52 protein-coding genes and 1 pseudogene (1 of these 53 cut by a window edge) are annotated in these 55,675 nt (G+C 70.7%); 24 read left to right on the top strand and 29 right to left on the bottom strand.

Annotation, left to right across the window (positions count from 1 at the left end; all coding sequences use genetic code 11):
• The 4 genes from ACFC96_RS11330 to ACFC96_RS11315 all read left to right on the top strand — a co-directional run.
• Positions 1-353, top strand: partial view of a GAF domain-containing protein gene (locus ACFC96_RS11330; RefSeq protein ID WP_376611651.1) — the 3' portion only. Its footprint begins 802 nt before the window's first position; only the last 353 of its 1,155 coding nucleotides appear in the window; the start codon falls outside the window, past its left edge; its stop codon occupies positions 351-353.
• 17 nt (positions 354-370) lie between these two features.
• Positions 371-1,273 (top strand): polysaccharide deacetylase, encoded by a 903-nt coding sequence (locus tag ACFC96_RS11325; protein ID WP_376611650.1) that lies wholly within the window; start codon positions 371-373, stop codon positions 1,271-1,273.
• Positions 1,274-1,362: 89 nt separating this feature from the next.
• On the top strand, positions 1,363-2,052 hold the full coding sequence (locus ACFC96_RS11320; RefSeq protein ID WP_376611648.1) for an alpha/beta fold hydrolase: 690 nt from the start codon (positions 1,363-1,365) through the stop codon (positions 2,050-2,052).
• Between the two features lie 129 nt (positions 2,053-2,181).
• Complete coding sequence (locus ACFC96_RS11315) at positions 2,182-2,826, top strand: GPP34 family phosphoprotein (RefSeq protein WP_376611646.1); 645 nt, start codon at positions 2,182-2,184, stop codon at positions 2,824-2,826.
• 437 nt (positions 2,827-3,263) lie between these two features.
• On the opposite strand, the gene ACFC96_RS11310 is transcribed toward ACFC96_RS11315, so the two are convergent.
• Positions 3,264-4,337 carry an NAD(P)/FAD-dependent oxidoreductase gene (locus ACFC96_RS11310; protein WP_376611644.1) on the bottom strand — a complete coding sequence of 358 codons (1,074 nt, stop codon included), beginning with the start codon at positions 4,335-4,337 and terminating at the stop codon, positions 3,264-3,266.
• A 143-nt stretch (positions 4,338-4,480) separates the two neighbouring features.
• On the opposite strand from ACFC96_RS11310, the gene ACFC96_RS11305 reads away from it, so the two are divergent.
• Complete coding sequence (locus ACFC96_RS11305) at positions 4,481-5,074, top strand: helix-turn-helix domain-containing protein (RefSeq protein WP_376611642.1); 594 nt, start codon at positions 4,481-4,483, stop codon at positions 5,072-5,074.
• A gap of 4 nt (positions 5,075-5,078) precedes the next feature.
• Here the strand turns inward: ACFC96_RS11305 and ACFC96_RS11300 are convergent, their stop codons facing one another.
• Entirely contained in the window at positions 5,079-5,612 is a 534-nt protein-coding gene (locus ACFC96_RS11300; RefSeq protein ID WP_376611640.1) for a GNAT family N-acetyltransferase, read from the bottom strand.
• A gap of 187 nt (positions 5,613-5,799) precedes the next feature.
• Between ACFC96_RS11300 and ACFC96_RS11295 the strand changes: the two genes are divergently transcribed.
• Both ACFC96_RS11295 and hemC read left to right on the top strand, forming a co-directional pair.
• Positions 5,800-6,555, top strand: coding sequence for a hypothetical protein (locus ACFC96_RS11295; RefSeq protein WP_376611638.1), 756 nt, complete (start codon positions 5,800-5,802; stop codon positions 6,553-6,555).
• A gap of 45 nt (positions 6,556-6,600) precedes the next feature.
• On the top strand, positions 6,601-7,536 hold the full coding sequence (gene hemC, locus ACFC96_RS11290) for a hydroxymethylbilane synthase (RefSeq protein ID WP_376253471.1): 936 nt from the start codon (positions 6,601-6,603) through the stop codon (positions 7,534-7,536).
• A gap of 120 nt (positions 7,537-7,656) precedes the next feature.
• Here the strand turns inward: hemC and ACFC96_RS11285 are convergent, their stop codons facing one another.
• A complete protein-coding gene (locus tag ACFC96_RS11285) occupies positions 7,657-8,808 on the bottom strand; it encodes a serine hydrolase domain-containing protein (RefSeq protein ID WP_376611636.1) in 1,152 nt (383 codons plus the stop codon).
• 109 nt (positions 8,809-8,917) lie between these two features.
• Between ACFC96_RS11285 and ACFC96_RS11280 the strand changes: the two genes are divergently transcribed.
• Together ACFC96_RS11280 and ACFC96_RS11275 are read left to right on the top strand one after the other, a co-directional pair.
• Entirely contained in the window at positions 8,918-10,108 is a 1,191-nt protein-coding gene (locus tag ACFC96_RS11280) for an MFS transporter (RefSeq protein WP_376611634.1), read from the top strand.
• Between the two features lie 137 nt (positions 10,109-10,245).
• Positions 10,246-11,034, top strand: a complete 789-nt coding sequence (locus ACFC96_RS11275; RefSeq protein ID WP_376611633.1) for a hypothetical protein — start codon at positions 10,246-10,248, stop codon at positions 11,032-11,034.
• A 22-nt stretch (positions 11,035-11,056) separates the two neighbouring features.
• Here the strand turns inward: ACFC96_RS11275 and ACFC96_RS11270 are convergent, their stop codons facing one another.
• From ACFC96_RS11270 to ACFC96_RS11250, 5 genes are all read right to left on the bottom strand, one after another.
• Positions 11,057-11,533 (bottom strand): (2Fe-2S)-binding protein, encoded by a 477-nt coding sequence (locus tag ACFC96_RS11270; RefSeq protein ID WP_376253481.1) that lies wholly within the window; start codon positions 11,531-11,533, stop codon positions 11,057-11,059.
• 11 nt (positions 11,534-11,544) lie between these two features.
• The gene (locus ACFC96_RS11265; RefSeq protein WP_376611631.1) at positions 11,545-13,902 is read right to left on the bottom strand and encodes a molybdopterin cofactor-binding domain-containing protein; all 2,358 of its coding nucleotides are present in this window, start codon (positions 13,900-13,902) and stop codon (positions 11,545-11,547) included.
• A gap of 188 nt (positions 13,903-14,090) precedes the next feature.
• Positions 14,091-15,404, bottom strand: coding sequence for an aldehyde dehydrogenase family protein (locus ACFC96_RS11260; RefSeq protein ID WP_376611629.1), 1,314 nt, complete (start codon positions 15,402-15,404; stop codon positions 14,091-14,093).
• Between the two features lie 142 nt (positions 15,405-15,546).
• Positions 15,547-15,888, bottom strand: coding sequence for a hypothetical protein (locus tag ACFC96_RS11255; RefSeq protein ID WP_376612310.1), 342 nt, complete (start codon positions 15,886-15,888; stop codon positions 15,547-15,549).
• Positions 15,889-16,120: 232 nt separating this feature from the next.
• On the bottom strand, positions 16,121-16,816 hold the full coding sequence (locus tag ACFC96_RS11250) for a type 1 glutamine amidotransferase domain-containing protein (protein ID WP_376611627.1): 696 nt from the start codon (positions 16,814-16,816) through the stop codon (positions 16,121-16,123).
• Positions 16,817-16,965: 149 nt separating this feature from the next.
• On the opposite strand from ACFC96_RS11250, the gene ACFC96_RS11245 reads away from it, so the two are divergent.
• Entirely contained in the window at positions 16,966-17,925 is a 960-nt protein-coding gene (locus tag ACFC96_RS11245; RefSeq protein ID WP_376611625.1) for a LysR family transcriptional regulator, read from the top strand.
• Positions 17,926-17,955: 30 nt separating this feature from the next.
• Here the strand turns inward: ACFC96_RS11245 and ACFC96_RS11240 are convergent, their stop codons facing one another.
• A complete protein-coding gene (locus ACFC96_RS11240) occupies positions 17,956-18,348 on the bottom strand; it encodes a nuclear transport factor 2 family protein (protein WP_340460021.1) in 393 nt (130 codons plus the stop codon).
• A gap of 71 nt (positions 18,349-18,419) precedes the next feature.
• Here ACFC96_RS11240 and ACFC96_RS11235 point away from each other — a divergent pair, with 71 nt between their 5' ends.
• Positions 18,420-18,989, top strand: coding sequence for a PadR family transcriptional regulator (locus tag ACFC96_RS11235; RefSeq protein WP_376253505.1), 570 nt, complete (start codon positions 18,420-18,422; stop codon positions 18,987-18,989).
• Between the two features lie 22 nt (positions 18,990-19,011).
• Here the strand turns inward: ACFC96_RS11235 and ACFC96_RS11230 are convergent, their stop codons facing one another.
• Together ACFC96_RS11230 and ACFC96_RS11225 are read right to left on the bottom strand one after the other, a co-directional pair.
• Complete coding sequence (locus ACFC96_RS11230) at positions 19,012-19,611, bottom strand: uridine kinase (RefSeq protein WP_376611623.1); 600 nt, start codon at positions 19,609-19,611, stop codon at positions 19,012-19,014.
• Positions 19,612-19,659: 48 nt separating this feature from the next.
• Positions 19,660-20,289: a hypothetical protein gene (locus tag ACFC96_RS11225; protein ID WP_376611621.1), complete on the bottom strand. Its 630-nt coding sequence runs from the start codon at positions 20,287-20,289 to the stop codon at positions 19,660-19,662.
• A 360-nt stretch (positions 20,290-20,649) separates the two neighbouring features.
• Between ACFC96_RS11225 and ACFC96_RS11220 the strand changes: the two genes are divergently transcribed.
• Positions 20,650-21,159, top strand: a complete 510-nt coding sequence (locus tag ACFC96_RS11220; RefSeq protein ID WP_376253514.1) for a YceI family protein — start codon at positions 20,650-20,652, stop codon at positions 21,157-21,159.
• A gap of 25 nt (positions 21,160-21,184) precedes the next feature.
• Here ACFC96_RS11220 and ACFC96_RS11215 read toward each other — a convergent pair whose 3' ends face one another.
• On the bottom strand, positions 21,185-21,889 hold the full coding sequence (locus ACFC96_RS11215) for a TetR/AcrR family transcriptional regulator (RefSeq protein ID WP_376611619.1): 705 nt from the start codon (positions 21,887-21,889) through the stop codon (positions 21,185-21,187).
• A 41-nt stretch (positions 21,890-21,930) separates the two neighbouring features.
• On the bottom strand, positions 21,931-23,109 hold the full coding sequence (locus ACFC96_RS11210) for an FAD-dependent oxidoreductase (RefSeq protein WP_376611617.1): 1,179 nt from the start codon (positions 23,107-23,109) through the stop codon (positions 21,931-21,933).
• Between the two features lie 173 nt (positions 23,110-23,282).
• Here ACFC96_RS11210 and ACFC96_RS11205 point away from each other — a divergent pair, with 173 nt between their 5' ends.
• A complete protein-coding gene (locus tag ACFC96_RS11205) occupies positions 23,283-25,247 on the top strand; it encodes a M13 family metallopeptidase (RefSeq protein WP_376611615.1) in 1,965 nt (654 codons plus the stop codon).
• Positions 25,248-25,302: 55 nt separating this feature from the next.
• Here the strand turns inward: ACFC96_RS11205 and ACFC96_RS11200 are convergent, their stop codons facing one another.
• From ACFC96_RS11200 to ACFC96_RS11180, 5 genes are all read right to left on the bottom strand, one after another.
• The gene (locus tag ACFC96_RS11200) at positions 25,303-27,675 is read right to left on the bottom strand and encodes a beta-glucosidase (protein ID WP_376611613.1); all 2,373 of its coding nucleotides are present in this window, start codon (positions 27,673-27,675) and stop codon (positions 25,303-25,305) included.
• Positions 27,672-28,493 (bottom strand): carbohydrate ABC transporter permease, encoded by an 822-nt coding sequence (locus ACFC96_RS11195; protein WP_376611611.1) that lies wholly within the window; start codon positions 28,491-28,493, stop codon positions 27,672-27,674. Before ACFC96_RS11195 ends, ACFC96_RS11200 begins: the two co-directional genes overlap by 4 nt.
• Positions 28,490-29,425, bottom strand: a complete 936-nt coding sequence (locus ACFC96_RS11190; RefSeq protein WP_376253529.1) for a carbohydrate ABC transporter permease — start codon at positions 29,423-29,425, stop codon at positions 28,490-28,492. The genes ACFC96_RS11195 and ACFC96_RS11190 overlap by 4 nt, the downstream gene beginning before the upstream one ends.
• Positions 29,426-29,439: 14 nt before the next feature.
• A complete protein-coding gene (locus tag ACFC96_RS11185) occupies positions 29,440-30,750 on the bottom strand; it encodes an extracellular solute-binding protein (protein ID WP_340459991.1) in 1,311 nt (436 codons plus the stop codon).
• Between the two features lie 268 nt (positions 30,751-31,018).
• Entirely contained in the window at positions 31,019-32,065 is a 1,047-nt protein-coding gene (locus ACFC96_RS11180; RefSeq protein ID WP_340459993.1) for a LacI family DNA-binding transcriptional regulator, read from the bottom strand.
• Between the two features lie 230 nt (positions 32,066-32,295).
• Between ACFC96_RS11180 and ACFC96_RS11175 the strand changes: the two genes are divergently transcribed.
• Both ACFC96_RS11175 and ACFC96_RS11170 read left to right on the top strand, forming a co-directional pair.
• On the top strand, positions 32,296-33,570 hold the full coding sequence (locus ACFC96_RS11175; RefSeq protein ID WP_376611609.1) for a D-arabinono-1,4-lactone oxidase: 1,275 nt from the start codon (positions 32,296-32,298) through the stop codon (positions 33,568-33,570).
• A 692-nt stretch (positions 33,571-34,262) separates the two neighbouring features.
• The gene (locus tag ACFC96_RS11170) at positions 34,263-34,649 is read left to right on the top strand and encodes a hypothetical protein (protein ID WP_376611607.1); all 387 of its coding nucleotides are present in this window, start codon (positions 34,263-34,265) and stop codon (positions 34,647-34,649) included.
• A gap of 81 nt (positions 34,650-34,730) precedes the next feature.
• Here ACFC96_RS11170 and ACFC96_RS11165 read toward each other — a convergent pair whose 3' ends face one another.
• Positions 34,731-35,498, bottom strand: coding sequence for an MBL fold metallo-hydrolase (locus ACFC96_RS11165; RefSeq protein WP_376253538.1), 768 nt, complete (start codon positions 35,496-35,498; stop codon positions 34,731-34,733).
• Between the two features lie 328 nt (positions 35,499-35,826).
• On the opposite strand from ACFC96_RS11165, the gene ACFC96_RS11160 reads away from it, so the two are divergent.
• Positions 35,827-38,661 carry a right-handed parallel beta-helix repeat-containing protein gene (locus tag ACFC96_RS11160; RefSeq protein WP_376611605.1) on the top strand — a complete coding sequence of 945 codons (2,835 nt, stop codon included), beginning with the start codon at positions 35,827-35,829 and terminating at the stop codon, positions 38,659-38,661.
• Here the strand turns inward: ACFC96_RS11160 and ACFC96_RS11155 are convergent.
• Entirely contained in the window at positions 38,648-39,349 is a 702-nt protein-coding gene (locus ACFC96_RS11155) for an ArsR/SmtB family transcription factor (protein ID WP_376611603.1), read from the bottom strand. The genes ACFC96_RS11160 and ACFC96_RS11155 overlap by 14 nt on opposite strands.
• 113 nt (positions 39,350-39,462) lie before the next feature.
• Between ACFC96_RS11155 and def the strand changes: the two genes are divergently transcribed.
• The 3 genes from def (at position 39,463) to ACFC96_RS11140 (ending at position 42,025) form a co-directional block, all read left to right on the top strand.
• The gene (def, locus tag ACFC96_RS11150) at positions 39,463-40,125 is read left to right on the top strand and encodes a peptide deformylase (RefSeq protein ID WP_376611601.1); all 663 of its coding nucleotides are present in this window, start codon (positions 39,463-39,465) and stop codon (positions 40,123-40,125) included.
• Positions 40,126-40,312: 187 nt separating this feature from the next.
• Positions 40,313-41,125: a HEAT repeat domain-containing protein gene (locus tag ACFC96_RS11145; protein WP_376611599.1), complete on the top strand. Its 813-nt coding sequence runs from the start codon at positions 40,313-40,315 to the stop codon at positions 41,123-41,125.
• 69 nt (positions 41,126-41,194) lie between these two features.
• Complete coding sequence (locus ACFC96_RS11140) at positions 41,195-42,025, top strand: SDR family NAD(P)-dependent oxidoreductase (RefSeq protein WP_376611597.1); 831 nt, start codon at positions 41,195-41,197, stop codon at positions 42,023-42,025.
• A gap of 69 nt (positions 42,026-42,094) precedes the next feature.
• Here ACFC96_RS11140 and ACFC96_RS11135 read toward each other — a convergent pair whose 3' ends face one another.
• The 3 genes from ACFC96_RS11135 to ACFC96_RS11125 form a co-directional block, all read right to left on the bottom strand.
• A complete protein-coding gene (locus tag ACFC96_RS11135; protein WP_376253553.1) occupies positions 42,095-42,973 on the bottom strand; it encodes a family 16 glycosylhydrolase in 879 nt (292 codons plus the stop codon).
• A 326-nt stretch (positions 42,974-43,299) separates the two neighbouring features.
• Entirely contained in the window at positions 43,300-43,947 is a 648-nt protein-coding gene (locus tag ACFC96_RS11130; protein ID WP_376611595.1) for a CatB-related O-acetyltransferase, read from the bottom strand.
• Positions 43,948-43,998: 51 nt separating this feature from the next.
• On the bottom strand, positions 43,999-44,250 hold the full coding sequence (locus tag ACFC96_RS11125; RefSeq protein WP_340459797.1) for a peptidoglycan-binding domain-containing protein: 252 nt from the start codon (positions 44,248-44,250) through the stop codon (positions 43,999-44,001).
• Between the two features lies 1 nt (position 44,251).
• Here ACFC96_RS11125 and ACFC96_RS11120 point away from each other — a divergent pair, with 1 nt between their 5' ends.
• Together ACFC96_RS11120 and ACFC96_RS11115 are read left to right on the top strand one after the other, a co-directional pair.
• Positions 44,252-44,719 carry a hypothetical protein gene (locus ACFC96_RS11120; protein ID WP_340459796.1) on the top strand — a complete coding sequence of 156 codons (468 nt, stop codon included), beginning with the start codon at positions 44,252-44,254 and terminating at the stop codon, positions 44,717-44,719.
• A 340-nt stretch (positions 44,720-45,059) separates the two neighbouring features.
• On the top strand, positions 45,060-47,120 hold the full coding sequence (locus tag ACFC96_RS11115; RefSeq protein WP_376611593.1) for a restriction endonuclease: 2,061 nt from the start codon (positions 45,060-45,062) through the stop codon (positions 47,118-47,120).
• Positions 47,121-47,162: 42 nt separating this feature from the next.
• Here the strand turns inward: ACFC96_RS11115 and ACFC96_RS11110 are convergent.
• Positions 47,163-48,483 (bottom strand): annotated as a pseudogene (locus tag ACFC96_RS11110) (RNA-guided endonuclease InsQ/TnpB family protein).
• Here ACFC96_RS11110 and ACFC96_RS11105 point away from each other — a divergent pair.
• Both ACFC96_RS11105 and lpdA read left to right on the top strand, forming a co-directional pair.
• Complete coding sequence (locus ACFC96_RS11105) at positions 48,388-48,816, top strand: transposase (protein WP_376611591.1); 429 nt, start codon at positions 48,388-48,390, stop codon at positions 48,814-48,816. The pseudogene ACFC96_RS11110 and the gene ACFC96_RS11105 overlap by 96 nt on opposite strands.
• A 263-nt stretch (positions 48,817-49,079) precedes the next feature.
• Positions 49,080-50,489, top strand: a complete 1,410-nt coding sequence (gene lpdA, locus ACFC96_RS11100; RefSeq protein WP_376611589.1) for a dihydrolipoyl dehydrogenase — start codon at positions 49,080-49,082, stop codon at positions 50,487-50,489.
• Positions 50,490-50,558: 69 nt separating this feature from the next.
• Here lpdA and ACFC96_RS11095 read toward each other — a convergent pair whose 3' ends face one another.
• From ACFC96_RS11095 to ACFC96_RS11075, 5 genes are all read right to left on the bottom strand, one after another.
• A complete protein-coding gene (locus ACFC96_RS11095; RefSeq protein WP_376611587.1) occupies positions 50,559-50,978 on the bottom strand; it encodes a molybdopterin-binding protein in 420 nt (139 codons plus the stop codon).
• Between the two features lie 181 nt (positions 50,979-51,159).
• Entirely contained in the window at positions 51,160-52,251 is a 1,092-nt protein-coding gene (locus ACFC96_RS11090; RefSeq protein ID WP_376611585.1) for an ABC transporter ATP-binding protein, read from the bottom strand.
• A 61-nt stretch (positions 52,252-52,312) separates the two neighbouring features.
• A complete protein-coding gene (gene modB / locus ACFC96_RS11085) occupies positions 52,313-53,194 on the bottom strand; it encodes a molybdate ABC transporter permease subunit (RefSeq protein ID WP_376253575.1) in 882 nt (293 codons plus the stop codon).
• Positions 53,191-54,018, bottom strand: coding sequence for a molybdate ABC transporter substrate-binding protein (gene modA / locus ACFC96_RS11080; RefSeq protein WP_340459845.1), 828 nt, complete (start codon positions 54,016-54,018; stop codon positions 53,191-53,193). Before modA ends, modB begins: the two co-directional genes overlap by 4 nt.
• 71 nt (positions 54,019-54,089) lie before the next feature.
• Entirely contained in the window at positions 54,090-54,476 is a 387-nt protein-coding gene (locus tag ACFC96_RS11075; RefSeq protein ID WP_340459844.1) for a helix-turn-helix transcriptional regulator, read from the bottom strand.
• 148 nt (positions 54,477-54,624) lie between these two features.
• On the opposite strand from ACFC96_RS11075, the gene ACFC96_RS11070 reads away from it, so the two are divergent.
• A complete protein-coding gene (locus ACFC96_RS11070; RefSeq protein WP_376611583.1) occupies positions 54,625-55,095 on the top strand; it encodes a molybdopterin-dependent oxidoreductase in 471 nt (156 codons plus the stop codon).
• Positions 55,096-55,675: the final 580 nt, after the last annotated feature.

Raw genomic sequence — 55,675 nt, 5'->3', positions numbered from 1 at the left:
TCGACCTGCCCGAGCTCGGCCTGCACGTCGACCTCACCGCCGGAGAGGCGCTGCGCCCCGGCGTCCGCCCGATCCGCCGCGACGCCTCGCTCGACCAGCGCAACCTGAACACCGTCGTGTGGCTCGAACAGCACAGGCAGCCCCTGATCCAGCCCCACTTCCACGCCGACCCCCACCCGCCGCAGGCCCTCATCGACGTCTACGGGGTGCGGGCCCAGATGCTCGCGCCCGTGGAAACCGCCGGAGCCATGACCGGCTGGATCTCCGTCCACAGCACGGCCGAACGCGACTGGACGCCCACCGACACCGCCGCGCTCGACGACGCCGTCGCCCGTATCCGTACCGCCCTGTGAACTAGGAGCCGCCACCCATGAAGGACATCAAGATCGCCCTCGGAGTCGATGTCGACGCCGTCGCCGGCTGGCTCGGCAGTTACGGCGGCGAGGACTCCCCGAACGACATCCAGCGCGGTGTCTTCGCCGGCGAGATCGGCACCCCCCGCCTGCTCAAGCTGTTCGAACGCCACGGCATCCGCACGTCGTGGTTCATCCCCGGCCACTCGATCGAGACGTTCCCCGAGCAGACGCGCATGGTCGTCGAGGCGGGCCACGAGATCGGCGCGCACGGCTACAGCCACGAGAACCCCATCGCGATGTCTCCCCAGCAGGAGGAGGACGTCCTCGCGAAGTCCGTCGAGCTGATCGAGCAGTTCACCGGCCGCAGGCCCAAGGGCTACGTCGCCCCCTGGTGGGAGATGTCCGAGTCCACCGCCGCACTGCTCCACAAGTACGGCTTCTCCTACGACCACTCCCAGAACTACCGCGACTTCACCCCCTTCTACGCCCGCGTCGGCGACTCCTGGACGAAGATCGACTACGCCGGTGAGGCGAAGGACTGGATGAAGCCCCTCATCCACGGTCACGAGGTCGACCTCGTCGAGTTCTGCGGCAACTGGTACGTGGACGACCTCCCGCCCATGATGTTCAACAAGCACTCCCACAACAGCCACGGCTACGTGTCCCCGCGCGCGCTCGAACAGGACTGGAAGGACCAGTTCGACTGGGTGCACCGCGAGCTCGACTACGCGGTCGTCCCGGTGACCCTGCACCCGGACGTGTCGGGGCGCCCCCAGGTGCTGCTGATGCTGGAACGCTTCATCGACTACGTCTCGGCCCACGACGGAGTCTCCTTCTGCACCCTGGAGGACGCGGCCGACGACTTCCGCCGCCGCTTCCCGTTCGAGTCCGGAAAGAGGCCTGTCGACATGCGGTGAGTTCCGCGGGGACCGACAGTCGGAGAGAGGGCGGTCGTCACGGCGACGGTCACAGAGAAGACGGACGGTCCCATCGTGGAGGGTGCACCATGACCACGTACGTGTTGATCCCCGGAGCCGGCGGCTCGGCCTGGTACTGGCACGGGGTCAGTGACGAACTGAGCCGCCGGGGGCGGGACGTCGTCTCCGTGGACCTCCCCGGCAACGACGACCGGGCGGGCCTTCCGGAGTACGTGGACACGGTCGTCGACGCGGTCGGAGACCGCTCCGACCTGGTGGTCGTGGGGCAGTCCCTCGGCGGGTTCACCGCGCCGCTGGTCTGCCCGCGCCTGCCCGTGTCGCTCCTCGTACTGGTCAACGGGATGATCCCGAGGCCCGGCGAGACACCGGGGGAGTGGTGGGCCAACACCGGCCAGGAGGCGGCCCGCCGCGCGAACGACGCGCGCGAGGGCCGTGACCCCGACGGGGAGACCGACCTGGAGACGTACTTCCTGCACGACCTGTCGCAGGCTCAGATCGACGCGTCGGCGAAGCACGACCAGGACGAGTCCGAGGCGGTCTTCGCCACACCGTTCACCCTCGACGTGTGGCCGGCGGTGGAGACGCGGGTGGTGGTCGGCCGCGATGACCGCTTCTTCCCCGCCGACTTCCAGCGCCGGGTGGCGGAGGACCGGCTCGGCATCATTCCGGACGAGGTACCGGGCGGACATCTGGCGGCGCTGAGTCACCCGACGGAGCTCGCGGACCGGCTGGAGGCCTACGTCAAGGAGAGCGCCTGACATCCGCCGGTGATCCGGGCGTGACTCACCCGTCAGGACCAACGCCCGGACCGCTCGTCCGTCGTGTCCGGCGGCGTTCCACCCGCCGGGCGGGTCACTCCCGCGCATGAGCGTCGTAGCGTCGATGTCATGACGCAGACCCTGTACGGCCGGATCTACCTCATGGCCTACGACACCCCCGCCCACGACCTCTACGACCGTACGAGGACCGGATTCCTGCTGCGGGCCGCCGTCCTGGCCGAGCTGGCGATCCGGGGGAACCTCGTCTCCTCCCACGGCGATGTGTCCGTCGCGAAGCCCGGACCGACCGGGGATCCGGTCCTCGACCTGACGCTCGGACATGTCGCGCGTGACCGGCGCGGTTGGAAGTCCTGGCTGAGGCACGACCGCAAGGAGACGTTGCTCGCGGTCGAGGACCGGCTCGTCGCCCAGGGGGTGCTCGCCGTCGAGGAGAAGAGCTCCTTCGGCCGGTCACGGCGCGCGGTGACGGTGCGGGACCCGTCCGCCGTCACCTCGCTCCAGGCCACGGCGGCGGGGCTCCTGCACGGCACCGAGCCCGCCCCGCTGATCGCGCCCGCCGACGCCGCGCTGGTGGCCCTGGCCGCCGCCGGCGGCATCCGGTCGGTCGTCTCCCGCGCGGACGCCCGCGCCCGCAAGGCACGCATCGAGGAACTGACGGGACGCCTCGACGCCGTGGCCCCCGGCCTGGGCAAGGCGGTCGGCGGCCTCGGCATGACGATGGTGGCCGCGCAGGGCGGGCTGGGCGGCGGCTGACCCGACACGCCGTGCGGCCCATGGGGCGGAGCCCGTCGGGCGTCCTGAGACCGCGACGGCCGGTTGATCGCCGCCCGCCACCCACGTCCGGCCCGGCATCGGCCTCGACGACATGATCGAGGCCGCATGCCAGAGGCTGCGCGAGGGGCGCCGCCACCGGTATGCCCGCCGGGATCGTTGGGCCGCCGTCGAGGCCGGGTTCATGGACGACGGGACGCGCGCCGCACTGCGCCGGGGGCGGTTCGAGGTGTGCGGCCCGAGGAGGCCTTCCCAGGATCGAGGCCGCCTGCCAGGGCTGTGCGAGGGCGCGCCGCCACCGGGATGCCCGGCGGGATCGTTGGGCCGCCGTCGAGGCGGGGTTCGTGGACGACGGGACGCGCGCCGCACTGCGCCGGGAGGGCGGCTCAAGGTGTGCGGCCCGAGGAAGCCTCCCCGCGTCACAGGCCGTGACGCCGGGTGCCGAGAACCCGCTCGGACACCCGGCGTTCGGCCTCCGGGGAGAAGTCGGACAGGCCGGCGGCATCTGACACGTCGGAGAAGTCGGCGCGCCGTGCCTCGACGGCGGCCCGGGTCTCCTGAGCCATCAGGTCCGCGTTGAGGGCCGCGGCCGCACGCAGTCCCGCGGCGGCCGAGCCGATGACCTGCTCGGTCAGCTCGGTGACGTTGCCCGCCGCCCACACACCCGGTACCTCGGTCTGACCGGTGGGGCCGACGGGGATGCGGGTGCCGATCACCATGCCGTTCATCTCCTGCTCCGAAGTTTCGAGCCCCAAGGAGCCGAGGAAGCCGGCGCGCGCGGTGAACCGGGGCGCGACCACCAGCGCCTGGACCGGCACGAGCGTCCCGCGCTGCAGGCGTGCCCCGGCCAGCCGACCGTTCTCGAGCTCCAGCGCGCCCACCGTGCCGTCGACCACGCTGATGCCGCGGGCGGCGAGCTGCTCGTACTCCTCGTCACTCGGCTCGGGCGCCGTGTGCAGGAAGAGGGTGACGCTCTCGGTCCACTGCCGCCACATCAGGGCCTGGTGCACCGCGGCCGGTCCCGTCCCGAGGACGCCGACCGCTCGGTCGCGGACCTCCCAGCCGTGGCAGTACGGGCAGTGCAGGACGTCCGAGCCCCACAGCGCGGCAAGGCCGGGCACCTCCGGCAGCTCGTCCACGAGGCCCGTCGTGACCAGGAGGCGGGAGGCCCACACCGCGCCGCCGTCGTCGAGCACGACCCGGAATCCGTCGCCGTCGCGCACGGCCGTGGCGACGCGCCCCGTCACGATCTCCCCGCCGTACCGGCGCACCTCCTCGCGGCCGGTGGCCAGCAGCTCGCCGGAAGGTGTGCCCTCGCGGCCCAGGTAGTTGTGCACGCCGTCGGCCGGGGTGTTGCGCGGCTCCCCCGCGTCGATCACGAGGACGGAGCGGCGCGCCCGCCCCAGGGCCAGGGCCCCGCTCAGTCCGGCGGCTCCACCGCCGATCACCACGACGTCGTACGTCTGCTCGTCCTGCGAAGGCCGAACGCTCATCGTGGGCTCCGTCCGCTGCCTCGTCCGCCGGCTGGTCTGCTCGCTCTGGTGACTACTCATGGGATCTCCTCCATTCGTCACCGAGACTGCGCCGACTCCCGTCCGATTGACAAAGTTCTTTGCCGTAGGAGCAAAATCGGAGCATGAGCGACGACGAGTTCACCCCGGTCCTGGCCGGCGTGGGGCCGCGGCTGCGGGCCCTGCGGCGCGAGCGCGGCACGACCCTGGCCCAGCTGAGCGAGGAGACCGGTATCTCGCTGAGCACCCTCTCGCGCCTGGAGTCAGGGCAGCGCAAGCCCACGCTGGAACTGCTGCTGCCACTGGCGAAGGCCCACCACGTGGCGCTCGACGAGCTGGTCGGCGCCCCCGACACGGGCGACCCCCGGATCCACCCGCGCCCCATCACCCGCCACGGCCACACCTTCATCCCGCTGACCCGGCACCTCGGCGGCCTGCACGCCTACAAACAGATCATGCCGGTGCGCGAACTCGGCGAGGGCGTACGGCCCGAACAGAAGACGCACGAGGGCTACGAGTGGCTCTACGTGCTCACCGGCCGCCTGCATCTGGCCCTCGGCGAGCACGACCTCGTCCTGACGGCCGGCGAGGCCGCCGAATTCGACACGCGCACCCCGCACGGCTTCGCCAACGCCGGTACGTACCCCGTGGAGTTCCTCTCCCTGTTCGGCCCCCAGGGCGAACGGCTCCATGTGCGGGCACGGCCCAGCGAGGGATGAGTCCCTACGCGGGCTTCGCGTCGTCGGCGCCGAACCGGGCGTAGTACACCAACGCCGGCCGCAGACCGCGGCGTTCGTAGAGGCGCTGGGCCCCGGTGTTCGCGGCCAGTGTGCCGATGAGCAGGTCGGTGATGCCCATGCGGTCCAGTTCGGCGTCGACCAGGTCGAGCAGGCGCGTGCCGATGCCGTGGCCGCGCTCGGCCGGGAGGACGGACAGCGTCTGGAGATCGGCGATGCGGTCACCGCTCACCCAGGTGTCGTCGGGGCCTTCCTCGATCTGCACGAAGGCGTAGCCGACGGGCTGTCCGTCGCGCTCGGCGAGCAGGACGAACGAGCCCTCGTCGAGGATCCAGCGCCGGTAACAGTCGCGGCGCAGCTCCCAGGAGCTTTCGTCGGGGAAGTAGGTGAACCCGGGCTGCACGGACTGGTGATGGGCGTGCAGCGCGAGCCACAGGGGCGCGAGACGGTCGATGAACTCGGCTCCTCCCTTGCGGACCGTGATGTCGCCGTCGGTGTGCCGGACCTGGCTCGTGTCCACGGACTTCTCGCCTTTCGTGTGCCGGTGCGGGGTGTGCGGGCCGCCCTGTCGATGTGAGCGGTTACTACCCGTCAAATCGCCGCCGCCATAGTAAAAGACAGAAACATTCCGAGCCCTCTTGCGAGTGGATAGCAAACGCTTACATGCTGTCGCGCAGCCCGCACACCACCGAGTCCGAGGAGAGACGATGAAGCCGCTACGTCTGGCCACAGCCGCCGGAGCCGCCGTACTGCTCACGTTGGGTGCGGCGGGCGAGAGTTGGGCCTCGACGCCCACCGTCCGCTGGACGACGGGCGCACCGACACCCGTCACCGAGCTGACCCTGCCGATGTCGTTCGAGTCGGCGCCCGACGCGTCCGGCATCTACTTCGCGTACTACACCACCCTGGAGAGCGGGACCCGGCCGTACGCGGGCTTCCAGCCCAAGCCGGCCGTCGACGGAAAGCCCACGCTCCAGGCCATCTTCAGCTCCTTCAACGCCAACGCCACCACCACGGACAGCCACTGCACGTACGGCGCCGACGGAGGCGCGGGCGTCAGCTGCGCCGTCCAATTCCCCTACACGAAAGGCACGATGTACGCCGTCCAGCTCTCGCGGGTGAGCGACGACGGCACGACGCAACTGATGAACGGCGAGGTCGTCAACACCGAGACCGGCGCCGATGTCGCGCACATCGGCAGTTTCAGGCTCCCGGTGGCGTCCGGCCGCTTCAAGCCCTCCGACCAGGGGTTCATCGAGCCGTATCTGACGGCGGGCTGCTCGCAACAGGTCACCGTCACCTACGGCAAGCCCGTAGGGACGGAAGGGGGCAACACCTACACGGGAAGCCTCCCGACCGTCACCGACCCCGCGTCCGGCAGCTGCCTGAGCAGCACGTCGACCGACACACCGGCCGGGCGCCAGGTCACGGTCACGGGTGACAAGTTCACGCCCACCGGCTGAACACGTCACGCGGGCGGGGCGGACGTGACCCCCTATCCTGGGGCCATGTCCGCCCCTGAACTGATCCGCATCGTCTCCCGCGACTCGCCCATGGCGCTGGCCCAGGTCGAGCGCGTACGTGCCGAACTGGCCGCCCTGCACCCGGAGATCCGCACGACGGTCGTCCCCGTCAAGACGACCGGCGACAAGTGGATGGGCGACCTGTCCCTCGTCGAGGGGAAGGGGGCGTTCACCAAGGAGGTCGACGCCGCGCTGCTCGCCGGTGAGGCCGATCTCGCGGTGCACTGCGTCAAGGACGTCCCCGCCGACCGCCCCCTGCCCGCCGGAACGGTGTTCGCCGCCTTCCTCAAGCGGGACGACATCCGGGACGCCCTCATCCACCCGGACGGCCTCACGCTCGACCGACTCCCCGCCGGCACGCGGATCGGCACCTCGTCCGTGCGCCGCATCGCGCAGCTCGCCGCCGCGTACCCGCACCTCGAGTGCGTCCCGATGCGCGGCAACGCGAACCGGCGCCTGGAGAAGCTCGCGGCCGGCGACGCCGACGCGCTCCTCCTCGCCGCCGCCGGCCTCGAACGCATCGGCCGTACGGATGTGATCACGGAGGTCCTCTCGGCCGAGGTCATGTGCCCGCCGATCGGCGCCGGGATCCTGGCCCTTCAGTGCCGTGAGGGCGACACCGATCTGATCGACACGATCTCGGGGCTCGGTGACCCCGACGCGCACCGTGAGGCCAGTGCGGAACGCATGTTCCTCCACGTACTCCAGGGGCACTGCAACAGTCCCATCGCAGGGTTCGCCAGGGCGGAGCGCAGCGGTGACCTGTCGCTGCGGGCCTGCGTGTTCACCCCCGACGGGAAGACCGTGCTCAACGCGCACGAGTGGGCCGGCCCTCTCGACCCCGCCACCCTCGGCACCTCGGTCGCCGTGGCCCTGTTGCGCCAGGGAGCGCGCGAGCTGATCGACTCGATCGCGCACTGAAGGTCCGCCCCGTCACCGCGAGGCGAGCCACTCGCCGTACCGGGCGAGGGTGCGGCCCGGGGGCTCGCCGAGCGGTGCGTGACGCGTGTCGGGGTCGTCTCGCGTGCGGGCGCCTGACGGTCAGGCGGTCTCGGCCGCCGCGTACCGCCAGAAGTCGCGCATCAGCGCGGGCGGGGTCGGACCGGTCATTTCCACCTGCGTGAGCAGGACGGCGACCGCGCCCGTGGACGGGACGAGGTGCGCCGCGGTCCCGGTGCCGCCGACCCAGCCGTAGCGGCCCACGACGTTCCACGCATCGTTGGGCGCCACGTCGACCGAGCCGCCGAAGCCCCAGCCCTGCCCCTCGGTGAACAGGCCGCTGGCTTCACGCTGGGCGGCCGTCAGATGATCCGTCGTCATCTGCCGCACCGCCTCGGACGACAGGAGCCGCCTGCCGCCCGCGACGCCCTGTGCGAGCAGCATCCGGGCGAAGGCGTGCCAGTCGTCGACGGTCGAGACGAGCCCGCCCGCGCCGGACGGGAACGCGGGCAGACTGCTCCACTGCCCGTCGGGCGCGTCCGCCCGTTCGAGGCCGCCTTCCGGGCGGGGGCGATAGGACGTGGTGAACCGGTCGAGCTTGCCGGGCGGTACCGCGAATCCGGTGTCGGTCATACCGAGCGGATCGAAGAGGCGCTCCGCCAGGAAGTCCGGCAGCGTGCTCCCCGTCACCCGGGAGATCAGCACCCCCTGGATGTCGGAGCACGTGTTGTACAGCCACGCCTCACCGGGCTGGTCGAGCAACGGGACACGGGCGAGACGCACCATCCACTCGTCGGGCGGCGGGACGAGCTGGGGGGAGAGGCCGTGCTTCTGGAGACCGAACAGCGACTGGACCGCCGGCAGCGAGAAGTCGGACGGAAAGCCCCATCCCGCTCGGAACGTCAGCAGATCGGCCACCGTGATCGGCCGGGCCGCCGGGACCACGTCGTCGACGGGAGCGTCCGGCGTGCGGACCACGACCGGTTTCGCGATCTCGGGAAGCCACCGGTCGACCGGGTCGTCCAGCGCGATCCGTCCCTCGTCGACCAGCATCATCACCGCGGCGGCCGTGATGGGCTTGGTGATCGAGGCGATCCGGAAGATCGAGTCCCGGGCCATCGGGGAGCCGCCACCGAGGGCGGCCGAGCCGGCGGTCTCCACCTCCACCCGGTCACCCCGGGCCACCAGCGCCACCGCCCCCGGCAGCGAACCGTCACGGACGTGCGGCGCGAAAATGTCCTGCAAGCTGGTCATCGATCCACCTTCTCGAGTGGGGTGTCGAAGGGGAGACTCCCCGTGCGGCGCGAAATCATCGGCCGGGGGCGGCGCCGACGCACCCGAACGACGACGGGGAGGAGGCCGGATGACCCAAGAGGCGGCAGCGATGAGGCCCTGGCGCTTCGTGGTCTGGTTCGGCGTGGTCAGCCTCCTCGCCGACTTCGTCTACGAGGGCGCCCGCTCGGTGACCGGCCCGCTCCTCGCCTCGCTCGGCGCATCCGCGGCCGTCGTCGGCGCGGTGACGGGAGCGGGCGAGGCGGCGGCCCTCCTGCTGCGCCTCGGCTCGGGACCGCTGGCCGACCGCAGCGGCCGGTTCTGGGGGTGGGCGATCGCCGGCTACGCGCTGACCGTCGCCAGCGTCCCGCCGCTCGGCCTGACCGGAGTGCTGTGGGCGGCCTGCGCGCTCGTCATCGCCGAGCGGGTCGGCAAGGCGGTGCGTTCACCCGCCAAGGACACACTGCTCTCGCACGCGGCCGCGGCCACCGGTCTCGGCAAGGGGTTCGCGGTGCACGAGGCGCTGGACCAGGTCGGCGCGTTGCTCGGCCCGCTGACGGTGGCGGGGATGCTGGCTCTGACGGGCGACGACTACGGACCCACGCTCGCGGTCCTCGCGGCGCCCGGCGTCGCCGTACTCGCCCTGCTCGTATGGCTGCGGCGCCAGGTCCCCGAACCGGCGGCCTACGAACGCGCGGTCGCGCCCAGGAGCGAGCAGCCGCACCCCGGCGCCCGACTGCCGCGCGACTTCTGGGTGTACGCGTCCTTCACCGCCGCGACGATGACGGGCTTCGCCACCTTCGGTGTGCTCTCCTTCCACCTCGTCGCCCGCGGGCTCGTCCCGACCGCCGCCGTGCCCCTGCTCTACGCGGCAGCCATGGCCGTCGACGCGCTGGCCGCGCTGGCGACCGGGTGGGTGTACGACCGGGTCGGGCCCCGTGTGCTGATCGTTCTGCCGGTCCTCTCGGCGGCCGTCCCCGCGCTCGCGTTCACCGACTCCCTCACGCCGGTCGTGCTCGGCGCGCTGGTGTGGGGTGCGGCGACCGGTGTGCAGGAGTCCACCCTGCGCGCCGTCGTGGCCGATCTCGTCGCGCCGGGCCGCAGGGCGACGGCCTACGGCGTCTTCGCCGCGGTCGTGGGTGTGGCCGCGTTCGCCGGAGGGGCGTTGACGGGGGCGCTCTACGACGTCTCGATCCCGGTACTGATCTCCGTGGTGGCCGCGATCCAGGCCGCGGCCGTACTCCTGCTGGCCGTCACCGGTCTCAGGGTCCGCCACACGTGACGGTCCGCTCAACGCGCCTGTGACGTGGGACAGTTGAGCCTGAACGCCGGGCGTGGCCCCTCGATCCGCGACGCGCGAGGTCCCGATTCGGCCGCACGTCTCGGCGGGCGGAGGGAGTTGCGCATAGGCTTCGCGCCATGCTGCGCCTCGTCGATGCCTGTTCGGGTCTTCCTGTCGCTCCGGTGATGCACCGGAGCGTGGTGCGCATCGGCGTGCCCGTGGCTCTTCCCGAGGGCGGCGAGGCGCTCACCGACGTGCGGGCGATGCTCGTCGCCGACGTGCTGACCCGCGTACTCGAACTGTCGGGAACCATCGCGTACACGGGGCTGATCTGCCCGGACGGCGCCGACGAGAGACGCGCCGCGCTCCAGGTGCGGGCCGCCGAACTCGGCATGCATCCGGTCGCCGCCCATGGCGACGAGCGAGGCGTGGAGGGTGAGCTGGGCGGGCCGTTCGCCGTCCGTCTGAGCCGGAGCGAGGAAGCATCGGAGGCGGCGGACGGGGACGTCATCCGGCTCGGTGTCGCCGACGCGCACGCCGCTGACGGTGTCGCGGACCGGGCCGACGACCCGCTGGCCCTGCGCCTCGCCCTGCTGACCGCACCGCGCACCGAGACGCTGCGCCTCGCCTCCGCGTCGGTGTCCGTCGCCCACCACACGCTCCTGCGCTGGCGCCACGCGGTGGCCACCTGGGCGGACAGCCCTTCGCGGCCCATGCCGACACCCGCCCGCGACAGCATCCGTGACTGTCTGGAGGACGACCTCGACCTGCCCGGGGTGCTGCGCACGCTGCACCGCCTGGAGCACGCGGGGGACGCCCCGGCCGGAGCGCTCTTCGAGACCTTCGCGTACGTGGACCGGGTGCTCGGCCTGGACCTCGTGCGCGACGTCGGCAGGGGACCCGCGCCGCCGCGGCCGCTGACGTAGCCGGCCGCGGCGTTGCGGCTCCTCACATGTTCTTGGCGCCCGCCCTGATCGCCTCGCGGATGCGGGTGTACGTGCCGCAGCGGCAGATGTTGCGGATCTCGTCGAGGTCCGCGTCGGTGATGTCGCGTCCCTCCTCGGCAGCGCGCCGGACCTTGGCGACCGCCGTCATGATCTGGCCCGGCTGGCAGTACCCGCACTGCGCGACGTCGAGGTCGAGCCAGGCCTCCTGCATCGGGTGGAGGTCCTTGCCCACGGTGGCGGGCAGGCCCTCGATGGTGGTGACCTCGTCGTCGGGGCCGATCTTCGACACCGGCACCGAACACGGGTTGAACGCCTTGCCGTTGATGTGCGACGTACAGGCCTGGCACACGCCGAGGCCGCAGCCGTACTTGGGTCCCGTGACGCCGAGCAGGTCGCGCAGGACCCACAGCAGCCGTACGTCGTCCTCGGCCTCGACCGTGATCTGCTCGCCGTTGAGCGTGAAGGTGTGACTGGGCATGGCGGGGCTCCTCAGAAGGCGCGGTCGAGACCGTCGGTGGGGGACTGGGGCGTGGACGGTTCGAGCGGCAGCGGGTCGAAGGAGAGGGTGGCGTGGTTGATCGGGAAGCTCGTCGGCAGCGTGCCCGTGGCACGGGCGTAGGCGCAGGCGATGGAGGCGAACGCGGGCGCGACGCCCAGCTCGCCCGCTCCTGACGGCTTGTCACCGGTGGACGGCATGACGATGACGCGCAGGTCGGGCGGGGTGTTCCACTGTCGCGTGTAGAAGTAGTGGTCCCAGCTGCCCTCCAGCGGGATGCCGTCCTTGATGTGCAGGCTGGAGGTGAGGGCCATGGCGAGCGCGTCGTTCATCCCGCCCATCATCTGGGCCTCGAGACCACGGGGGTTGATGGCGAACCCGGCGTCGACGACCATCAGGGCGCGGGTCACGCGCGGACCGGTGACGCCGTCCCTGACCTTGCGGTTCACCGTCTCCGGCCGGCAGTCGATCTCGACGAGCGAGGCGACCGCGCCGCGGTACTCCGTGTGCAGGGCGATCCCCTGCGCGACACCGGCGGGCAGTGCCCTGCCCCACTCCCCGGCCTCGACCGCCTTGTCCAGGACGGCGCGCAGGCGCTCCTCCTTGAGGAACTCACGGCGGAACGCGACCGGGTCCTTGCCCATTTTCGCGGCCAGCAGGTCGACGACGAGTTCGCGGGCACACGCCACATTGGGCGAGTAGATGTTGCGCATGCTGCCGGTGTTGAACTTCAGCGGCACCTCGTTGAGGAGCTGCGTGGTGACACCGAAGTTGTACGGCGTGGACTGGGTCAGCTGGAAGATGGTCTCGGCGAACGTGAGGTTGCCGGCCACCGGCAGCTTCGCCGCCGTCGACGTGATCATCTCTCCGAGCCCGTGCCCGAAGTCGGTCTGCGAACTGGTGTGGCGCTGCTCGTAGCTGACGACGTTGCCGAGCGCGTAGGTGGCGCGCACCCGCGAGACGCACATCGGATGGGTTCTGCCCTGCCGGAAGTTGTCGGTACGCGACCACGACAGCTTGACCGGCTTGCCCATCTTCTGAGAGATCTCGGCGGCCTCGGCGGCCACGTCGTGGAAGAGGTGCCGACCGAACGAGCCGCCGCCCTCGACCACATGGACGGTGACGGCCGTCTGCGGAAGCCCGAGCCGGTCGGCGATGTCCCGCTGCGCCACGATGGGGACCTTGAGACTCGCCCAGATCTCGGCGCGGTCGGAGCGCACGTCCGCTATCGCGTTGTCCGGCTCCAGCGGACTGTTGCTGGCGAACGCGAAGGTGAACTCGGCGTCGATCTTCTTCGTGAGGAGCGGCGGCACGACCATGGGCAGCGCCGCGGCTCTGAGCTTGGCGAGGACGGTGTCGTCCGACTCCTTGTCCACGGTGCCGGGTCCCCAGGTCACGTCGAGCGCGCGCAGTGCGTCGATGCACTGGCCGAACGTCTCGCCGCGTACCGCGACGCCGTGCTTGACGGTGGCGACATCGGTGATGCCCGGCATGTTCCTGACGGCGTCGGCGTTCGCGACGGAGACCACCGTGCCGTTGACCGTGGGCGGCCTGCGCACCATGGTCGGTCTGGCGTCGGGCACGTGAAGGTCCATGCCGAACTTCTTGCGCCCGGTCACGATGTCCCGCGCGTCGATCCGGTTCTGCGGTGTGCCCAGGATCGTGAAGTCGGACGTGGACTTGAGGTGGGCGGAGGCGGTGACGGTCCGCGCGCTGGCGGCGGCCTCGGCGAGCGAGCCGTACGTCGCGCTCTTCGCGGTGCCGTGCGTGATCACGCCGTCCCGTGTGGTCAGTTCGGACTCCGGTACGCCCCACTGCTGCGCGGCCGTGGCGACGAGCCGCTGCCGGGCGACGGCCGCCGCGGAGCGGACCGGGAGGTAGATGCTGCGCATCGAGTTGGAGCCGCCGGTCAGCTGGTTCATCAGGAGTTCCGGGCGGGCGTCGGCGAGTGACACCCGTACCTTCGCCAGGGGGAGGTCCATCTCCTCGGCGATCATCATGGCGACCGCCGTCGTCATGCCCTGGCCCACCTCGGCGCGCGGGACCGCGAACGACGCCGTCCCGTCCGCGTGCACCTGGACGGAGATGAGACCGGACGTGGGCGCCGCCGCCAGGGTCTGCATGTCACCGAGGTCGAAGAGCTCCTCCGGCTGCGGCACCGAAGGCACCGCGGCCTCGGCGGACTCACCGCCCACGGCGTCCAGGCCGAGGCGCGCGCCGACGGCGAGTGTCGGCGCGGCGAGCAGGTACGCGAGAACCCTGCGCCGTCCGGGACCACCGGGACCATCGGCACGTTCAGGTTGTGCGGCTTCTTCCACGGGCTCGCGTGGCGAACGGCTCTGTTCTGCCATGGGGGTGCCTCCCGGCGCACGGATTGAGTTGATCAACCGGGCAGCCTAGGGCGCGGGAGGCGGGCGGGGCACAGGGTGCGGGCAAACTCCACATGACTGCCACACACTCGCGGATGCGAGGCAGTTGAGACGCACGGCTCGCGGCTGCGAGAGGGGCGGGCCGCCGGGACCCGTCTCTCCCGCCGGGCTCAGCCCAGCGGTACGTCGAGCCGGGCCTTGCGATGGCTGAACGTCGCGATGGAGTGCGGGCCGTGGTAGTTGCCGAGACCGCTCTCGCCGACTCCGCCGAACGGCAGCTCGGGGACGCGGAGATGGGCCATGGGCAGCCCGAATCCGATGCCGCCGGAGGACGTCTCGTCGGCGAGGCGGCGCCGGGTGTCCTCGCTTTCGGTGAAGCCGTAGAGGGCGAGCGGCTTGTCGCGGTCGTTGATGAACTCGATGGCCTCGTCGAGCCCGGCCACCTCGACGATGGGCAGGACGGGGCCGAAGATCTCCTCGCGCATGACCGGCTCGTCGGGCTTCACGCCGGTGAGGACGGTCGGCGCGATATAGGTGTCGTCGCGGTCGGTCTGCCCGCCGAAGGCCGTCGTCCCGGAGTCGAGCAGCGCCGACACCCGGTCGAAGTGCCGCTCGTTGACGATGCGGCCGTACGCGTCCGAGGCCTGCGGATCGGTGCCGAACATCGCCTCGACCGCCTTGGCGAGCGCGGCGGCGAGCGCGGGGGCGGTCTCCGGGTCGGTCAGCACGTAGTCGGGGGCGACACAGGTCTGCCCGGCGTTACGGAACTTGGCGCCCGCGAGGCGCTCGGCGACACGGTTGAGATTGACGTCGCGGTCCACGAACACCGGTGACTTCCCGCCCAGTTCGAGGGTGACCGGGGTGAGGTGCTCGGCGGCGGCCCGCATGACGATACGGCCGACCGTGCCGTTGCCGGTGTAGAAGATGTGGTCCCAGCGCTGGGCGAGCAGCTCGGTGGTCTCCGCGATGCCGCCCTCGACGACGGCGACGGCCTCCTTGTCGAGGTACTCGGGCACCAGACGGGCGATCAGCGCGGATGTCGCCGGGGTGACCTCGCTCGGCTTGAGGACCACGGCGTTGCCGGCCGCGAGCGCGCCCACCAGCGGCACGAGCAGCAACTGCACCGGGTAGTTCCAGGGCGCGATGACGAGGACGGTGCCGAGCGGGTCGTACTGCGTTGCGGCGGTCGAGCCGTCGGGCAGGCCCGCGAGGGCGCCGGACGCCACGGGCCGGGGGCGCAGCCACTCGTCGAGATGGTTCAGGGTGTGGTCGATCTCCCTTACGGGGAAGTCGATTTCGGTGGCGAAGACGTCGGCGCGCGGCTTGCGCAGATCGGCGTACAGGGCGTCCGCGATGTCACCGCGGTGCCCGGTGAACATGGCGCGCAGCCGGGTGAGCTGCTCCCTGCGCCAGGCGAGCGGCTTGGTGCGGCCACGGGCGAAGGCGGCGTGGAGGCGGGCGACGAGGTCTTCGATGTCGGTCACGAGGGGTCTCCTGCGAGGGGGTGCTCGGCGGGTGTCGAGCAGGAAGTCGGAGAGAAGGGCGCGGCGGTGGCCTGCGGTCGGCACAGTGTGGCCGGTCAGGCGGGGTGCGTCGCGGATCCGTGCGGCGCCCCGCCGGGCCTTGTCACCCGCGAGGTGCACGCGGACATCGGGCTGCCGAGGAGACCTGCGAGCAGCGCGTCCGTGGCGGGGTGAACAACTGCGGTGCGTCTGACACCGACTCCAGGCCGACCACCAGGGCGATGCGGATGTCCGCGGCCTCGGCGGGTTCCACGGCGGCGGGGGTGCCCGCCTGTGTGAACAGGCCGGTCAGCAATCGGCGGAGATCCGCGGTGAACGTGTGGCAGACGTCGCCGAACAGCCGGGCCCCGGCGTCGAGCAGCTCGGCGGAGCGCGGCGAGTCCCCGGCGAGGCGGAGCACCAGTTCTGGCTTGGTGGCCAGGACACCTCGGACGCGCTCGGCCACGGGGGTGTCCTCGGCGGCGGCCGCCCGCAGCTCCCGTCCAGCGCCTGCCTGTGCAGACGCCCCGCGAGCCGGCGGAAGGCGTCGTCCTTGTTGCGAACGTAGTGGTGGACCGCGGACCGGGACACGCCCATCGTGGAAGCGATGTCGTCCATCGTGGTGCGCCGGACGCCGTACCTGGTCGGGCAGTCGTAGGCGGCGCCGAGGACCTCGTCGAGCCGGTCCGCGCTCATCGTCAGGCCAGCTTCTTGAGGAGCTCGGCCGCGAGCGGGGCGGAGGAGGACGGGTTCTGGCCGGTGACCAGGTTGCGGTCGACGACGGTCTTCGGGGCCCACGGCTCGCCCTCCTGGAAGTCCACGCCCGCGTTGACGAGGCGGTCCTGGAGCAGCCACTTCGCCTTGTCGGCGAAGCCGGCCTGGGCCTCCTCGGTGTTGGTGAAGCCGGTCACCTCGTACCCGGCGAAGGCGTTGGTGCCGTCACTCTTGATCGCGGCGAGCATGGCGGCCGGGGCGTGGCAGACGATACCGAGGGGCTTGCCCGTCTCCAGGGCGAGGGTGAGGAGCCTGCCCGAGTCGGCGTCGGCGGAGAGGTCCTCCATGGGGCCGTGGCCGCCGGGGTAGAACACCGCCGCGTAGTCGTCGAGGTTCACGTCCTCCAGCTTCACCGGGTGCTGCAGTTCACCGAACGAGGCGAGGGCCGCCGCCACCTGGTCCGCGCCCGCCTGGCCGCCGTTGACCTCGGGTGCGAGGGAGGCCTTGTCCACGGTCGGGACGACGCCGCCGGGCGTGGCCACGACGATGTCGTGGCCCGCGGCCTTGAAGGCCTCGTACGGGGCGACGGCCTCCTCGGCCCAGAAGCCGGTGGGGTGCAGGGTGCCGTCGGCCAGCGTCCAGTGGGTGGCGCCGGTGACTACGAAAAGGATCTTCGACATGGTGAGTGCTCCGAGGGTGCGGGCCCGCGGGCCCGGAGGACGGGTTCGGATCGCGGAACCTCTGACGCTGTGTGCCCAGATCGTCAGTGTGTGGCGATGGCACCGACCGTAGGGCGGGCCTCCCATAGGAATCCAATAGGGTGGCCAATATGAGGAATAGGGATTCGAATGGGTCTGAGGGAATAGGCCGGACGGCGCACGCGGGCCCGCTGGACCTGAATCTGCTGCGCACCTTCCTCGCGGTGTACCGGTCGGGATCCTTCACCGCGGCCGCGCGACTGCTCGGCCTGTCGCAGCCGACCGTGACCACACAGATCCGCGCGCTGGAGCGGCAGCTGGACCGCGAACTCTTCGAGCGGCTGCCGCGCGGCGTCGCTCCCGTCCCCTTCGCGGACGAGCTCGCGTCCCGCGTGGTCGACCCGCTCGACGCCCTCTCGGCCGTCGCCGGACAGGGCGGCCCCGGCACGGACGCCGCTGCCGAGCCCGTCCATCTGGCGGGACCGGCCGAGCTGCTGTGCCTCTGCGTCCTGCCGGCGCTGGCGCCCCTGGTCGAGAAGGGGGTGCGGCTGCGTGTCACGACCGGACTGACCGACCCGCTCCTGGCGGAGCTGCGCACCGGCCGGCACGACCTCGTCATCGCCACTGCCCGGCCCCGCGGCCGCAACCTGACGTCGGTCCCCCTCGCGGACGAGGAGTTCGTCCTGGTCGCCGCCCCGGCCTGGGCGGACCGCATCGGCGGCCCGAACCGGATCGCCACCGAGGGGCCGGGGCTGCTGCACACCGTCCCGCTCATCACGTACGCCGAGGAACTCCCGATCGTCCGCCGCTACTGGCGCCACGTCTTCGGCAGGCGCCTGACCTGCAAGGCCGCCGTCACCGTGCCCGATCTGCGTGGTGTCGTGTCCGCCGTGGCGGCCGGGGCCGGGTTCAGCGTGCTGCCCCGCTATCTGTGCCGCGAGCTGCTCGCCGCGGGGGCGCTCGTCCTCCTCCACGACCCGCAGGACCCGCCGTTCAACACGGGATACGTCGTCCAGCGCCCCGGAACGCCGGACAACCCGCACATCGGCCTCGTCCGTGACCGGCTCCTGGAGGCCGGCCGGGGCTGGTAGTTCCGGCCGGCCTCCACGCCGTGGCGGCGGCTACGCGCCCGCGGCCTCCTGCCGGATGCGCTCGAACTGCGCTCCCATGGCCTCGGAGAGTGCCTCGGCGCCGGACAGGGGGCGCACCATGACGGTGAGGTCGTCGATGAGCCCGTCCTCGTCGAGGTGGATGAAGTCGCAGCCGTTGACCTCGCGGTCGCCGACGCGGGCGACGAAGACCAGGGCGTGGTCGCGGCCGTCGGCGCTGTTGATCTCCCGTACGTAGCGGAAGTCCTCGAAGACGCGTGTGACGCCCCGCAGGATCGCGGCGGTGATCGCCTTGCCCGGGTAGGGGTGGAAGGCGACCGGGCTGGTGAACACGACGTTCTCGGCGAGGAGCGCCTCCATGGCGTCGGGGTCGTTCGCTTCCACGGCCTTGCGGAATGCCTGCATGCGCGCGCTCCATAGTCAATTTGTTGAATAGGTGCGGACGAGATTAATCGTGCCGGTGTTAGCGTGTCCAGATGTCTCTGAAGCACGCGGTCCTCGCGGCTCTCCTGGAGGGCGAGGCGTCGGGGTACGACCTGGCCAAGGTGTTCGACGTGGCAGTGGCCAACTTCTGGTCCGCGACCCCGCAGCAGCTCTACCGTGAACTGGAACGTCTCGCCGGGGACGGCCTGGTCGAGGCGCGGGTCGTGCCGCAGGAACGCAGGCCGAACAAGCGGATGTTCACGCTCACGGACGCGGGCCGCGCCGCCCTGGACGACTTCGCCGTCGCCCCGCCGAGGCCCACCGCCATCCGCGACGAACTCATGGTCAAGATCCAGGCGTCGGACGGGGCGGACCCGGAAGCCGTGCGCGCGCTCGTCGAGGAGCGCATGGGGTGGGCGCGCGGCAAACTGGCCCGCTACGAACGCCTTCGGGAGCGGCTCCTCGACGGGCGCGACGAGGACACGTACCTGCGCGACGCCGAACGCATCGGTCCCTACCTGACGTTGATGCGCGGGCGTTCCTTCGAGGAGGAGAACCTCCGGTGGGGCGAGCGCGTCCTGGACATCCTGGCGCGGCGCACCTCACATGCCGAGCGGTCCTGAACTCCCTTACGGATGTAGGTGTCTACTGCAGGCACATGTAGGTGTGCGCCGGGTCGGCGGGCGCGGTGTGCGGGTCGCCGTCGACCACCACGTCGGCCCGCTCGCGCGTCCCGTCCTCGGTGAAGTGCTCGTCCTCCGCGGCCATCCACGTACGCCACAGCGGCAGCGCGTCCTCACCGTCGCGGATGAGTCCTCTGCGCAGACGCACCGCGCGTCCCGTCTCGACCCACACGGCGCAGGTGAGACGGTCGGCGACGGCCCGGCGTGCCGACGACACACCTTCGAGGACGAGGGTGTGGCCGACGGGAACGTCGTGCCACTCGGCGAGTTCGCGGCGTTCCCAGTCGTAGCGCTGGAACCGTCCGGCCACCCCGGTCCCCAGCGGCTGGAGCACCTGCTCCTCGAGGCGGGGCCACCAGCCCAACGGGTCGTTCCACGAGGCGAAGTCGTCGGTGTGCACGATCCGCGCGCCGCCGAGTGCCCCCGCCAGGCGCTCGGCGAACGTGCTCTTGCCCGCCCCCGACGGGCCGTCCACGGCGACGAGTCTGACCGGTCCGCACCGCGGCGGCGCCGCCAGGATGCGGGACGCCAGTGCGGTGTAGGTCTCAGAGGCGGGTTCCATGAGAGCGCACGATAGCGGTGGTTGTGCGGTGCGGGGGCCGGATGTCTCTCAGGCGTTCGCCGGAGCGTCCTTCTTGTCGCTGTCCTCAGTGGTGGCCGCAGTGGCCGGCAGGGCGGTGTAGAACACGGACTTGTTCTGCTTGGTGCGCTCGGCCTGACCGCGGGCGACGAGGGACTCGAGGGTGTTGCGGACGACCGTGCCGCCGGCCTTGCGCTCCGGGTGGGACTCGGCGAGCGTCGTCGTGACCTCGGCTGCCGAACGCGGCTCGGTGCTCGTGGTGATGAGGTTCAGGACCAGCTCCCGCAGGGTGGGGGAGCCGGGGGTGCGGGCCTGCGCGGCGGCGGGTGCCTTCTTCGCGGCGGGCTTCTTGCCGGCCTCCTTCTTCGCGCGCTGCTTGGGCGTCGCGCTCTCGCCCTTCGGCTTGCGTGCCTTGGGGAGCGCGGCGGCGGGTGCCGCCTTCGGCGCGACCGGCGCCTCCTCGGTCACCGGTGCCGCGCCCGGTCCGGTGAGTGCGTCGCGCATTCCCACCAGGAGGGTGCGGTCGTGGTCGAGTGTCTGGAGCTGCTCCTGAAGTGCGGCCAACTCGGCGGTGACGCGTTCCTGTTCCTTGGCGTTGCGCTCGAGGTCGGCGTCCACCTGGGCGGAGTACTGGGACTTGAGCGTGTTGCTGTCCGACATGACTGCCCGCTTCCTGTGGTTGTGGGGCTGTGTGTTGGTGCCGAAGGGTACTCACACCACACACCTTTGTGCACGGTCCTTCGGCGCATTGCCCCTGCGCAGTGTCGGTGGGGTGGCACCATGCAGCGCCGTGCGGGGTGCTACGGGCACGTGGGAACGGGTGTGGAACACCCATGCGTGGGGTGCCGGTTGGGCACGTCGGGTGGACGTGGCGCATGTGCCGACGACGTCGGCGGTGACATTTGTACCGGCCGCGCGACGACATCTCGCTCTGCCGGGTGCCGTGCGCCGCCTGACATGCTGAGGCCGACGACCGCATCGGCGGCGTCGGGACCGACGGAGGCCATGGTGGCATCACGAGTGGGAGAACATCCTGTGCCGCAGAGCGGCACGTACGAGATCGATCCGGTGGCATCGAGCGTGAACTTCCGTATGCGCACGGTCTTCGGGCTGTTTCCGGTGCGGGGAAGCTTCCGGATCACGCGGGGACGGATCGACGTGGCCGGACCTGTCGAGAAGTCCACGGTGGACGTGCGGATCGGAGCGGACACGTTCGAGTCGGGTGTGGCGCGCCGCGACGCACATGTCCGGTCGGCCGACTACCTCGACGTGGCCGCCCATCCCGAGTTCGCGTTCCGTGGTGACGGTGTCGAGGTCGGGGCCGACGGGGCACTGCTGACGGGGGAGTTGACCGTCCTCGGTGTCAGTCGGCCGGTCGACGTCACCGTCGAGAGCGTGACGGTCGAGGGCCGCCGTCTGACGGTGGTGGCGTCGGCCGTCGTGGACCGCTACGCGTTCGGTGTGACCGCCGCGAAGGGCCTGACCGGCCGTCGGATGACCGTGCGCCTGGACGTCACGGCGACGCGTTGACCTGCCGCGACAGCTGGTCGGGAGGTCACGGAGCGTCGGTGGTGGACGGCCTGGGTGTGTGGGGCATCCCGTTGATCAGTACCCGCAGCCCCCAGCCGAGGCGGGCCTCTCCCGGCCCGGACAGCAGCTCGTCCCCCAGCGCCGCGAGGCGCGGGTGGGTCGTCGCGGACACGTCGCGCAGCGCGGTGGTCAGCGCGTCCCAGTCGCCCTGGGCGTCCTCGTCCCGGTCGCGGGTGGACTGCTCGGCCGCTGTCGAAGTGGCGTACTGCAGAAGGGCGTCCACACCCCACGCGGCCTGCGCGTCCGGGATGCCGCCCTCGCAGAGCAGCGCGAGGAGGGCTTCGAGCAGGTCGAAGTAGTGCTCGCCGCGGGGCATCGCCACCAGTGCAGAGCGGGCGAGGCTCGGATGCTCGAACAGCACCGCGGTGTACGAGGACAGGATCCGCACCAGACGGTCCTGCCAGTCTCCCGGAGCGGTGGCGGGGGAGAGGTCGACGGCGCCGAGCAGCTCGTCCAGGATGGCCGCGTGCAGCTCGGCGGTGTTGCGCACGTACACGTAGAGCGAGGCCGGGCCCGTGTCGAGCTCCTGCGCCAGGCGGCGCATGGTGACGCGCTTGAGGCCTTCGTCGCGCATGATCGCGACTGCGGTCGCGACGATGCCGTCCCGGGTCAGGGCGGGCTTGGCCGGACGCTCTCGGCGACTGCGGGGTGCTGCGGGCTGGGGGGACACGTGCTCACCGTAACGAGCGGGGTTCGTGACGACCAAGTGCGTCATGAACCCGTTCCCGCGGCTTCGGCCTCCTCGCGGAAGGACGCGAACAGGTCGAGCAGGCCCTGCGGGGCGTCGGGGTGGAAGATGACGTCGAGATTGTCGGCGGATCCGGCCGCGGCGTGCTCGCTGCGGGGGAAGAGCGCCTCCTCGTAGACGGTGAGGGCCTTCTCGGTCTCGCCGGGGTGGGCCAGGATCGCGGCGGCCAGCTCGGCGCCGTCGAGCATCGCCAGGTTGGCGCCCTCGCCGGCGAACGGCGACATCAGGTGGGCGGCGTCGCCGAGCAGGGTCACACCGGGGACGCGGTCCCACCGGTGTCCGACGGGCAGGGCGTGGACGGGCCGCGGGACGAGCGGGCCGTCGGCGTCGCCGACGAGTGCGCGCAATGCCTCGTCCCAGCCGTCGAAGGAGGTGAGGATGCGGGCCTTGGCCGCCTCGGTGTCGGTGAAGTCGATGCCGCCGGCGGTGAACCAGTCGGCGGGCACCCGCAGCGCGCAGTAGATGTGCAGCCGGCCGTCGCTCTCGCGGTGGGCGAGGAAGCCCTTCTCGTCCCCGAGCGCGAACAGCGAGCCGCCGCCGACGACCGCGGCACTCTCCGGGTGAAGGGTGTCCGCGTCGTCCAGGTGTGCCTCGACGAACGAGATGCCGGAGTAGGCGGGGCGGGCGTCGGAGAGCAGCGGGCGGACCTTGGACCAGGCGCCGTCGGCGCCGACGAGCAGGTCGGTCGTGAAGGTCTCGCCGGACGCGAGGGTCACCTCGTGGCGGCCGCCGGTCAGCGGGCGGGCGCCGGTGACCTTGGCGCCCCAGCGCAGGGTGTCCGCCGGCAGCGAGGCGAGCAGCATGTCGCGCAGATCGTGCCGGCTGACCTCCGGCCGGCCGTCGGTGCCGCCTTCGTCGCTCTCCTCCCTGCGCACGGTGCCGTGCTTGTCCAGGATCCGCATGGCCTCGCCGCCCGGCTGGACGGCGGCGAGGAACTCCTCGTGCAGCTCCGCGGCGCGCAGTGCGGCCTGGCCGGACTCGACGTGCATGTCGAGCATGCCGCCTTGAGGGCGGGCGGCGGGGGAGGCCTCCAGGTCGTAGACGGCCGCTTCGACGCCGCCGAGGTGCAGGACGCGCGCGAGGACGAGGCCGCCGAGGCCTGCGCCGACGATCGCGATGGGGTGGTGGGTCGTGGTGGTCATGGCGTGCTCCTTCGGACGGGGGTGGCGCCCGCCGTTCCGGGAGCCTCTCCGTCAAGGTAACGAACATGTTCGTTACGAACAAGTTCCTAACGAACATGTTCGTCCTTGCTCACGGTGGATCCGGCCCACGGGATTGCGAAACGTCCCGGGCGCGCCTCGCATAAGCTGCCTCGATGAGCATTCTTGATGACGCCCGCCCGGGTATGAACCCCGAGATCCGGCCGCAGGACGACCTGTTCGGCCACGTCAACGGCCATTGGCTGGACACCGAGCCGATCCCTGAGGACCGCTCGAGCTGGGGCCCCTTCGTGCAGCTTGCCGACACCGCCGAGGAGCAGGTCAAGGCGATCATCGAGGAACTCGCGGCCGGGGCCGAGTCGACCTCGGCCGACGCCGGCGAGGCACGCAAGATCGCCGCGCTCTACGCCTCCTTCATGGACGAGCAGGCCGTCGAGGCCCTCGGGCTCGCGCCCGCGCGCCCGCTGCTCGACGAGGTCGCGGCCATCACCGACCTCCGGAGCCTCGCGACGTTCCTCGGCCGCTTCGAGCGCGTCGGCGGCTCCGGCCTCTTCGGGTCGTACGTCGACACCGACGACCGCAACTCCGACCGCTACCTCGTCAACGTCGTGCAGGGCGGCCTCGGCCTGCCCGACGAGTCGTACTACCGCGACGACAAGTTCGCCGAGATCCGCGACAAGTACGTCACCTACCTCACCGATCTCCTGACGCTCGCCGAGCACGCCGACCCCGCGGCCGCCGCGCGGACGGTCCTCGCCATCGAGACCAAGCTGGCCGCGGGCCACTGGGAGCGGGCCGAGACCCGTGACGTGCAGAAGACGTACAACCTCACCTCCCTGGACGAACTCAAGACCCTGGCGCCGGAGTTCGACTGGCACGGCTACGCCGCCGCGATCGGCGGCACCGACGCGACCATCGCCGAGACCTGCGTGCGGCAGCCGTCGTACTTCGCCCACCTCTCCCAGGTCCTGACCGAGTTCCCGATCGAGCAGTGGCGCGACTGGGTGCTGGTGCGCGTGCTGCGCGCCTCGGCGCCGTACCTCTCGGACGCGTTCGTGCAGAACAACTTCGACTTCTACGGGCGCACGCTCAACGGCACCCCGGAGCTGCGCGCCCGCTGGAAGCGCGGCGTCGCGCTCGTCGAGAGCGCGATGGGCGAGGCCGTCGGCAAGGAGTACGTGGCCCGGCACTTCCCGCCGGCGTCCAAGGCGATGATGGACGAGCTCGTCGCCAACCTCCTGGAGGCATACCGTCAGTCGATCGCCCAGCTCGACTGGATGACCGACGAGACGAAGGAGCGGGCGTACGAGAAGCTCGCCACGTTCCGCCCCAAGATCGGCTACCCGGACAAGTTCCGCGACTACTCCAAGCTCCAGGTCACCGCGGACGACCTGCTCGCCAACGCGCAGGCGGCCGCGGCGTTCGAGACGGACCGCGAGCTGGCCAAGATCGGTTCGCCGGTCGACCGCGACGAGTGGTTCATGCTCCCGCAGACGGTGAACGCGTACTACAACCCGGGCACCAATGAGATCTGCTTCCCCGCGGGCATCCTGCAGAAGCCGTTCTTCGCGCCCGACGCCGACGCGGCCGAGAACTACGGCGGCATCGGCTCCGTGATCGGCCACGAGATCGGCCACGGCTTCGACGACCAGGGTGCCCAGTACGACGGCGCGGGCAACCTCAACGACTGGTGGACCGCCGCCGACAAGACGGCCTTCGAGGCCAAGTCGAAGGCCCTGATCGAGCAGTACGACGGCTTCTCGCCGCGCAACCTGCCGGGCGAGACCGTCAACGGCGCGCTCACGGTCGGCGAGAACATCGGCGACCTCGGCGGCCTGACCATCGGCCACAAGGCGTACGTCATCTCCCTCGGCGACACGCCGTCGCCGGAGCACGGGGCCACCACCGGCTCCCAGCGCCTGTTCCTCAACTGGGCCTACTGCTGGCGCACCAAGCGGCGCAAGGAGCAGGAGCAGCAGTACCTGACGATCGACCCGCACTCCCCGCCGGAGTTCCGCGCGAACATCGTGCGCAACCTCGACGAGTTCCACAACGCGTTCGGCACGTCGGACAGTGACGGTCTGTGGCTCGACCCTGCGGACCGCGTGCGCATCTGGTGAAGCGCCCGTGACGCGTGGCCCGTACCTTCCGGGGAAGGTACGGGCCACGGCTCGTTCAGGACGTGGTGACGTCGAAGCCGGCGTGCAGCCTGCGGGTGTGGTCCACGGTCCGCACGGGGCCGGTGAGCGTCACGTTCGCGGTCAGCCGGCGGTCGGTGCTGGACGCGCCGAGCCGCAGCTCCAGCTCGCCCGGTTCGACGATCCGCCGACCGTCCCGCCCGGTGAACGACGCGAGGTCCGCGGGCACCGTCACCCCGACCCGCGCGGCCTGCCCCGGCGCGAGTGCCAGGCGCACGAACCCGACCAGCCGCTGGACGGGCTGCACGACCGAGGCGACCGGGTCGTGCAGATAGAGCTGCACGACCTCGGTGCCGTCCCGGTCGCCCGAGTTCCGCACGGTGAAGGCGAGTTCGGCCTCGCCGTCCGTCCCGACCGTCGTGCGTTCCACGGTGAGATCGGACCAGTCGAACGACGTGTACGTCAGTCCGTGCCCGAAGCCGAACGCCGGAGTCGGATCGATGTTCGACACTTCGTTGACCTGCCCGAGGCGCGCCGCCAGATACGTGGACGGCTGGGCCCCCGGGCCGTTCGGCACGCTGACGGGCAGCCGTCCCGACGGTGCGACCCGCCCGCTGAGCACACCGGTGATCGCGGGTGTGCCCTCCTCGCCGGGGAAGAACGACTGGACGACGGCGGCCGACTCCCGTACCGCACGCCCGAGCGCGTACGGGCGCCCCGCCAGGAGTGTCACCACGACCGGGGTGCCGGCGTCCAGGAGCGTGTCGAGCAGTTGCTCCTGCACGCCCGGCAGCGCGAGCGAGGCCGCGTCGCAGCCCTCGCCGCTGGTGCCCCGGCCGAAGAGGCCGGCGCGGTCGCCGAGCGCGAGGACGACGACGTCGGCGCCGCGGGCCAGCTGTACGGCCTCGGCGAAACCGTCGGTGCCGGTGTCGTCGATGCCGCACCCGGGCGCCGTGACGACCTCGCTGTCCGGGAACTCGGCCCGCAACGACTCGACCAGGGTGGGCAGTTCGATCCCGGCCGGCACCTCGGGGTGCCGGGCGCCCACGTGCACCGGGAACGCGTAGCAGCCGAGGACGGCCGTCGCAGTGTCGGCAGTCGGGCCGACCACCGCGATCCGGGCGGGCCGGGCCAGGGGGAGGGTGCCGTCGTTGCGGAGCAGCACGACCGCCTGTTCGGCGACCTCCCGGGCGAGGGCGCGGCGGTCCGCGGCGTCGAGGGCCACGGTTCCGCGCAGCGCCCGCGGGTCCCCGAGGTCGGCACCGGCCAGTGCCTGCGGCACCGCGTCCCATCCTTCGTCGAGGAGGCCCAGCTGCGCCTTCTGTACGAGCACGCGGCGCAGCGCGCGGTCCACGACGGCCTCGGGCACCCGACCGTCCGCGACCGCGTCGAGGAGCGGCTGTCCGAACGCCTTGACGGTGGGCAGTTCCACGTCCACCCCGGCGCTCAGCGCGGTTCCGGCGGCCTCGCCCCACGTGGCGGCGACACCGTGCAGGGTCTTGAGGAACCCGACACCGAAGTAGTCCGCCACCACCGTCCCCGTGAAGCCCCAGGTGTCCCGCAACAGTCCGGTGAGCAGCTGCTCGTCGGCTGCCGACGGAACGCCGTCCGTGTCAGTGTAGGCGTGCATGACCGAACGCGCGCCGCCCTCCCGCAGCGCCATCTCGAACGGCAGCAGCATCACGTCGGCGCGCTCCCTGGGCCCCATGCCGACGGGCGCGAGGTTCCGTCCCGCACGGGAGGCGGAATAGCCCACGAAGTGCTTCAGAGTGGCGACGATCCCGGCGGACTCCAGACCCTGGACGTAGGCGGTGCCGAGCGTTCCGACGAGGTACGGATCCTCGCCGATGGTCTCCTCGACGCGCCCCCACCGGGCATCACGCACGACGTCGAGCACGGGCGCGAGGCCCTGGTGCACACCCACCGCACGCATGTCCTGACCGATGGCCTCGGCCATGCGTCGTACCAGCGCCGGATCGAACGTCGCGCCCCACGAGAGCGGGACGGGATAGGCGGTCGCGCCCCAGGCGGCGAAGCCCGCGAGGCACTCCTCGTGGGCCACGGCCGGGATGCCGAAGCGGTTTCCCGCGGCGATGCGGCGCTGGGTGCGCAGCAGGGACAGCGCGCCGAGGGCGGGGTCGACAGGGGCGGTACCGAAGGGCCTGGTGAGCTGCCCGAGCCCGTGCGGCAGCAGCGCCTCGAGGTCGACCACCTCCTCCATCTCGTGCTGGTACGGGGCGACTTCGCCGCCCTCGTCGGACGCCCCGACCCACACGCCGAACAGCTGGGCGACCTTCTCCTGGAGGGTCATCTCGGCGACGAGGGCGTCGGCGCGCGTCTCGTGGTCGAGGGTCGTGTCGCGCCACAGAGGAGTGGTGGATTCTGTCGTTACGGCCACGTTGTGGGTCACTTTCCTCCCACGCCCATGAGCCCCTGGACCAGGGTGCGCCGGGCGAACAGGTAGACGAGCAGGACGGGCACCATGGACAGGACCACGGCGGCCAGCAGCCCCGGGACGTTGATGCCGTACTGGGTGCGGAAGTTGTAGAGCCCCAAGGTGATCACCTTGGTGGAGTCGGACTGGGTGAGCACCAGGGGGAACAGGAAGCCGTTCCACGCCTGAAGGGCGGAGAAGACCGCGATCGTCGAGAGCCCGCCCCGCGACAGGGGGAGCACGAGCTGACGGAACACCCGCCAGGACGAGGCGCCGTCGATGGCCATGGCCTCGTACAGATCCGGGGTGATGTCGCGCATCACCCCGGTCAGGACCAGGGCGCACATGGGCAGCGAGAAGGCGGCGGTCGGCAGGATGACGCCGATGAGGTTGTCGTAGAGCCCCGCCTTGCTGATGACGTAGAACATCGGCACGATCACCGCCTGCGCAGGGATGGCGAGACCGAGCAGGAAGAGGCGGAAGACGGCCGTCGTGACGCGGCCGCGGCTGCGGACGATGGTGTACGACAGAGGCGGCACCACCACGAGGACGATGGCGACCACGCACATGGTCACGATCACCGTGTTGAGGAAGTACCGGCCGAAGCCGGTGGAGAAGTCGTCGACGTAGTTGTGCAACGTGAAGTGCCGCGGCAGGCTCAGCGGTCCGCTCGCGCCGTAGTCCGCGCGCGACTGCACCGAGGCCGCGACCAGGACGTAGAGCGGTGCGCCGACGACGATCAGCCAGGCCAGGGAGCCCAGGCCGGCCAGGTAGTTGGGGCGTTGCTTGCTCACAGGCCCTCCACCGTGCTGCGCATCTTGTCGTAGCCCGACACCCGTACGACGACCAGCGAGATGACGGTCGCGACCACCACCAGGAGCAGCGCGATGGCCGATCCCGCGCCGAAGTCGAAGCTCTTGAAGGCCTTTTGGTACATGTAGTAGGCGCTGATGGTGGTGTCCGTGCCGGGGCCGCCCTGGGTCAGGATCAGGACGGTGTCGAACGTGGTGAGGCCGCCGACGACCATCAGGATCATCGACGTGATCATGGTGTTGCGCAGTTGCGGCAGCGTGATGTGGAAGAACTGGCGCACCGTGCCCGCCCCGTCGATCTGCGCCGCCTGGTAGAGGACCTGCGGGATGGCCCGCGCCGCGCCCTGGTAGATCAGGGTGTGGAACGGGGTGAACTGCCAGGCGCCCACGAAGACGAGCACCCCGATGGCCCCGCTCTGCATACCGAGCAGGTTGCCGTCGCCGAACAGCCACTTGGCCTGGGACGGCACACCGAAGTTGGGGTCGAGCAGGGTGCGCCACAGGACGGAGACCGCGGTGGCGGACAGCAGCAGGGGGACGAAGTAGATCGCGGACAGGATCGCGCGGTTGCGCTGGCGGCCCGCCGCCCAGACGCCGAGCAGGATGCTCAACGGCGTCTGGACGAGCACGCCCAGGACGGTGATCAGGACGCTCAGCCAGAGGCTGTTGAGCATCACCGGGTCGTCGAAGAGCTTGGTCCAGTTGTCGAGCCCGATGAACCGGGGCGCGCCCAGACCGTTCCAGCTCGTGAAGGACAGCACGGCGACCAGGACGAGCGGGACGACGGCGAACAGGACGAAGAACACGGTGGCGGGCAGCGCCCAGGCGAAACCCGGGCGCCCCACTCCACCCGTGCGCCGCTTCGCGGGTCGCCGTTCGGCGACGACCGCGGCCTTGGTGACGGTGGTGGTCATCTCGGTGCCGGGTCTCACGCGGTGGGCAAGGCCTGCATGGCCTTGATGAAGCCGTCGGTGTCGAGCCCGCCGTTGACGAACTGCTGGACCGCCTGGTGCATGGGTGTCGACGCGGACTGGGGGTAGGCCTGGTCCCACGAGAGCTGGAACGAGGGGGCCTTCTTCACGAGGTCGAGCTGGTACTTCGAGTACGCCGGACTGGCGGAGGTGCCGAGGAACTTCTCCGTGTTGGTCGTGGTCGGCAGGTTGCCTATGCCCAGCTGCGCCTTCACGAACTCGTCGGAGTACTGGAGCTTCAGGAACGCGGCGACGGCCTCGGGATGCTTCGTCTTCTTCATCACCGAGTAGAAGTTGTTGGTGTTGCCGACGAGATTGGCGGCGTCGCCCGTGCCGCCCGCGACGGTCGGGAACGAGGTGTAGCCGAGGTCCTTCTTGGCGAACGCGGGGTGGGAATCCTGCTGGGTCGAGTACTCCCACGAACCCATCAGCTCGAAGCCGGCCTTGCCGCTGGCGAGCAGCGTGGGCGAGCCCTGGTCGGTGAACTTGACCGAGTCGTAGTTGGTGCCGAAGGCACCCGCGTCGACGAGCTGCCTGATCATGCCCAGTGCCTTCTTGCTGCCCGCGCTCTCCCAGGCGCTCTTGTCGCCGCCGAGCGCCTTCTGGAAGACCTCCGGGCCCGCGACACGGTCGTAGAGGTACTCGAACCACATCAGCGTGGGCCACTGGTCACCGCCGCCGAGCGCGATCGGGGTGACGCCCTTGGCCTTGAGCGCCTTCACCGCGCCGAGCAGGTCGTCCCAGGTCTTCGGCGGCGTGACGCCGGCGTCGGCCAGGACCTTCTTGTTGTTGAAGAGCAGTACCGGTTGTGTGCCGCGCATCGGGATCCCGTACGGCTTCCCGTCGACCTTCGCGCTGTCGAAGACCGACGGCAGGAAGCTGGATTTGAGGGCCGGGTCCTTCTTGATGAAGTCGTCGAGCGGCATCAGCAGATCGGCGTCGACGAACGGCTTGATGCTGCCGCCGCCCCAGTTGAAGAAGATGTCGGGGGCCTGCGGGGTGCTGATGATGGTCTGCAGCTTCTGCTGGTAGTCGGCGCCCGGGATGGTGTCGAGGACCGCCTTCACCTTCGACGTCTTGTTGAAGGTGGCCACGAGCTGCTTCTCGACCTTGTTGGCCGCGTCCCCGTACACCAGCACGTGGATCTTGTCGGAGCCTCCGCCGCCTGCCGAGTCGGAGGAGCCGCCGCCACAGGCCGACAGGGTCAGCCCGAGGGCGAGCGCCACACCTGCGGCGACGGCGCGGGAGATCCGTGCGGGTGTCTTCATCTTTGAAGCCTCTCGAAAGTGTCGGTCAAGAGACCGAAATATGCTGGGCGGTGTGACGCTAAGGCGCGCCGGGGAGGCGGTCAAGCCTTGGAGTGCGGGTTTCCGAAGCGTTATCGGAGGAGCGCCTGCCGCAGGTATGCCCTTGTGGCGAAAGGGCGTGACGAGGAGGCGGCCGGGTTCTGGCCGCCGAAGGGCGTGCGGACGATGCGCGCCGACAGTTTCGAAGATCGCCGTCGGGCGTGCGGGGTGATGAGTGTCGAGGCGAGAACTACCGCTCGGCGGGCGCCGCCGTGCTGCTCCGCACGACGAGACGGGTCGCCAGGTCCATGCGCGGCGTCGGGGGCTTCTTGCCACGCGCCAGGTCGAGGGTCAGCCGTGCGGCGGCCTCGGCCATCTCGACCAGCGGCTGGCGGACGGTGGTCAGCGGCGGACCCACCCAGCGGGCGAGGGGCAGATCGTCGAAGCCCACGACGCTGAGGTCGTCCGGGATCCGCAGGCCCAGTTCGCGAGCCGCCTCGTAGAGACCGAGCGCCTGGAGGTCGTTGCCGGCGAACACGGCGGTCGGCCGGTCCGGCAGGCCGAGCAGTTCGAGACCGGCCGCGTGGCCGGACTCGTGATGGAAGGTCCCCTCGCGGATCAGTGACGGATCGAACGCCACCCCGGCCGTCTCCAGGGCCGCCCGATAACCGTCGATCCGGGCACGGCTGCACATCATCCCCGCCGGGCCGGCGATCACACCGATACGGCGATGGCCCAGTTCCAGCAGGTGCCGGGTGGCGGCCAGGCCGCCCTGCCAGTTCGTGGCACCGATCGCGGGCACGTCGTCCCCGGGGTCGCCCGCCGGGTCCATCACCACGAACGGGATGTCGCGGCTGGTGAGCTGCGCCCGCTGGGCGGCGTCGAGCCCGGACAGGACGACGATCACGCCGGTGGGACGGCGGGCGAGGACGCCGTCGACCCAGGACTGGCCGATGCTGAGCTGCCCGGCGTGCTCGGACAGGACCAGGCTGAGCCCCTCCTCGCGGGCGACGTTCTCGACACCGCGGATCACCTCCATCGACCAGGAGCTGTCCAGCTCGTGGAAGACGAGTTCGAGCAGGGGGATGGCCGTGGTGTTGGCCCTGCGGCGCTGGTAGCCGTGGTGGCGGAGCAGATCCTCCACCCGCTCGCGGGTGGCCGGGGCGACATCCGCCCGGCCGTTGAGGACCTTCGAAACAGTCGGAGCGGAGACCCCCGCTTCACGGGCGATCTCGGCAAGCGTCGCCGTGCCGGCCTCGGAGGCCCCCTGGGACGCCGGCCTCTGCTTCTTCTGCACCGCTGAGGAGTTCACGGTACGGATCGTAACTTCTAGGGGGTGAGACGGGGCAAGAGGATCATCGGACCTGCGCGCCTTGACGCACCGGCAAGATCCTTCTAGGTTTTCGCAACATGCGTCATCGGCGTCGAAATAGTTGAACGAGAACTCGCAGAGACGCGAACTCCTTGAGACTGGGGACGTCACCCCTCGGGTCACGAGACGCGAACCTCTGGAGAACGGACATGTGCATGCCGGCGACCGGTACACCGCTGCGGAACTGGGCGGGAAACGTCACCTTCGGCCCGGCGCGGGTCCACCGTCCGGCATCGGAGGCCGACCTGCGCCGGACCGTCGCCTCCGCCGAGAAGGTACGGGTCCTCGGCAGCGGGCACTCGTTCAACCGCATCGCGGACACGGACGGCGACCTGGTCCTCCTGGACGGGCTCGCGCGCCGGGTGCGGGTGTCCGAGGACCGCGCCACCGTGAGCGTCTCGGCGGGCATGCGGTACGCGGAGGTGGCCTCGGCACTCCAGGCACACGGTCTCGCTCTCGCCAACCTGGCCTCGCTTCCGCACATCTCGGTCGCGGGATCGTGCGCCACCGGAACGCACGGTTCAGGAGACGCGCTGCGCGGTCTGGCCGCCGCCGTGACCGGGATCGAGCTGATCGGCCCCGACGGATCGCGGTCGACGCTGGACCGCGCCTGCGACCCGGACCGCTTCCCCGGCGCCGTCGTCAACCTCGGCGCACTCGGTGTCGTGGTCTCCATGACCCTCGCCGTGGAGCCCGCGTTCGACGTCGCCCAATGGGTGTACGACGACGTGCCGCTCGACCGGATCTCCGAGGACCTCGACGCCGTGTTCGGCGCCGCGTACAGCGTCAGCGCGTTCACCGACTGGCGCGCGGACACCGCCACGGTGTGGCTGAAGCGCCGCACCGACCGGCTGCCGACCGGCACCCCGGGAGACCGCTGGATGGGCGGGCTCCTCGCGGACGGCCCGCGCCACCCGGTCCCCGGCATGCCACCGGCCTTCTGCACCGAGCAGCGGGGCGTCCCCGGACCGTGGCACGAGCGGCTTCCCCACTTCCGGCCCGACTTCACCCCGAGCAACGGCGAGGAGCTCCAGTCCGAGCTGCTCCTGCCGCGCGAGGCCGCGGCCGACGCGATGGCGGCCCTGCGTGACCTCGGAGAGCGGATCGCCCCGGTGCTCCTTGTCTCCGAGATCCGGACGGTCGCCGCGGACGACCTGTGGCTCAGCCCGAGTCACGGCCGCGCATCCCTCGCCCTCCACTTCACATGGGTGCGCCGCCCCGACGACGTACTCCCGGTCATCGGGGCCATCGAGGAGCGGCTGCTGCCGCTCGGGGCGCGCCCCCACTGGGGGAAACTGACGACGGCGGCTCCCCGTACCGTCGCCGCGCTCTACGAACGAGCCCCCGACTTCCAGCGGCTACGGCAGGAGCTGGACCCGGCAGGGAAGTTCGCGAACGCCTTCGTGACGGAACTCTTCGCCGCTCACTGAACGTGAACCTCTGCCGAGCGCCGCGGACCTGGTCCGTTCGGCGGCGCCCGGGTCGCTGCGGTCCTGCGCCGAACCTAGCGTTCCCACAGTCGGGGGTATTTCCGTCTGGAGGGTCCACCGTGCGTTCCACAGGTTTCGCTTCCGCGGCAGCACTGTTCGGCGCCGCCGCACTTCTGTCCGTGACAGCACCGGCCTCCGTGGCGGACGACGGCGGAGTCGCCTCGGGCGGTATCGATTCTGGGGTTACAGGCTCGGGGGTTACCAGTAGCTCGGGGGTTACCGGCTCAGGTGTCACCGACTCGGGTGGCGGCGACGCCCGTGTCACAGACTCCGGTAGTGCCGATCCCGGTGGTGCCGATTCGGGTGGTGCCGGTTCGGGTGTCACGAAATCCGGTAGTGCCGATCCCAGTGGTGCCGATTCGGGTGGTGCCGATTCTCGTACGAGCGACTCGGGTGCCGACTCCGGTGGTGCCGATTCTCGTACCAGTGACTCGGGTGCCGACTCCGGTGGTGCCGATTCCCGTACCAGTGACTCGGGTGCCGACTCCGGTGGTGCCGATTCCCGTACCAGTGACTCGGGTGCCGACTCCGGTGGTGCCGATTCCCGTACGAGCGACTCGGGTGCCGATTCGGGTGGTACCGGCGGCCGCACGGACGGCGGTGGCCGCGACGTCACCTCGTTCGGATACACAGTGTCCCCGCAGACCGTGTCCCCCGGCGGGACGGTCACGATCAACGCCACCAAGTGCCAGACGCCGACCGTGCGCGTCACGGCGCCGGTCTTCGACGACGTCACGCTCAATGCGGGCCGTTCGGCGACCGCCAAGGTCTCTCCCGATGCGAAGCCGGGTGCCCAGTACGACGTGACGTTCGACTGCAAGGGGGAGCGCGGCACCGCCAAACTGACGATCGCCGCAGGCGGTGCCCGTCCCAGCACGCCGACCGTGCCGAGGGGCGTGGAGGCCGGAGACGGCGGCAGCCTCTCCAGGCTCGACGCCACGCAGCTCCTGGCGGGCACCGCACTGGTGGCGGGCGCCGTGGGCGCGGGCGCGTACGCCGCCAGGCGCCGCTCCGGCTGACGGGGCTGAGACGGACCGGTTGCCTCCGGACGCGCCGCTCACGACCACTGCCCGCGTTGTTTACGGCCTCTGCCGCGCGGCTTACGGCCTCTGTCGCGCCGGAGTCGCCCGTGCGCGTGCCGTCCTGGCGGCCGCGCTCACCGCACCGTGGTGCAAAGGGCCGTGCCCGGGCAGCAGCATGTCGCCCGCGAGCTTCTCGAACACGTCCAGTGAGTCGCGGGTGCGCACACGGTCCCTGTCGAACATGGTCGGCAGGAGCTGTGGCCCTCGCGCGCGCGAGGTCGGGTGGCCGGTGACCAGGCCGTCGCCGGAGATGACGATGCCCGCGCCGCCGAGGTGGTAGGCGCAGTGGCCCGCGGTGTGTCCGGGGGTGTGGACCGGGACGGGGCGGCCCGGCAGGTCGAGGGCGCCCTCTGCGGGGAAGGGCCGGGGCCGGCTGACGCGCGCGTCCGTCGTCCCGCCGGAGCGCAGGGCGTGCACGGCCCAGGGCAGGACGCCCGGGCGCCAGCCGTTGCGCAGGACCCGGCCGAGCGAGACCTGGTGCAGGAACTCGCGCCGGGCGTGCGGGACTTCGGCCGCGTGTGCGTACACCGGGACGTCGAAGGTGCGGCTGAGGTGTTCGGCGGACCCGAGGTGGTCGTTGTGAGCGTGGGTGAGCAGGATCGCCGTGAGTGCCTCGGGGGAGTGGCCCGCCGCGACCAGTGAGTCCAGGACCTGCTGCCGGTCGCCGGGGTAGCCGCAGTCGATGAGCGTGACGGCGTCGCCCTCGCTCAGGATGACCCAGTTCGTGTTGCTGCCGTGGACCAGATGAACGCCGGTGGCGGCGTGAATGAGGGTGCCTTCGCGCATGACGGACCGCATCTCTTGAGGTGTGCCACTGGGGCCGGGGAAGCATGGGGGCTGGGGTACCGCGGTGACCGGGCTGCTGCAGCGGTCGCAGGCAGGGTAGTTGATCACCTCTCCCGCCCGGACGCCTTGGACGGGGCATCGGGCATCCGATGCGTCCAGCGTCCCCGGACCGTCATCCGATGCGTGCAGCATCCCTTGACAGTCATCCGATGAATTTATAGCTTCCGTGGCCAGACGCTCCTCAATTGCGCCAACTGTCCATCAAACGTTGGATGTTCGGTCCGTAGATCGATGGTCAATCCCGACCTGCCCGGCCTCAGGAGTCCCCGTGCATACCGTCCCAGGTTTTCGCAAGAGCCGAAGATCCCCGCTGCCCGGTCTGCTCGCCGCGGCGGTGGGTGTCACACTCGGCCTCGGCGCCGCCGCCGCGCCCACCGCGTCGGCGGCCGCGGGTGGCGGCAGGACCGTCACCCTCCACGTGGCGCCCGACGGCAACGATCGCGCCAACGGCTCGGCGGCCAGGCCGTTCCGCACAGTGGAGCGTGCCCAGGAAGCCGCCCGAAAGGAGGTGCGCAAGCAGCGGGCGCGACCCGTCGACGTCGTGGTGCACGCGGGCACCTACCGTCTGGACCGCACGCTGACGTTCGGCCCGAAAGACTCCGGCACGCACCGCGCCCCCGTCCGTTACCTCGCGGCACCCGGTGAACGCGTCGTCATCAGCGGCGGCCGATCGCTGCGGCCCGAGTGGCACTCGTACAACGACAGCGTCAAAGTCGCCGACATAGGCGCGGGCCTCGACTTCGACGGTCTCTTCCTGGACGGGGAGCGCCAGGTCCTCGCCCGCTACCCCGACTACGACCCCAAGACCGCCATCCTGGGCGGCTACGCGGCCGACGCCATCTCGGCGCAGCGAGTCGCCCGCTGGAAGAACCCCACCACCGCGCTCGTACGCGGCCTGCACCAGGGGGAGTGGGGCGGCAACTCCTACCGGGTAACCGGGCTGAAGGCCGACGGCACCCCGCAACTCGACTGGGTGGGCGACAACAACCGCGGCAGCGGCCTGCACACCACGTACCGCATGGTGGAGAACGTCTTCGAGGAACTCGACGCCCCCGGCGAGTGGTTCTACGACAAGGCGGCCGGCAAGCTCTACTTCTTCCCTCCGAAGGGCGCCGATCTCGCCTCGGCGCGCATCGAGACCGCCGAACTCGACGAACTCGTCAGGGTGCAGGGCGGCGGACCGGACGACGCGGTGCACGATCTGGCCTTCTCCGGCTTCACGTTCGCCCGCACCCACCGGACCCTCTTCGATCAGCCGTACGAGAAACTCCAGCTCGGCGACTGGGCGATCGCGCGCGCCGCGGCGGTCCATCTCAAGAACACCGAGAACGTCGCCGTACGCGACTCGCTCTTCGACCAGGTGGGCGGCAACGCCCTCTTCGTCGACGGCTACAACCGAGAAGACACCGTCTCCGGCAACGAGTTCAGCCACTCGGGCGCCTCCGACGTCGCCGTGGTGGGCAACAGTGACGCGGTGCGCGAGCCGTCCACCTGGGACAGCATGCGCAAGACCATCACGGACACCACACCCGGGCCGAAGTCCGAGAACTACCCGCGCGACATCCACATCAGCGACAACTACATGCACGACAACGGCCAGTTCGAGAAGCAGACCTCCGGCGTGCAGATCTCGATGAGCCGGCACGTCACCGTCGACGGCAACACGATCCACGACGGACCCCGCGCCTGCGTCGACATCAACGACGGCACCTGGGGCGGACACGTCATCGAGAACAACGACATCTTCAACTGCGTCAAGGAGACCTCCGACCACGGTCCGATCAACTCCTGGGGCCGCGACCGGTTCTGGCCGCTGACCGCCGACGACGCGACGAAGAAGTCGTACGCGAAGCTCGACGCGATGGACACCACCGTCATCCGGCACAACCGGATCCGCCACTCCTCGCACTGGGACATCGACCTCGACGACGGCAGCTCGAACTACCTCGTCGAGGACAACCTCCTCCTCAACGGAGGGGTGAAGCTCCGCGAGGGCTTCCACCGGACCGTGCGCAACAACATCTTCGTCAACGGCGGCGCCCACTTCCACGTCTGGTACGCAGACAGCGGCGACACGGTGGAGAAGAACATCTTCGTCACCGGCACTCCCTACAGCCTCATCCAGGCCGACATGGCGAAGAGCGAGCCGACCGTCGACAACAACCTGTTCTGGAACAACGGCAGGCCGGTCACCGGCGTCACCGACGCGTGGCGCGCCCTCGGCCTCGACACACATTCGGTGACGGCCGACCCCGGGTTCACCGGAGCCTCGCCCTTCACCGACCCGAAGAAGCTCGACTACACGCTCCAGGCGGACTCCCCGGCGCGCGCCCTCGGCTTCCGTCCCTTCGCCATGGACGGCTTCGGAAAGGCCGGCAGCCCCACGCCGCCCCCGCTCGAATGGGTCGACGACACCCCCACCGACACGCTCGACGCGTTCCAGGAACCGCTGCTCGGGGCGTCGGCGACACGTATTTACTCCGACGCGGTCAAGTCGGCCACGGGGCTGACCGACTACGACGGTCTGCATCTGCCCACCGTCCCCACCACGTCGGAGGCGTACCGGCAGGGCCTGCGCACGAACGACGTCATCCGGGAGATCGACGGCAAGAAGGTCACCGGCCGGGACAGTTTCTGGAGCGTCTACAACCGCTCGGCCCCGGGCGCCGACCTCCCGCTGGCGATCTGGCGCAACCAGGCATCGACTCGACTCACCGTCCACAAGCCCGAGTCGGGCGAACAGATCAACAACACGTCCGGGGTCGTGTACACCGGTTCGGGCTGGGACTGGAAGCACGCCTCGCGCGGCGGTGCGGGCGGCTGGGCCGACGACGTGCACGCCACACAGAACAAGGGCGACTCCTTCGAGCTCACCTTCAACGGCACCGCGATCGACGTCATCACCCAGACCAACAGCGACGAGGGACAGGTCGACCTCTACGTGGACGGGCAGCCGGCGGGCACGATCGACAACGCGAGCCCCACGCGCAGGCATCAGCAGACCGTGTTCAGCACGTCGGGCCTGGCCCCGGGCGAGCACACGATCAAGGGTGTGATGAAGACGGGCAGCTATCTGATCGTGGACAGCTTCAAGATCCGCTAGCTGCCGTCGGGGGTTCGGTCTGCCGTGGAGCGGGAGCCGCGTCCTCGTCGAGCAGAGGAAACAGCCGCGCGACGGCCGCGACCGCCACGGTGTCCGCCGGGCGCGTCGCGGCCGCGTCGTGACGCGCCTGGAAATCGGTCATCAACTGACGTATGGACGAGGCCAGTTGCATCACTTCGTCAGGACTGAGGCGCAGCACGGCGCTGAACGACTCGTCGTGGCGCCAGGCTGCCGGTGCCTGGCCCAGGTGGGCGAGGCGGCGCCGGTAGCTCTCGTCCTCGAGGCCGTGGGCCGGCGCGGTGAACTCCACTGCGCCCGCCTCGTCCGTCAGATGGTCGGACTCCCAGCGCAACTGCCACGGTCGGGCCCGTCCGTCCGTGGGTGGCGCCTCCTCGATGAGACCGTAGCGCGCGAGCTGGCGCAGATGGAACGAGCAGAGGCCGGAGCTGTGGCCGAGGCGGGCGGCGGCCTCGGTGGACGTGACCGTGCCGACCTCGGCAAGCAGGTCGAGGAGCGCGATGCGCACCGGATGGTCGGGCAGGGGGCGGCGCGCTCCGTGCGGCGGAACCCATGGGCCGGAGCCGGAGCCGGAGCCGGAGCCGGAGCCGGAGCCGGAGCCCGAGGCCGAGCCCGAGCCCGAGACGGGGTCGGGGGCGACGGGCGCTGTGGGTCGTTCCTGGTCACTCATTTTGCAAAGAGTGCTACTTTGCAAAGCGGTTGGTCAAGTCGGTCAAGTCCGCCGAGCAGGGCCGGGTGCGCACTCCCGGTCCTCCTCCGGTTGCTCAGGAGGCGTCAACATCCATGTCCATTCGACTGAGTGACGGAACATCACAAGATCTCAGGGTGCGGGTGCAGGGTGCGCCGGTGGACTCCTATCCGGCCCTTCCTCCGGAGGTCGCCCGCGGAACAGTGCGTCGCATCACCGTCGTGGGGGAGGCCATCCTGTACCGCCGCTGCCGTGAGGTGACGGAGTTCGGAACCCCCGTACTGGCCCGCCTGATCGACGACATGTTCGCCACGAACGCCGTCGCGGAGGGCGCGGCCATCGCCGCCAACCAGGTCGATGTCGACCTCCAGCTGTTCGTGTGGGACATCACGGACGACTGGGGCGTGCGTCATGTCGGGCACATCGCCAACCCCGTCCTCGACGAACTGCCCGCCGCGCAGCGTGTCCTGGCCGAGGAGTCGGAGGGGTGCCTGTCGGTCCCCGGCCCCTACAGACTCGTGGCCCGGCCGGACCGCGCGGTCGTCCGGGGCCGAGACATGGACGGCAATCCGCTGGTGATCGAAGGCCGAGGCTACTTCGCGCGCTGCCTGCAGCACGAGACGGACCACCTCCACGGCCGCACCTATCTGGACCGGCTCGCCCGGCGCGAACGCAAGGCGGCGCTGCGCGAGATGGAGGACACGAAGGACAGCGTGTTCGCCCGCCGAGCGGCCCGCGCCGCCGAACTGGGCAAGTGATGCGCCACCGTGCTGCGGAGGGTGGCGCCCAAGGGCTTTCGCTTGGATCAGGCAGGATCAGGGAGCGGGTGCCGATTGGTGCCGATGCCGTGTGTCGCAAGGCGGCGACGGACGACAACGCCACGAGGCGCGATGCCGGTACCCGCGAGCCCGGCATGATCCAAACGAAAGACCTAGGATCGCGGCCATGGCCATGTTCGTGCACCTGACGCCCCGGGCGAATGCGGCGCGCATCAGGCGGGCAGGTATCCGGGCCGCCGGTCGGCACCCCGACGGCGGGCGCGGCGTGTTCTGCTTCCCCGTGCTCGCGTCGTACACGCTCACGCACCAGTGGCTGCGGGAGTTGGCGCGGCACGGGGGGCCGCGCGGGCTCGTCGCCGTCCAGGTGCGGCTGCCCGACGACGAGCCGGTCACGGTGGGCCGGTACCACCGTGACCCGCTGGCGACGACGGCCGCGGACGCGGTGCGCCGCGTGGCCGCGATGGACGACCCGCGCGGGTGGGAGGTGTTCGTCCCCCGGGCGGTCGCCAGACGCGAGGTCCAGCGCGTCCGCGCCGTCCGGCAGGTGACCGGCTGGCGCTACTTCCCCGACGCGCACGGCGTCGTGCCGTGCACGTGCGCGGGCTGCCGGGTGCGAGGCGAGTACGGTTCCCGGCGGCTGCGTGAGCGCAGGCCGCACCCGCACGACGGCCCGCCGCCCCCGGCGCCGGTCCTGCTGCGACGCGTGGAGGCGGCCGGAGAGCCGGGCGACGCCACGGCGCTGTGCGAGGCGCTGCACTGGTTCGGCCTGCGTCGGCGCGGACCGGTGGAACGGCTCTCCCGGCTCGCCGACCACCCGGAGCCGGCGGTGCGCGAGGCTCTCGCCGACGCGGTCGCCGGCTGGTCGACGCCCGGGGTCGACGCGCTCCTGGCCCGCCTGGTGTCCGACCCGGACCCCGACGTACGGGAACTGGCGGCGGCGGTCGTCGAACGGCGGGAGGACAGACGTGCGCATCGATGAGGGATGGTGGGAACGCCAGGCGTGGCGCGCTCCTCCCTCTGTGGTGCGGTGCCGTCCAGGATGGGTGTCATGAACCCACGCATCACCTTGATCACCGGAGCGACCCAGGGCCTCGGCCGTGGCATCGCGCTCGACCTCGCCGCGCGTGGCGACACCCTCCTCCTGCACGGGCGCGACACGGGGCGGCTCGAAGCGGTCGTCGCCGATATGCGGGCGGCCGCACCGGACGCCACGGTACGTACGTATCTCGCCGACCTCGCGGACCTCGGCCAGGTGCGGGCCATGGCGGACCGCATCCGCGACGCCGAACCCCGTCTCGACGCGCTGGTCAACAACGCGGTCGCCGGCGGCGGCGCGGAGCCGCTGCGGCGGGAGCTGAGCGCGCAGGGCCACGAACTGCGGTTCGCCGTCAACCACTTGGCCCCGTACGCTCTGATCCGCGGCCTTCTGCCCCTGCTCGAGGCCTCCGCGCCCGCGCGCGTGGTCAACGTGGCATCCATGGGGCAGGACCGCATCGACTTCGACGACGTCATGCTGGAGCGGGACTACGAAGGGCTCCGGGCGTACTGCCGCAGCAAGCTCGCCCTGATCATGGCGACGTTCGAGCTGGGCGCGGAACTCGAAGGCACGGGTGTCACGGTCAACGCCCTGCATCCGGCGCATCTCATGGACACGGCCGGAGTGCGCGCGTACGGCCTCACCCCGGTGACGGGAATCGACGAGGGGGTACGGCCGACGGTGCGGCTGATCACGGACCCGGAACTCGGGTCCACCACAGGCCGGTACTTCGACCGTTTCACGGACGCGCGCGCCCATGAACAGGCCTACGACAAGGAGGCGCGGCGGCGCCTGATGGCCCTGACGGACGAGCTGACGGGGTACGGCACCGCGGCACCGTGAACCAAACGTGGGTGTCCCGGGGCGGCGGGTCCGTAGGACACCGGCCGCCCCGGGACATCACCCCCGTGCCTACTGGGTGGTGACGTGGACGTAGTCGACGACGAGTTGCTGGGGGAAGCTCGTGCTGCCGTCGGGGTCGCCCGGCCAGTAGCCGCCGACCGCGAGGTTGAGGATCAGGAAGAACGGCTTGTTGAACGCCCATTGGTTGCCGCCGACGTCGGCGGGCGTGCGGGTCTGGTAGACGTTCCCGTCGACCGACCACTTGACGGAGTCCGGGGCCCAGTCCACGGCGAACGTGTGGAATCCGTCCGCGAAGGCCTGGCCGCCGGGCAGGGTGTAGGCCGCGCCTATGCCGCCCGAGCCCGAGTATCCGGGGCCGTGCAGCGTGCCGTGGACCGTTCCGGGTTCGAAGCCGACGTTCTCCATGACGTCGATCTCGCCGCTCGCCGGCCAGCCGACGCTGCCGATGTCGTTCCCGAGCATCCAGAACGCGGGCCACATGCCCTGCCCGCGCGGCACCTTCATCCGGGCCTCGACATGTCCGTAGGCCTGGGTGAACTTGCCCGAGGTGTTGAGCCGGGCCGAGGTGTACTCGCAACGCCCGTACCAGCACTGGTAGTTGTTCGGGTTCTCCTTGCGGGCCGTGATGACCAGGTTGCCCTGGCCGTCGAGCGCGGCGTTGCTGTTGCCCGCGGTGTAGTACTGCCGTTCATGGTTGTTGACGTTGTCGCCGGTCTCGATCTGCCACTTGCCACCGTCGACGGCCGAACCTGCGGCGCCGTTGAAATCGTCGGTGAAGGTGGCCGCGGCGGCGGCTTTCGCGGGACTGCCGACGGGTGCCGGGGCGGCGGACGCGCCGGTGGGCACCGCCGCCAGGCTCGCGGCACAGCAGGCCAGAGAGGCGGCGTACAGGGAGGCGCGGCGGCGCCAGGATGAGCGCACGGTCATCACATCGCTTCACGTGGGGGGTCGTGTGGGGGGTCGCGTGCATGACAAGACAGCGAACGAAGCATCCGGAAGTGAACGCCGACGGCGGCCACTTGAGGCACTTCCTTCACTTCTTGATTTAAAGGAGTGCCTCTCGTGGCGTCAAGGCATTGGCGTGTACCAAGTGCAGGGAGCGACCCGGCGGGCGCCGTGGCCTGCGGGCCGAACCCGGGCACAAGGTGTTCGGCTCGGCCGGCCCCTTCGCCGATTTCGCGATCCTTCCGCACGCCGGCACCCGAACTGGGCGCACACACGGGAGGTGCTGGAAGCCATGCCCGCCGCCCCGATCACCGCGGCATCGGGGCCACGGCCTCCAGCGCCTCCACGGAACCGGACATGACGGTGCGCACGTGCTCGGTGAGGTGCTCGGTGGGCCAGTCCCACCACGCGAGGGCGAGCAGGCGCTCGACGTCCTCGTCGCAGTAGCGGCGACGGACGAGCTTGGCCGGGTTGCCGCCGACGATCCCGTAGTCGGGGACGTCGTCGACCACCACGGAACCCGAGGCGATGATCGCCCCGTGCCCGATGCGCACACCGGGCATCACCGTCGTGCGGTAGCCGAACCACACGTCGTTCCCCACCACGGTGTCCCCCCGCCCGGGCAGCCCGCCGATGAGATCGAAGTGGTCGGCCCACGAGCCACCCATGATGGGGAAGGGGAACGTCGACGGGCCGTCCATGCGGTGGTTGGCCCCGTTCATGATGAACCGCACGCCCTCGCCCAGCGCGCAGAACTTCCCGATGACCAGTTTCTCCGGCCCGTAGTGGTACAGCACGTTGCGCGTCTCGAAGGCCGTCGGGTCGTCCGCGTCGTCGTAGTACGAGAACTCGCCGACCTCGATCAACGGCGACGTCACAAGCGGCTTGAGCAGCACGACCCGCGGCTGCCCCGGCATCGGGTGAAGCACGGTCGGATCGGCGGGCACGAACGACATGACGGGTCAACTTCCTCACGTGGTACGGGTCGACGACGGACGGCCATGCTCTCAGTAGCGCCGGGTCTCCGACTCCAGCGCGGCCCGCGTCTCGGGACCGTACACACCGGCGTCCTCGTCGATGCCGCGGGCCACCTGATAGCGGTGGACCGCGTCGGCGACATCGGCCGAGTACCTGCCGTCGGTCGGCCCCGTGTACAAGTTGATCTGGGCCAGCCGCCGTTGGAGATCTCTGACCTGGCCGCCGTGGCTGCCGGTGGACAGGACTCGGGCGCCGGATCCCGGGTGGACGGCGGAGGACACCGTGGGTGCCGGCGCGGAGGGCGTCGCGGAGGAGGATGGCGCCGAGGCGGACGCGGACGGGGCCGCCGAGCCGGCCGCCGTCCCGGTGGCCGCCGACGACGACGCGCTGGGGGAGGCGGTCGCGTGGGCGCCGCCCTTCTCGGGAGACGGGGCGGCCGACCGCGACGAGGCCGATCCGGACGGCGCGGGCACGGCGGAGTCGTCCACCGCCGACACGGTCCGGCTCGGAGCGTTCCCGGAGCTGAAGGCGCCACTCGCCACCGCCATCACGGCGGCCGTCCCGACACCCAACGCCGCGGTACCGACGATCACCCATCGGCGCCTGAGGCGCCCGGGTGCCCGACGACCACGACCCGCGGTGACGACCTGCTCCGAAGTCCGGACCGACACGCCCTCGACGGACACCCCGTCCCCGACCGGCCCCTCGAAGAGCCGCAGATCCTCCTGCGCCACCGTCCCGGCGGACTGACCGGGCGGTGCCACCTGCCCGAACACCGGGTTCGCCGGCACCGCCGGTGCGGGCGTCGCGCAGCCGCACGCCGACTGCCGGCCGGCAACCGGTTCGGACCCGCACCAGGGGCATCGCTGTGCACTCACGTGAATGGCCCCTCCTCCGGGCGGCCACAGCATATGCCGATGATCAAGTGAAGTCCGACCGGAGCGCCTGCCCGACCGCCACCCGGCCGAGGAAGCCCGCTGCGGTCGGCCTGTGACGACCGGATATGCGAAATGGGTATCGCTCGATACAGTCGTCCCTTTACAACTGGTTGTGGGGACAACCGGAGCGCCTTGGGGAGGGCCTGCGAGACATGAGTCGACGCTCGAGTGGCTCGGTCGGCGTCTGGGCCGAAATGCAGCGGCAACAGCAGCGCCAGTTGGAGGCCGAAGCCAGGCGGCAGAGGCAAGAAGCGCAGCAAGCACGTGCCTATCAACGGCGAGCGATCCAGAACCACCGCGAGTACCGGCAGGCAGAGGCCCTGCGCCGCACGGAGGAACTGGACGCGCACGTCACGTCGCTGCAAGGCTTTCTCGCCTCGGGTTGTCAGGCTCCGCCTTTCAGGGCTCTCCTTCTCATGCGCCCTGAAGAGGTCCAGCCCTTCGCTCCCGGCCCCCTGGCGCAGCCCGTGCCCATGCCGGACTTCCGGCACTACCAGGTGCAGAGCGGGTGGACTGCCACACGGCGGGCCCAGGCGCAGGCCGAGGCCCGGGCGCAGTTCGAGAGGGACTGGCAGTCGGCCCAGGCGGCGGAGGCTCGACGTCAGCAACAACTGGCGGCGTACCGGCGGGAGTACCAGCAGTGGGCCGATGCCCAACTGGCCGATGCGCGCCGCCACAACGCAGGCATCGAAGAACTGACCGAAGCAGTCGGGCGCCGCGAACCCGACGCCGTGGTCGAGTACTTCTCCGCCGCTCTCTACGCCTCGACCGCATGGCCGGAGGGTTTCCCGCGTCAGGTGGCCGCCGCGTACGACTCGGCGGCTCGCCGGCTGGTGCTGGACTGGGAGCTGCCCGCCTACACCGTCGTCCCCGAGGCCAAGTCCGTCCGGTACGTGTCCGGGGTGGACCAGGACAAGGAGACGGCCCGCCCCGTGGGCCAACGCCGGGCTCTGTACCGGGAGGTCCTCGCGCAGTGCATGCTCCTCGTCCTGCACGAACTCTTCGCAGCGGACGAGACGGGCACACTCGAGGAGGTGACCCTGAACGGGTTCGTGGACGGGCACGACCCGACGACGGGCCGACCGGGCCACATCTACCTGGCGACCGTCATGACGTCGAGAGCGACGTTCCGCGACCTGTACCTGGCCCAGGTGGACGCCGGCAGTTGTCTGTCCGACGCGCTGCGCGGACAACTCTCCGCTCGCCCCGATCAGCTCACGCCGGTACGGCCCGGCCGCCGGCCGCAGGACGTCGGAAACCGCGTCGTCACCCATGGCAGCGACGAGGGACCCGACCTGTACGACATGGATCCGATCGCCTTCGAGCATCTCGTCGCCGAGCTCTTCCGGGCCATGGGGATGCAGGCGGTCACCACGCAGCGCTCTAACGACGGCGGGGTGGACGTCGACGCTCTGGATCCGACACCGATCCGGGGCGGCAAGATCGTCGTGCAGGTGAAGCGCTACCGCAACACGGTGCCGCCCACCGCCGTCCGCGACCTGTACGGAACCGTGCAGGACGCCGGCGCCAACAAGGGTGTCCTCGTGACGACATCGGGGTTCGGCCCCGGCTCGCACACCTTCGCCAACGGCAAGCCGCTGGAACTGATCTCCGGCACCGAACTCGTCGACCTGTTGCATCGGCACGGACTGCGAGGGCGTCTGGGCGACGGCGCCCGCCGGCCGGCAGCGCAGCCGACTCCGACGGTCCCGGACTTCCGACTGCCCGACGACTACAACATCCTGGGCATGTCGTGGACCGGAGGCGTCGCCCTGGACGTGTGTGCTCTCGTCTGCCGTGGCAGCAGGATCCTCAGTGACGATCACTTCGTCTTCTACAACAACCCCCAGACAGCGGACGGCTCCGTACGCGTGCTGCCTCCGACCGCACCGGACAAGGCCGCCGTCTGCGTCTCCTTCGACGAGTTGCCGGACGAGGCCGACCGGTTCGTGCTCGTGGCCGCGATCGACCCGGAGGCGAACCCGGACGCCGACCTCTCCGGCTTCACGGACGCCTCGATCCGCCTGCTCGACCCGAGCCTGACCGACCTGGGGCGGCTCGAGGTCTCCGACGGCCGCCCGGGCGAAACCGCCTTGGTGCTCGGTTCCTTCCGCCGCAGACCGAACGGGGACTGGGACTTCGTCCTGGGCGGCAAGGGCTACGCGGGCGGCCTGGAGCAGCTCGTCCAGGACTTCGGCATCGAGGTGGATTGAAGTGCTCTCCTCCCTTCGCGAGCTTGGGAAGGAGATTCCCGTCTACCTTGCGGTGGCGGGCTTGACGCGTTGGTCACGCCTGACGACTGCCCTCCCGGCAGCCGGGATGAGCGCGTGGCCCGTCCGGTACAGGTGCAAGATGTTTAGGGCCGCGTTGTGGTCGGCGTTGCCCGACCACCCGCAGTCCGGGTTCTTGCACACGAACGTGGCCTGGTCCTCCCGACTGCCCGGCTTGATGAAGCCGCAGACGGAACAACGCCGGGAGGTGTTGGGGGCGGGCACCTTGTGCAGGGAGCCGCCGTACCGGCCGGCCTTGTACGCCAGCATCGTGACCGTCCTGCCCCACGCCTCCTGGCTGATGGCACGGTTGAGTCCGGCCTTCTGGGCGACGCCGGTCCCCGGCTCGGCGATGGTGCCCCGAGCGGACTTGACCATGTTCGTGATGGTGAGTGCCTCGACCACCATGACGCCGTACGTGTGGGCGAGGGCGGTGGTCGTCTTGTGCTGCCAGTCCTGGTGCCGCCGCGTGGCTTTGGCGCGCAGCCCCCGGATCTGGTCATAGGTGTGGTGCAGGCGGCGGCTGGTGCGCTCGCCAGGCTTGCAGTGAGCCTTGCGCTGGGCGGCCCGGCGCTCGAGGCGCAGGAGTTTGCTCTTTTCCTGCGTGTTCAGCCACTTGTCACGGTCGGCGCTGCCGTCCGGGAGGCGTGGCGCACGCCCGTGGTCCTGGTGGTTGCCGTCCGAGAGGGCCAGGGGCAGGTTCACCCCGGCGTCGATCCCCACCTGTGCTCCCTGGTGGGGTGCGGGCTTGGTTTCGAGGCTCTGCACGCGGAAGGCGATGTGCCATCCCAGGTGGTCCTTGACCAGCCGTACCCCGGTGATCCGGTTGCCGGCGTTCGCGTTCTTGCCCACGGGGAGGTCTTTGGTCCAGCGGAAGCGGACACGGCCGACCTTGGGAATGTTGGCCATGCCCCACCGGCGGTGAACCCGCTTGATCTGCAGGTCACGGCCCTGCGAGATGTCCACACTCATCACGGACCGCAACCGGCCCTTGAAATTCGGAGCATCCACGCGGCCGTCCCAACAGTTCTTCCAGGCCTGGAAGTACGTCTTGAGCACCGCCTGCGCGGCCTGCGCAGGAAGGACGGCAAGGAAATCGACCTCTTTTGCGGGCCTGGCGTATCGCGGCATCCGCGTTCACCAGAGTCCGCTTGTCCTTCGGCATCATCTGCCACCACGCGTGCAAGCAGTTCCACATCGTGCGCGCGGCATGCGCCTGCTCGTCGATGAGGAGATTCTCGGCAGGGGACAGTGCCAGCCGGGCACGATGCCCGAACTGCCGCTTCACCCAACCGAGTTCACCCATGACGGTCACGATCCTACAGTTCGTCTATGTCACCGTGACGGATCCGCATACGGGGAGGTGCGCACGGACTTCGAGGCCGAACTCAAGCAGCTCAACAGTGAGAAGGACCACGTGCACCTGCTCGTGCACTACCCCGCCCAGGCCCAGTCCTCCAAGCTGGTCAACTCCGCCTCCTCCAGGCGTCTGCGCCAGGAGTACGACGCGCACATCCGCCGCTACCTACAGGGCGGCCACTCCTGGTCCGCTCCTACTCACCGGAAGCTGCGACGGTGCGACCCTGACCGTCCTCCGCCAATACATCGAGAACCAAAAGCGCCCCATGGGCTGAGGTGAACAGTGCCGACCCGTGCTCACCCGCGAGTCAGAACAGTCCTGAGATGGCCTTCACCCCCGGCGTATATACCGGAGCACTGGCCAAGATCAAAAGGTAGATGAAGCGCGGCTCGGGCCGGGACTGAGCTTCGCCCCCAGGGGCGTGACGGCGCTGAGACCCGGGCGGCGCTGGCGTTGCGAATCTGCGTGGGTCCCGGTCGCGGACGTACCGTCGTGCACGTCAGGGCCAGACTCGCCTCTCACCGAAACGGCAGGAACGCTCCATGAGTACCACGCACTACGACGTCGTCGTCCTGGGCGCCGGGCCCGGTGGCTACACCGCGGCCGTGCGCGCCACCCAGCTGGGCCTTCGTGCCGCGGTCGTCGAGGGGAAGTACTGGGGCGGTGTCTGCCTGAACGTGGGCTGCATCCCGTCCAAGGCGCTCCTGCGCAACGCCGAACTCGCGCACATCTTCACGCAGCAGGCCTCGACCTTCGGCATCCACGTCGACGGAGAGGTCAGCTTCGACTACGGCGAGGCCTACCGGCGCAGCCGGAAGGTCGCCGACGGCAGGGTCGCCGGGGTGCACTACCTGATGAAGAAGAACGGCATCACCGAGTACGACGGGCGCGGCATGTTCATCGACGACCACACGCTGCGGGTCGATCTGACGGCGGGCGGGAGTGAGACCGTCACCTTCGGGAACTGCATCATCGCGACCGGCGCCACTACCCGCCTCCTGCCGGGCACCGCCCTCAGTGACCGCGTGGTGACCTACGAGGAGCAGATCCTCTCCGAGACGCTCCCCGAGTCCATCGTCATCGCCGGTGCCGGGGCGATCGGCGTCGAGTTCGCGTACGTCCTGCACAACTACGGCGTCAAGGTGACCGTCGTCGAGTTCCTGGACCGCATGGTGCCGACCGAGGACGCCGATGTGTCCAAGGAACTGTCGCGCCAGTACCGCAAGTTGGGCATCGAGGTGCACACCGGGACCCGGGTGGAGTCCATCGATGACAGCGACCCCGGGGCCAAGGTGCGCGTCACCGTCTCCAAGGACGGGCAGCAGCGTGTGATCGAGGCCGACAAGGTCCTCCAGGCGATCGGCTTCGCGCCTCGCACCACCGGATACGGGCTCGAGAACACCGGCGTGCGGCTCACCGAGCGTGGCGCGATCGACGTGGACGGACGCGGCCGCACCAACGTGCCCCACCTGTACGCGATCGGCGACGTGACTGCGAAGCTGATGCTGGCGCACGCCGCGGAGGCCATGGCCGTGATCGCCGCCGAGACGATCGGCGGCGCGGAGACCATGGAGGTCGACTTCACGATGATCCCGCGCGCCACCTACTGCCAGCCGCAGATCGCCAGCTTCGGGTGGACCGAGGCACAGGCCCGCGAGCTCGGCTTCGACGTGAAGGTGGCGAAGTTCCCGTTCTCCGCGAACGGGAAGGCCCACGGCCTCGGTGAGCCGACGGGCTTCGTGAAGGTCATCAGCGACAACCGGTACGGCGAACTGCTGGGCGCCCATCTCATCGGTCCCGAAGTGACCGAGCTGTTGCCGGAGTTGACGCTGGCTCAGCAGTGGGATCTGACCGTCCACGAGGTGGCCCGCAACGTGCACGCGCACCCGACGCTCGGCGAGGCCGTGAAGGAGGCGGTGCACGGGCTGGCCGGGCACATGATCAACATGTGACGGTCGTCCGGGCGGCGCCCCCTCCGGTGGCCACGTCTCCTCGGTCAGGTGTTGACCGACGCCGGGCCGTCACGCGGTCGCGAGCGATACCTCGGTCGACTTGATCAGGGCGACGACGGGGGTGCCGGGGGCCAGGGCCAGGTCGGTGACGGCGTCCTTGGTGATGGCGGACGTCAGTGCGCCGCCCGGGACGCTGACCTTGACGGAGGCCATGGCGCCGCCCGTGGCGATGTCGGCGACCGTTCCGGCGAGCTGGTTGCGGATGGACAGCCCTTCGACCGTGCCGGTGGCGAGGGAGACCTCCGTGGACTTGACCAGGGCGCGTACGGCGGATCCCTCGGTGAGGCCGAGGTCCTTGACGGCGTCCAGGGTGATCGCCGCGGTGATGTCCTGGCCGCCGTCGAGGCGGACCTTGACCGTTGCCATGGCCTCACCCGCGGTGATGCCCGTGACGCTGCCGGGAAGCTGATTGCGAATGCTCAGGCTCATGCGGAACGCCTCACAGAAAAGGTATGGAATGTCAGGCTTTGCGCCTGTGTAGGCCTCACCGTAGCCGGGTCGGGTGTGACGGGTGTGAGGCCCATCGCATCTGCGAGGTGAAGGGGAGTGAGCGCCTGGCAGGTCGGAGGCACCCAGTTCGTCACGGGATGCCGGGACGCAGAGCGTGGTGTCAGGCGGGGTACGCGTGCGTCTGCGTCGCCTTGACCGTGGCCCAGACCGGGGCGCCCTGGTGGAGGTTCAGCTCCGCGGCGGCGACCGTCGTGAGGTCGGCGGCGAGCGTGAGTTCACCCGTGAGGTCCGCGCGGATCTGGTCCCCGTGCGTCTCGAGCCCGGCGACCTGACACCGCCACAGATTCCGGGCGCTGGTGCCGGCGGGCCGGTCCCGGTAGAGGGTCACGGCGCTCGGCGGGAACGCCACGAAGGCGGGCCCCGACAGCTCCTCGCTGGTCGCGATGTCCGGCCCGGAGCCGACCCGCACCACATGCCCGTCGGCCTGACCCTTGTAGAGGTTGAGGCCGACCAGCTGGGCGATGTAGTCCGTACGCGGACGGCGGGCGATGTCGGCGGGGGCGCCCTCCTGGACGACGCGCCCGTGCTCGATGACGACGAGCCGGTCGGCGAGCACCATCGCGTCCAGCGGATCGTGGGTGACCAGGACGGCGACGGCCTCGAAGTCGGCCAGGTGGCGCCGGAGTTGGGCACGCACGTCGAGACGGGTGCGCGCGTCGAGTGCGGCGAGCGGTTCGTCGAGGAGCAGCAGTCGCGGACGGGTGGCCAGGGCGCGGGCCACGGCGACGCGCTGCGCCTGGCCGCCGGACAGCCGGCGCGGCTTGGCGCCGTGGTGGTCGGCGAGGCCCATGCGGTCCAGCCACTTCGCGGCCTGCTCACGCGCCTCGGCCTTGGACGCGCCGTGGCAGCGCGGGCCGAAGGCGACGTTGTCCAGGGCGCTCAGGTGGGGGAAGAGGAGGTAGTCCTGGAAGACCACGCCGACCGGCCGGGACTCGGGCGCCGTGCGGTCCAGCGCACGGCCGTCCAGGTGCAGATGACCACTTGTCAGCGGCGTGAGCCCGGCCAGGGCGCGCAGGGCTGTGGTCTTGCCGGCGCCGTTCGGACCGAGCAGTGCGACCACGTCGCCGGGGGCGGCGCGCAGCGCGACGTCGAGGCGGAAGGTGCCGCGGTCGACGACGAGGTGGGCGTCCAGGCCGTCGGCGCGGATGTCGTGGGCGGGGGCGCCACCGGTGACGTGGTCGATGTGCGTCATGAGGCGGTCCTCCGGTGGTCGTGCGGTCCGGCGAGGACCGGGTGGGGGAGGGTGGGGCCGGTCATGACGCCGTCATCCAGCGGTCCCGCAGCCCCGCGAGGACCGCGATCGACACGGCGAGCAGCACCAGGCTGAGGGCGATCGCGGCGGCCGGGTCGTTCTGGAGCGCCAGGTACACGGCCAGCGGCATCGTCTGCGTACGGCCGGGGAAGTTGCCCGCGAACGTGATGGTCGCGCCGAACTCGCCGAGCGCGCGCGCCCAGGCGAGCACGGCACCCGCGGCGATGCCCGGCATGATCAGCGGCAGCGTCACCCTGCGGAACGCCGTGAAGCGGGAGGCGCCCAGGGTCGTGGCGGCCTCCTCGAATCGCGGATCGGCGGCCCGCAGCGTGCCCTCCACGCTGATGACGAGGAACGGCATCGCCACGAACGACTCCGCGACCACGACCCCCGCCGTGGTGAACGGCAGCGTGATCCCGAACCACGAGTCCAGCAACTGCCCGACGACGCCGTTGCGTCCGAGCGCCAGCAGCAGGGCCACACCGCCCACCACCGGGGGCAGTACGAGCGGCAGTGTCACCAGTGCCCGGACGAAGCCGCGCCCGGGGAATTCGGTGCGCGCGAGCAGCCAGGCCAGCGGCACCCCCAGGACCAGGCTCACCGCCGTGGCCGCCGTCGCGCAGATGAGCGACAGCTGGAGGGCCTGCCAGACCTCCGGACTGGTCAGCTGCTCCGGCAGGCTGCGCCAAGGGGCCCGTACGAGCAGGGCGATCAGGGGCAGCAGCAGGAACGCGAGGCCGACGAGGGCGGGCAGCAGGAGCGGCAGAGGCACCCCGCGGCCCCGGGCGCCCGGCCGGGCACGCCGACGCCGCGGCCCGGCCCCACGGGTGTCGCCACCCGTGAGGACCTCGGCCGCGGCACCGGACTTGTCGAGCTCGGTCACGGCTTGAGGAACCCGGCTGCGGTCAGGACCTTCTGGCCCTCGGCGGACTGCACGAGCGCGATGAACTCCTTCGCCGCCTCGGCGTTCGGCGCGTCCTTCAGGAGGGCGATCGGGTAGTCGTTGATGGCGTTCGCGGATTCGGGGAACTCGACGCCCTCCACCTTGCTGCCCGCGGCCTTCACGTCGGTCTTGTAGACGACGGCGGCGTCGGCCTCCTTCAACTCGACCTTCGTCAGGGCGCTCTTGACGTCCTGCTCGTACGAGACCGGGGTGAGCTTCAGCTTGCTGGCGTCCAGCGCCTTCTGGGCGGCGGCGCCACACGGCACCGTCTTGTCGCAGAGCACGACCTTGAGGTCGGACTTGGTGAGGTCCTTGAGGGAGGCGACCTTGTCGGGGTTGCCCGGCAGGGTCGCGATCTCCAGCTGGTTGCGCACGAACGTGGACGGGGCCGCGGCCGCGTCCTTCTTGTCCGTCACGATCGCCATCGTCTTGGGGCTGGCGGCGGCGAACACGTCGGCCGGCGCGCCACCGGTGATGCTGGCGGCGAGGGTGTCACTGCCGCCGAAGCTGAACGTCACCTTCGTACCTGGGTGGGCCTTCTCGAAGTCCTTGCCCAGGGTCGTGAAGCTCTCCTTCAGCGAGGCCGCCGCGAAGACGGTCACCGTGCCCGAGATCTTCTCGGCGGAGTCCTTGGACGCCGAGGAGGAGTCCTTCTTGGACGACGAGTCCGAACCGGAGGAGCAGGCGCTCAGCGCCAGCAGCGCGGCGACGCCTACGCCGGTCACCTGCAGGGTCCGGCGGGTCCGGCGCGTGCAACGGGTCATCACGGGGTTACTCCCTAGGGCTCTTGTGGGAAGAATCGGGCTGATTCTCCGCGAAGCGTCCGGCGGACACTTCAAGGACTTTCGACGACCACGTTGGTCGATTTGATCACGGCGACGGCAGGCACACCGGGTTCCAGGTCCATCTCCTCGGCCGACTCCCGGCTGACCATGGCCACGACCCGGAAGGGCCCGGCCTGGATCTCCACCTGCGCCGACACGTCCCCGAGGATCACCTCGGTGACGATGCCGGAAAGGCGATTGCGCGCCGAGGATCCGTTGTTCGTCCGCTCGGTGCGGTGCAGCTGCCGGGCGTAGGACGCCAGGTCCGCTCCGGGGATGATCCGGCGGCCCAGCTCGTCACGCTCGGCATGCAGCCTCCCGCCGTCGACCCAGCGCCGAAGGGTGTCGGCGCTGACGCCCATCAAGGCGGCCGCCTCCCCGATCCGGTAGGTGCGCATGCACGGATCATACTGCCGCAGATGCGAGGGGGAAGTCTCTTGTTGCATCGCATGAGCTGGATCATGTGTGGATGGGGTTAGGCATGTGCGTTTGTATGAGAGTGCTGCCGTCGCCGCCCGGGTACGGTCATTCGGGAGGTGGTAGTCCGTGCGTCAATCCCTTACGGCCGCCGATCCGGTGGCAGAGCTCGCCCTGACCGGCGATGTCGCGCGCCCGGCCCGGCTGACGGTGCCCGATCTGCTCGAGTGGCCCCAGCACACGGCCCGGGTCAGCTTCGAGTGCGCCACCAGCGGCGTCCAGGAACACAGCTTCGCGGGCCCGCTGCTGCACGACGTCCTGCATGACGCCGGGCCCGGCTTCGACCCCGCCCGCCGCAAGGACCGGCTGAGGTTCCTGATCGCGGTGACCGGAGCGGACGGCCATCACGCCCTGCTGTCCTGGGCGGAGATCGACCCGGACTTCGGGCGGGCCCCGGTCCTGCTCGCCGTCACCATCGACGACACACCCCTCGACCGGGCCGGACCCCAGCTCGTGCTGCCCCAGGACCGCTGCGGGGCGCGGCACATCAGCGGCATCAACACCATCCGTGTGGACGGCGGCTACGCGTCGTGGGTGTGACACGGCGGGAGCACCCGTCGTCACCCCCGGCCCTCGACCGCCCATGGAGCGCCGCATGCTGCTGCGCCGACTCGCATGCGCCGACTCGCACACCTGCTCGCGCTCGCCCGTGAGCGGCACTTCGCACGGGCGGCTGACTGACCCGGGGAGCGGACTCGTGCCGGCCGGCCACCCCGTTTCGCGAGCGGCACCCGAAGGCCAGGGCGGACATCGGGTCGCTGTTGTCCGCCGAGACGACCCGCGGACTCGCAGTGGCCTTGGCGGAAAGCTGCTGTCCCGGCAGGGCAAGGTTCGCTTCGATCCGTCGAGTTCACCGAGAGGATCGTGAAAGGCGCCTTCCGGCAACGGAGTTGAGAAGTTCCCCCTTGTGGCCAAGGTGCTCGGCATGCCTTACGGCGACCCGGCCGGCGGACACCCGAAGACGTACGCCCGCGACGGCCTCCCGCACATCGGCCACTGTCGCGGCGGCCGGTCCGCCCCATGCCGACGCGATCGACTTCACGTCCGGCCGGCTGCTCGGCAGCGTGTCAGGGGACAGGGTCGGCGCCGTGGGGGAGGAGCGTGGCCGTCCGCGTGCGGC

The organism is Streptomyces sp. NPDC055955, from assembly GCF_042270245.1.
In the GTDB taxonomy this organism is placed as follows: domain Bacteria; phylum Actinomycetota; class Actinomycetes; order Streptomycetales; family Streptomycetaceae; genus Streptomyces.
The sequence above is the reverse complement of the archived record's forward strand: the minus strand, read 5'-3'. Positions and strand labels throughout refer to the sequence as shown.

What these genes read in the sequence shown, in the direction of transcription:
- ACFC96_RS11325 (WP_376611650.1), top strand. Translation starts at nt 371, where the DNA reads ATGAAGGACATCAAGATCGCCCTCGGAGTCGATGTCGACGCCGTCGCC.
- ACFC96_RS11320 (WP_376611648.1), top strand. Translation starts at nt 1,363, where the DNA reads ATGACCACGTACGTGTTGATCCCCGGAGCCGGCGGCTCGGCCTGGTAC.
- ACFC96_RS11315 (WP_376611646.1), top strand. Translation starts at nt 2,182, where the DNA reads ATGACGCAGACCCTGTACGGCCGGATCTACCTCATGGCCTACGACACC.
- ACFC96_RS11310 (WP_376611644.1), bottom strand. Translation starts at nt 4,337, where the DNA reads ATGAGCGTTCGGCCTTCGCAGGACGAGCAGACGTACGACGTCGTGGTG.
- ACFC96_RS11305 (WP_376611642.1), top strand. Translation starts at nt 4,481, where the DNA reads ATGAGCGACGACGAGTTCACCCCGGTCCTGGCCGGCGTGGGGCCGCGG.
- ACFC96_RS11295 (WP_376611638.1), top strand. Translation starts at nt 5,800, where the DNA reads ATGAAGCCGCTACGTCTGGCCACAGCCGCCGGAGCCGCCGTACTGCTC.
- hemC (WP_376253471.1), top strand. Translation starts at nt 6,601, where the DNA reads ATGTCCGCCCCTGAACTGATCCGCATCGTCTCCCGCGACTCGCCCATG.
- ACFC96_RS11285 (WP_376611636.1), bottom strand. Translation starts at nt 8,808, where the DNA reads ATGACCAGCTTGCAGGACATTTTCGCGCCGCACGTCCGTGACGGTTCG.
- ACFC96_RS11280 (WP_376611634.1), top strand. Translation starts at nt 8,918, where the DNA reads ATGACCCAAGAGGCGGCAGCGATGAGGCCCTGGCGCTTCGTGGTCTGG.
- ACFC96_RS11275 (WP_376611633.1), top strand. Translation starts at nt 10,246, where the DNA reads ATGCTGCGCCTCGTCGATGCCTGTTCGGGTCTTCCTGTCGCTCCGGTG.
- ACFC96_RS11270 (WP_376253481.1), bottom strand. Translation starts at nt 11,533, where the DNA reads ATGCCCAGTCACACCTTCACGCTCAACGGCGAGCAGATCACGGTCGAG.
- ACFC96_RS11265 (WP_376611631.1), bottom strand. Translation starts at nt 13,902, where the DNA reads ATGGCAGAACAGAGCCGTTCGCCACGCGAGCCCGTGGAAGAAGCCGCA.
- ACFC96_RS11250 (WP_376611627.1), bottom strand. Translation starts at nt 16,816, where the DNA reads ATGTCGAAGATCCTTTTCGTAGTCACCGGCGCCACCCACTGGACGCTG.
- ACFC96_RS11245 (WP_376611625.1), top strand. Translation starts at nt 16,966, where the DNA reads ATGAGGAATAGGGATTCGAATGGGTCTGAGGGAATAGGCCGGACGGCG.
- ACFC96_RS11240 (WP_340460021.1), bottom strand. Translation starts at nt 18,348, where the DNA reads ATGCAGGCATTCCGCAAGGCCGTGGAAGCGAACGACCCCGACGCCATG.
- ACFC96_RS11235 (WP_376253505.1), top strand. Translation starts at nt 18,420, where the DNA reads ATGTCTCTGAAGCACGCGGTCCTCGCGGCTCTCCTGGAGGGCGAGGCG.
- ACFC96_RS11230 (WP_376611623.1), bottom strand. Translation starts at nt 19,611, where the DNA reads ATGGAACCCGCCTCTGAGACCTACACCGCACTGGCGTCCCGCATCCTG.
- ACFC96_RS11225 (WP_376611621.1), bottom strand. Translation starts at nt 20,289, where the DNA reads ATGTCGGACAGCAACACGCTCAAGTCCCAGTACTCCGCCCAGGTGGAC.
- ACFC96_RS11210 (WP_376611617.1), bottom strand. Translation starts at nt 23,109, where the DNA reads ATGACCACCACGACCCACCACCCCATCGCGATCGTCGGCGCAGGCCTC.
- ACFC96_RS11205 (WP_376611615.1), top strand. Translation starts at nt 23,283, where the DNA reads ATGAGCATTCTTGATGACGCCCGCCCGGGTATGAACCCCGAGATCCGG.
- ACFC96_RS11190 (WP_376253529.1), bottom strand. Translation starts at nt 29,425, where the DNA reads ATGACCACCACCGTCACCAAGGCCGCGGTCGTCGCCGAACGGCGACCC.
- ACFC96_RS11185 (WP_340459991.1), bottom strand. Translation starts at nt 30,750, where the DNA reads ATGAAGACACCCGCACGGATCTCCCGCGCCGTCGCCGCAGGTGTGGCG.
- ACFC96_RS11175 (WP_376611609.1), top strand. Translation starts at nt 32,296, where the DNA reads ATGCCGGCGACCGGTACACCGCTGCGGAACTGGGCGGGAAACGTCACC.
- ACFC96_RS11165 (WP_376253538.1), bottom strand. Translation starts at nt 35,498, where the DNA reads ATGCGCGAAGGCACCCTCATTCACGCCGCCACCGGCGTTCATCTGGTC.
- ACFC96_RS11155 (WP_376611603.1), bottom strand. Translation starts at nt 39,349, where the DNA reads ATGAGTGACCAGGAACGACCCACAGCGCCCGTCGCCCCCGACCCCGTC.
- def (WP_376611601.1), top strand. Translation starts at nt 39,463, where the DNA reads ATGTCCATTCGACTGAGTGACGGAACATCACAAGATCTCAGGGTGCGG.
- ACFC96_RS11145 (WP_376611599.1), top strand. Translation starts at nt 40,313, where the DNA reads ATGGCCATGTTCGTGCACCTGACGCCCCGGGCGAATGCGGCGCGCATC.
- ACFC96_RS11140 (WP_376611597.1), top strand. Translation starts at nt 41,195, where the DNA reads ATGAACCCACGCATCACCTTGATCACCGGAGCGACCCAGGGCCTCGGC.
- ACFC96_RS11135 (WP_376253553.1), bottom strand. Translation starts at nt 42,973, where the DNA reads ATGACCGTGCGCTCATCCTGGCGCCGCCGCGCCTCCCTGTACGCCGCC.
- ACFC96_RS11130 (WP_376611595.1), bottom strand. Translation starts at nt 43,947, where the DNA reads ATGTCGTTCGTGCCCGCCGATCCGACCGTGCTTCACCCGATGCCGGGG.
- ACFC96_RS11115 (WP_376611593.1), top strand. Translation starts at nt 45,060, where the DNA reads ATGAGTCGACGCTCGAGTGGCTCGGTCGGCGTCTGGGCCGAAATGCAG.
- ACFC96_RS11105 (WP_376611591.1), top strand. Translation starts at nt 48,388, where the DNA reads ATGCGCCTGCTCGTCGATGAGGAGATTCTCGGCAGGGGACAGTGCCAG.
- lpdA (WP_376611589.1), top strand. Translation starts at nt 49,080, where the DNA reads ATGAGTACCACGCACTACGACGTCGTCGTCCTGGGCGCCGGGCCCGGT.
- ACFC96_RS11095 (WP_376611587.1), bottom strand. Translation starts at nt 50,978, where the DNA reads ATGAGCCTGAGCATTCGCAATCAGCTTCCCGGCAGCGTCACGGGCATC.
- ACFC96_RS11090 (WP_376611585.1), bottom strand. Translation starts at nt 52,251, where the DNA reads ATGACGCACATCGACCACGTCACCGGTGGCGCCCCCGCCCACGACATC.
- modA (WP_340459845.1), bottom strand. Translation starts at nt 54,018, where the DNA reads ATGACCCGTTGCACGCGCCGGACCCGCCGGACCCTGCAGGTGACCGGC.
- ACFC96_RS11075 (WP_340459844.1), bottom strand. Translation starts at nt 54,476, where the DNA reads ATGCGCACCTACCGGATCGGGGAGGCGGCCGCCTTGATGGGCGTCAGC.